This window comes from Burkholderia sp. AU16741, from assembly GCF_002223345.1.
GTDB lineage: Bacteria > Pseudomonadota > Gammaproteobacteria > Burkholderiales > Burkholderiaceae > Burkholderia > Burkholderia sola.
The window spans coordinates 626553-682865 of sequence record NZ_NKEZ01000011.1 but is presented as its reverse complement, the minus strand read 5'-3'; the positions used below and the strand labels follow the sequence as shown (position 1 = coordinate 682865).

Below are 56313 nucleotides of genomic sequence, written 5' to 3'. Positions count from 1 at the left end.
CAGGAAACCGGCGCCTCGCTCGCGATCGCGGTGCTCGTATCGTATTTCGCACTGAACGTCGTCACGCGCGCACGGCTGGGCTGGCGGCGGCTGTGCGGGGGCGGCGTGCTGATGGGCGGCGGGATCGCCGGCATGCACTACACGGGGATGGCCGCGATGCACATGGCGCCCGGCATTCGCTACGATGCGTGGCTGTTCGCGGCGTCGATCGGCATCGCGGTGATCGCGTCGACGGCCGCGCTGTGGATCGCGCAGGCGTTGCGCATGCAGCAGGCCCGCTATGCGACCGCGCAGCGCATCGGTGCGGCCGTCATCATGGGCATCGCGATTACCGGCATGCACTACACGGCGATGGCGGCCGCGCATTTCGCGCCGGATGCCCGGTGCGGCGCCGCGAACGGCGTCGACGCGCCATGGCTCGCGACGACGGTCGCGTTGTTCACGATGGCGACGCTGGTGGTCACGCTGCTGGTGTGCCGTTTCGATGCGCGCACAACGTTCCTGCGCGGGATGACCGACACGCTCGAACGGCTCGTGCGGTTGCGAACCGGCGAACTCGAACGCGCGCTGCATCGCTACGAGCAGACGACGCAGATGCTGCAGCGCACGCGCGAGAACATGGCGACCGAGATCGACGAACGCAAGGCCGCGCACGCGCTGCTCGAACAGGAGAAGGACGAGCAGCGGCGCCTGCTGCATGCGCTCGAGGAAACGCACGAGCAATTGCTGCAGTCGGAAAAGCTCGCGTCGATCGGCCAGCTCGCGGCCGGCGTCGCGCACGAGATCAACAATCCGATCGGCTTCGTCAGCGCCAACCTCAATACGTTGAAGACGTGGGTGCGCAGCCTGCTCGAGGTGGTCGCCGCGCATGAAGCCGCGCTGCCGCGGCTCGATCCGGTCACCCGCGACGCGCTGGCGGCCGTGCACCGTGCCGCGGATCTCGACTACGTCCGCGACGAGATCGCGATGCTGATCGACGAATCGATCGACGGCGCGCTGCGCGTGCGGCGCATCGTGCAGGATTTGCGCGATTTCTCGCGCCCGGCCAGCGACGCATGGAGCGTGGTCGATCTCCACGCGGGCCTCGAGAGCACGCTCAACGTCGTCCACAACGAACTCAAGTACAAGGCCGACGTCGTGCGCGATTACGGCGACGTCCCGCACGTCGAATGCTTGCCGTCGCAGTTGAACCAGGTTTTCATGAACCTGCTGGTCAACGCGGCGCAGGCGATTCCGGAGCGCGGCGTGATCACGATCCGCACGTCGAGCGACGGTGATCAGGTATCGATCGCGATCAGCGACACCGGCGCCGGCATGACGCCCGACGTCGTCCGGCGGATCTTCGATCCGTTCTTCACCACGAAGCCGGTCGGGCAGGGCACGGGGCTCGGGCTGTCGGTATCGCACGGCATCGTCGAGCGCCATCGCGGCACCATCGACGTGACCAGCGAGCCGGGACGCGGCACGACCTTCCGGATACGGTTGCCGGTTCGGCGTGCCGGCGACCGCGCGAACGCGGCGGCGCTGGAGCAGCGGGCATGACGACGCGATGGGGACCGGAGCGAGCGTCGCGCGTCACGCCACTCGCTTGCGCCGCTGACGGCGAAAGAAATGCCAGAACATCGCGGTCGCGTCCGGGCCGGTGGCGGAATGGAACGGCTCGCCCGGATCGCCGCCGCTCCATGCATGCGGCAGCCCGCGAACGACGCACACCCTGACGACCAGCCGTCCACCCTTCAGATAGTCGACGTAGTCCGCATCGTCGTGCGCGTAGCTGCGTTGCTCGCCGACGCGGATCGCACCGTGTTCGTCGATGAGCCGGTTGAGCCGCGCGAACGCGATGCCGAGCTGCGTCGCGTTCCGGTCGGTCACGACCGTATCGAGCCGGCCATGGACGACGAAGGCCGGCATGCCGGGATAGGACGCGACGTCGGCGCACGCATCGAGCGCGTGGATCGGATCGTCGCGGATGCCGCGGCGCATCAGGTTCATCGCAGCCATCGTCGACGACGGCGGCGCGATGGCCGGCCCGGAGTGCAGGCCGACGGCCGCGAAGCGGTCGGGATACCGGAGCGCCAGCGTCGCGGCGAGCCCGGCGCCGGCTGACATGCCGGCCACGTAGATCCGGTCGCGATCGAAGCCGTGGCGCTGGACGATGGCGTCGACCAGCGACGCGACGGACGCGGCTTCGGACTGGGTCGCATCGCCATGCCAGTGCCAGCACCGGTGCGCGTGGGCCGTCTTGGCCTGTTCGGGAAACAGCACCGCGAACCCCGCCCGCTCCGCGAGGCGGCACATGCGCGTGCCCGCGGCGAACGATTCGGCGGTCTGCTTGCAGCCGTGCAGCATGACGACGGCCGGCATGCCCGCGGTTGTCGCCGGTGCGGCCGGAAGATACAGCGCGTACGCAAGATGGTTCACGAGCCGACCGGCGCTCGGGCCAGCCGAATGAAACGAGCGGAGCCAGGTGCCGGGCGGCCGGGCCGACGGGGCGCGTGCGGAACCTGTCCGTTCGGCGGCGCGGGCTGGGGCGGCCGGTTTGGCGGGCCGTCGAGTGAGCTTGGGCTTGGCGGCGGTATTTTTGGCGGCCGGCCGCGGCTTGCCGGCGCGCTTCTTCGGACGTGCACCGGCCGCGGCGGAAAACAGTTCGAGATGCCGCAACCAGAGGCTGGATTTTTTCCTGGGCATGTTCAATCTCGTGCCGGCGGCCGGCCGTGACGGGAAGAGGCGGCCGATCCCACCGTCGAATGGAAGTCGAACGGGGGCGACGCAAGGTTCATGCTGCCGGTGTCGCGGCAATCGAAAAGTGGCGCGCTGCCGAATGGGAATGACGCGGATCGATTATCGGCGATACTGGCCGCCCAACGTGACGGGCGTGAGAATCGAAGCCCGTTTCGGCCCTTGAAAGACAATGGCGGCCTGGATCCCGGACTTCATTGCCGATTATTTACCTGGCATCGGCTTGCTGTTTTTCACGATCAAATCCATCGGGAATCGTCCGGCCCGCCAGGCCTGGCCGCTGGCCGTACGTCGCCCGTGCAGCCGGAAATGACGACGGTGACGATCCAGTCGTCGGCTAATGCCCTTATTCACGTGATATCGTGCGGTTCGACAGAAGCATCCACCGTTCATTCCGTTGTGAGGGGCGACATGCGTCTTTCTGATTTCATCGTACGGAACATGGAACCGATCCTGGTGCAGTGGGAAGCGTTTGCTGCCACGCTGTTGCCGGCCGCGAGGCATATGACCTCGCACGCGCTACGCGACCACGCACGCGAGATCCTGATCGCCGCCGCCAAGGACATCGCGACCCCGCAGACGAGGGAAGCGCAACACGAAAAATCGCTGGGGCGCGCACGCGAGCCGGAGAACGCGCGCGAGACGGCCGCCCAGACGCATGCCGTTCTGCGCGCCAGACGGGGCTTCGACATCAACCAGTTGGCGGCCGAGTATCGGGCGTTGCGTGCCAGCGTGCTGCGCCTGTGGATCGACGCGTGTCAGCCGTGCCCGCCCGATATGGACGACATGATTCGATTCAACGAAGCGATCGATCAAGCGCTGGCGGAATCCATCGCTTTTTTTACCGAACAGGTCGAACGGGCTCGTAACCTGTTTCTCGGCATGCTGAGCCACGACATGCGCACGCCGCTGCAGACGATCCAGCTCACGGCGTCGTATCTTGGCGCGCTCAATGCGGGTGAGGAGGTGTCGGTGGCTGCCGCTCGGCTGATCAGAAGCGGTAGTCGCATGCAGGGCCTTCTCGATGATCTCTGCGATTTCAATCGAACCCAGCTCGGGCTGGGCATCAACGTCGTTCCTCGCGATATCGATCTCGCGCACGTGCTCGTCAATGTGGTGGACGAGTTGCGGGCCGCTCATCCGGATCGCGAAATTACCGTCGATATGCGTGGGGATCTCCAGGGTGAGTGGGACGACCAGCGAATGCAGCAGTTGCTGAGCAATCTGGTGAGCAATGCCGTCAAGTACGGCGCCCACGATGCGCCGGTGCGGGTGATGGCTGCGGCGACCGGCGCCGAAGTGGTCGTCGAGGTCGGCAACAGCGGGCCGGCGATCGATCCGCGCACGCTCGACCGCATTTTCGATCCGCTCGAGCGCGGGGAGGAGGATCGGTCGCGAAGGACGGGCGACGATGCTGGCCTGGGGCTCGGGCTGTTTATCGCCAACGAAATCGCCAAGGCGCATCGCGGCCGGATTGACGCTCGGTCCGATCAGGCGGAAACCGTTTTTGCGGTGCGGTTGCCGAAAGGCGGGTGAAAGGGGAGTGGCCCGCGGCCGGCGTCGCGCGTGCGCTAGACCGGCGCATACCCGCCATCGGCGAACAATTCGCTGCCCGTCATGAAGTTGCTCTCATCTGACGCAAGAAACAGGGCCGCGGCGGCGATTTCGTCCATTTTTCTCAAACGTCGATGGGAATTCGTGCACTGAGTTACGGAGCAACGGACACGTGCTGGGTCGTTGAGCGTGCGTATGCCCGACTACATCATTTCCGCCGCCTCCACATTCGTTTCGGGCGCCGTGCCGATGTTCATGGCGCATTCCTCAAACTGAGGTGCCGCCTGATCCTGGAATACCTTCCAGCCTGTCCAGCAACCTTTTCGAAAACCACTATCGAGAATACGTGCCGCCGCCACATCCGGGACGGTTCAATTGGGACATCTTCAGGCGTATCGCTTGCTTTTTCCCACCTGCCTCCAGAGCGCTTCGATATCGATTGGCAAGAATTTACAAAAATCAAGATTTCTTTGGAAAAAATTTTCGGATCATTTCGGCGAAAATCGCACGGTCGGAAGTGTGCGCGCACATGGATTGCCAAAAATTTTTAAAATGAGGTTTCCAGTGAAATCCACAAACACCAGCCTTACGGAACGCCGAGTGTGCAGCATATTGTTGGGATTTCATGCATCGGTTTTCACTGCGGTGGCCATACACTTCTTTTTCCATACGCCAAATGGGCAGTTCGCAACGTTCGTCACGGCATTCACGCTCGCTTACAGCATTATCGCCTTGGCTTGCTTTCTGATATATAGATATCGCCAGTGACAATTGCGCACCAATGGCCGTGGTTTGCAATTACTTTCGATGGCCGGCGAGGTTGCCAATCTTCGCGTGTTCGATGCCTGGTCTTTTTCATTCACCATCCGTTGAAATCCTGAGTACGAAGCCGCGATTTATTTTTTATCGGCGATAAGTCATAACCCAATCCCATTGCGAACGGGAAAGACGGCATGCGCCCCGGCCGCATATCCGAGATTGCTCTACCAGAACGTCTGCTCTTGGCTGTGGTCACTGACGCCACCTTCTTTCCGAGCCGGCAACGGCTCGCGCATTGCGCGTCGAGCCGTAGATCGAATCGAGCCCGTCGCCCTTGCGGAACGCACGCTGCGCGGCCGCTTCATCGAGCAGGTGCGTGCCCTTCAGCAGCGGCAGGTACTGCGCCGGCGCGACGGTGATCGCATCGCAGATCAATCCCGGCGCATCGGCCGACGTAAAGATCGCGTGTGCGCCCGGCGCGCGCTTCAACGCCTCGCCCGCATTCGGTTGCCACGCAGCCACCGCCGCGATGTCGGCCGACGAACCGAGCACCTGCGGCAGCTCGTTGGTATTCGCATTCGCGAGCGTGACGTCGCCGTCCTTGAGCCCATGCTTCTGCAACGCGGTTTCGAGCAGCAGATGATCGACGAGGTCGAGCTCGACGCCGACCTTCTTGCCCTTCAGCGCCTCGACGGTGCGCAGCGGCGGCTTCGCGACGATCATGTCGTACCGGATTTCCGGTGCTCAAGTGGACGACTTCACTGACGCTTGCACCAAAATGATGTCGCCAACCGGCTTACACCCGGATTAATTTTGTCCACGCTTAGTGGACCTCGACTTCCCACGGTAAGCTGACGAATTCCTGATCGATTCTTCGGCTTGCGAGAGAAAGCGATGAAGGTGACGATTGCGTACATCGAAGAACCGCCATTCGGCTGGACCGAAGCGGAGGGCACCGCTACCGGCGCCGATCTCGAACTCGCGGCGATGATCCTCCGGCAGATCGGCGTCACCCGGATCGAGTATTGCGCGACGACGTTCGGCGAATTGCTGCCCGGCGTCGCATCAGGTCACTGGGACATGAACGTGCCGCTCTTCGTGACGCCGCAGCGAGCCCATACCGTCGCGTTCAGCGTGCCGGTGTGGGGCATCGAAGACGGTTTTCTGGTTCGTCCCGGCAACCCGAAGGCGCTCAGGAGCTATGCGTCGATCGCCGAACGTCCCGATACGCGCCTCGGCATCATTGCCGGGCAGGTCCAGCATGATTCCGCGATGGCGTCGGGCGTGAGCCGGCGGCAAATCGTCGTCTTCGAACAGCAGGCCGACGCGATCGCGGCCGTGCTCTCCGGCGTGATCGACGCCTATGCGAGCACCGCGTTGGGGAATCGAATCGTGGCGGGCCGGATAGGCAGCGCGCTGATCGAGGCCGTCGCGCACGAGTCGGATGTCGACGGCGAACAGCGGACGCCCCCGCTGGGCGCGTTTTCGTTCAGCCGAGAAAACCGCAGTCTTCTCGACGCGTTCGATCGGGGACTTCGTGCCTATCTCGGCTCGCCGGACCATCGCGCTCGCATGGCGAGATTCGGGCTGACCGCGCGCGAGATCGATCCGGCCGTCTTGCACGCAGGGTAGGCCGACACTCGCCATGAGGGGGCATGCCCGTGCGTCGCCGTTCGGGCGTCGGACGTGCCCGGCATCGGATGACAGGGCGTGATGGGGCAGCGGGGTTCGACTCGACCATCCACCGGAACGTTACTTTGGCCATCGCCACACTGGATCACCCAGATGTTCGGCGAAGTAGTCGGATAACGCCGTCACCTTCGCGGGCCGTGCCCGCGCCGACGGCGTAACGAAATAAAGGCCGCCCTGGGTCAGCGACCAGTCGGTGAGGATCGCTTCAAGACGGCCATCGGCCAGATATTCGTAGGCGATGAACTCCGGCAGCTCGGCGATCGCCAGGCCATCGAGCAGCGTCGGCAACAGCGCATCGGCGTTGGTGACGCGCAGCGGGCCCGTCGGCATGACCGGCTCCTCGTCGCCTGCGTCGTTCGTGAAGCGCCAGACGGCACTCCGCGCGCGATACGCGTACGACAGACAAGGGCGATCGGCCAGCTCGCTCGGATGCGTGGGGCGCCCTTCGCGCGTTAGATATGCCGGCGCCGCCACCACGAATTGCGTGACCGCGCACAGCCGACGCGCGACCAGCGACGAATCCGGCAGCGCGGCGATCCGCAACGCCGCGTCGAATCCGTCGGCGATCAGATCGACCGACGCATCCGATAAATGCAGGTCGATCGACACTTCCGGATACGCGCGAAAGAAGCCCGGCAGCAGCGGCGCGACCCAACGCAGCCCGAACGACATCGGCACGGCCAGCCGCACCAGCCCGCGCGGCTGCACCGACATTTCGCGCGCCGAGCTTTCCGCCTCCTCGGCCTGGCGATAGATCTCGCCGGCTTTCTCGCTGATCGTCCGGCCGAACTCGGTCAGCGACAGCTGGCGCGACGTGCGGTTGAACAGCCGCGCGCCGAGCCGCTCCTCCAGACGCGCCACGCCGCGCGAGACGGTGGCGACCGACACCCCGGTCGCGCGCGCCGCGGCGGCAAACGACCCGTGCTCGGCCACTTTTGCGAACATCGCGAGCCCTTCGAAATCAGGTAGGTGCGCCATTTCCTTTCGTCTTTGCATTTATGCAACGTTTGTTTGCGATTGATTCTATTTCGAAATGATCGGGCCGTCGATATTCTCCTCACATCGCAGCACGTCACATCCGACCGAAACACACACTGATCCAATGAAAGGAGCAATACGATGGCACGCAAACTCGACAACAAGATCGCGCTCGTCACCGGCGCAACCAGCGGCATCGGCCTGGCCACCGCCCAACGCTTCGCGGCCGACGGAGCGCACGTCTATCTGACGGGCCGCCGACAGGCCGAACTCGATGCGGCCGTGGAAGGGATTCGCGCAGCCGGCGGCAACGCGACCGGCGTGCGTTCCGATTCCACGAAGCTCGACGAACTCGACGCGCTGTATGCGCAAATCAAGGAAGAGCAGGGGCGCCTGGACGTGCTGTTCGTGAACGCCGGCGGCGGTTCGATGCTGCCGCTGGGCAGCATCACCGAAGCGCACTACGACGACACCTTCGATCGCAACGTCAAGGGCGTGCTGTTCACCGTGCAGAAGGCGCTGCCGCTGCTCGCCGATGGCGCATCGGTGATTCTCACGGGCTCCACGGCGGGTAGCGCGGGCACCGCGGCGTTCAGCGTGTACTCGGCTTCGAAGGCGGCGGTGCGTGCGTTTGCGCGCAGCTGGATTCTCGACCTCAAGGAACGCCGCATCCGCGTGAACACGATCAGCCCGGGCGCGACCCGCACGCCCGGCCTGCTCGATCTCGCCGGTGACGATGCGGCTCAGCGGCAGGGGCTGGCCGATTATCTGGCCGCGCAGATTCCGATGGGGCGCCTCGGCGAGCCGGGCGAGATCGCGAGCGCGGCGCTGTTCCTGGCGTCCGACGACGCGAGCTTCGTGAACGGCATCGAATTGTTCGTCGATGGCGGCCAGCAGCAGATCTGAGTTTGAGGGATCGACGGCGACGTCGTAGACGCGTTCGCGTCGATCGGTTTCAGTGCATGCAGGAGCGTGTGGGGGCCTGTTGTCGTGGTGCCGGGGATCGTGGTCGGCGGTAACGCGCCGCCGGGATCGACTGGTGGTTGCCGGCCATCGGCGGCCATTGACCTTCGACGGGTTTGCGACCGCCCGCTGACGCGAAGCGGACGGTGGTGCAGCGCGTCGGACCGGCGTGGGGTTCTGCCGCGAACGTATCTTCAAGCCGCCGCGGGCCGTCCTTGCGGCTCGGCGAGATGCGCCAGCCCGAGGCTCTCCAGTGTCTGCGCCTGGATCGCTGCGGCTTGAGCGTTGAGCGCGTCGGCACCGAATGACTGACCGACGACCCAACGTGCGGCCGCGTGCCCTGCGCTCGCCCGACGAGTTGCACGATGGCGTCGGCGACGTCGTGCGGGTCCGGCGCGTGGTCGCTCGCGAACAACGCCATCAACGTCTCGACCAGTCGGTCTGAACGATTCGCGCATGGTCGTCGCTGCGGATCGCGTGGTCACGGCAGGATCGGCCATGGGCCATCTCGACCTTGCGCTGTGGTTGCTGCGTCAGGCCAGTCCCGAACTGGCCACGCTCGTGGCCCGCTTCATGCTGATCGACAAGCGTTCGTCGCAGGCCGAATACATCATTCCGGATTACCTCGCACACGCCGATCCATTGATCGCGCGATTCGAGCGCTGGGCCCGCGAGAATCTTTCCCTCGGTTTCTCGCTTCAGACCGCGGCAGCCGCGCTCGCCGTCGGACCACGCACGTTGCAGCGCCGTACCGAGGCGGTGCTCGGGAAGTCGCCCTTGGCGTTCTTCCAGGATCTCCGAATCGAACGGGCGCAGAACCTCGTGTCGATGGGGTACGACCTGGAGACGATCGCGAGCGAGGTGGGCTACGCGGATTCGGCGACGTTGCGGGCGTTGTTGCGTCGCAGGCTCGGCCGAGGCGTGCGGGCATTGCGTGCCGACAATCGCTAGCGAAGCGGTGGCGCTCCCGGTACGGCTCGGCATGGCTTCGCCAATGGCGAGCGCGTCGGCCTCGAAGAAAACCGTCGCCGCGCATGCCGAAGCAAGGTTCCATGGGCGCCGCCGGAACAACACTAACGCGCGCCGCGACCCCCGTGACTGCCCGTCAGTTCGACCATGAAATCCAGGAACGCGCGGGTTTTCGCCGGCACGTGATGCCGGGACGGGTAGTACGCGTATAACGGATACCGCTCGTCGGCCCATTCGGGAAAGAGATTGATCAGCCGGCCGTCGGCGATCAGCGGCTCGGCGCCGAGCAGCAGCATCTGCGCAATGCCGGAACCGGCGAGGCACGCATTGAGCAGCGCGCCCGGATCGTTGACCGTCAGGCGTCCGCGGGTGTCCACCACGATGCGTTTGCGTCGCCGATGGAATTCCCACGTGAACGGCTTGCCCGTCTCCGGATTGCGAAATTCCAGGCAGCGATGGCTGCGGTTTTCGAGGTCCTGGGGCTGGGCCGGCCGCCCCCGGCGCGCGATGTACGAGGGCGCCGCGACCGTCACGACGCCGGTATCGAGGAGCTTTCTCGCGATCAGGCTGGATGCCCGCGGTTCGCCGAATCGCACGGCGAGGTCGAAGCCGTCCATCACGAGATCGCCCAGGCTGTCTCGCGCGATGAGTTCGATTTCGAGCTCGGGATGCGCGTCCATGAACGCATCGAGCCGCGGCCCGAGAATGGCCCGGTAGACGACCGGATCCAGATTGATTCTCAGCTTGCCGCGCACGGCGGAGACGCCGCTCGCCGCCGCCGCCGCGGCTTCCTCCAGCCCGGCGAGATGGGGCATGACCTGCTCGTAAAAGCGGCGGCCTTCTTCCGTCAGCGACACCGATCGCGTCGTTCGGTTGAAAAGCCGGATGTTCAGCTTTCTTTCCAGCCGCGCAATCGCCCGACTGACGCCCGGCGGCGTCATGCCGATGACGTCGGCGGCCGCCGAGAACGTGCCGGCATCGACGACGGCGGCGAACACGCTGATGCTGCCGGACAGCTTCTCGCTACTGGATCTCATGGAGGTTCGAGTGAATACGGGTGGCGGATCGTGCGGCGCACTGAAGGCCGGCACGCCAACGCCGCACAGCGTAGCCATGCCGGGCGTCCGTGTCGATCATGCCGAATTGATGACGCGTTGTCACTTATCTGATGCCATCCATGTCGTTTTGTTTTGGTCGGCGTTTGCCCAGAATGCGACCCACGTATTCACACATGGAGAACGAACAATGTATGCAATCACCGGAATCACCGGCCAGGTCGGCGGCGCACTGGCGCGCGAACTGTTGGCTTCGGGTCGGTCGGTGCGCGCGGTGGCGCGCGATGCGACGCGGGCAGCGGCGTGGGCGGAGCGCGGGTGCGAGATCGCGACCGCGTTCATGGAAGACCCTTCGTCGCTCGCCGCCGCGTTCGCCGGCGCGACGGGCGTTTTCATCCTGCTGCCGCCTGTGTTCGATCCGGCGCCCGGGTTTCCCGAAACGCGGAAGGTGATCGAGGCCGTATCCGCCGCGCTGCTGAAGGCGCGCCCCGAAAAGGTCGTGTGCCTGTCGACGATCGGCGCGCAGGCCGACGAGCCCAATCTGCTCACGCAACTCGCGCTGATGGAGCAGGCGTTGCGCGAGATGCCGATGCCGGTGACGTTCCTGCGGCCCGGCTGGTTCATGGAGAACGCCGCGTGGGACGTCGCGTCCGCGCGCGACGCGGGCGTCGTCGCCAGTTACCTGCAGCCGCTCGACAAGCCCGTGCCGATGGTCGCCACCGCGGACGTGGGCCGCGTCGCGGCGGAACTGCTCCAGCAGACGTGGAGCGGGGTGCGTGTCGTCGAGCTCGAAGGCCCGCGGCGCGTGAGCCCCAACGATCTCGCGCAGGCCTTCGCTCGTGTTTTGAGCCGGGACGTGCGCGCGGAAGCCGTCGACCGGCGAACGTGGGAAGCGCTGTTTCGCGCGCAGGGCATGAAGCATCCGATCTCGCGCATGCGCATGCTGGACGGCTTCAACGAAGGCTGGATCGATTTCGAAAGCGGTCCTGACGAAATCTTGCGCGGTCGTGTCGCGCTGGACGCGGTTCTGGGCGAGCTGGTGTCGCGTACGGTCTGATTGAATGCGGTGGGCGACGCGTGGCGCGCTTGCGCCGCGCCCGCCCATGCATCGGATTTTCGGTCAGACGAATAGTGGTTTTCCTGTCGAAGTGATTTCATCGGATGCGTTCTCGAAGGAGAAGCTGGATCACATGCGCCTGCTTGGCGCGAAGCTGACGCTCGTCCCGAGCGACGGCGGCAAGCAAACCGAGAAGCTGACGAAGGACATGATTCGCGAAGCGCATCGGATTGCCGGCGAGACGGGCGCATACATCACCGCGCAGATGGAAAACACCGATCAGCTCGACGCCTATACGAAGATGGCCGACGAGATCTGGGAGCAGACCGGCGGCCGTCTCGACGGTTTCGTCCAGAGCGTCGGCACGGCTGCGTCGCTGCGCGGGATTTCGCGGCGCTTGCGCGAGCATGACGCACGCATCCGGATCGCCGGGGTCGAGCCGGCCGAATCGGCGGTGCTGTCGGGTGGGCCGACCGGGGCGCACAAGATCGACGGAATCGGCGCGGGCTATGTCGTGCCGCTCTGGCGGGACGGCATCGCCGATGAGCTCGAGCGCGTCTCCACGGAGGACGCGAGAGCCATGGCGTTCCGGTTGGCCGCAGAGGAGGGGCTGTTCTGCGGTACGTCGACCGGCGCCAACGTAACCGGCGCCTTGCGACTCGCCGAACGGCTCGGCCCGGACGCCACGATCGTGACGATCATGTGCGACACGGGCATGAAGTATTTGAAGTCGTTCGCGCAAACGATCGGCTGATGGCCGGGAAGGGCTGGCTTCCCCGTTTGGGGCCGACATCCGTCGATGTGACTCAGGCCATGGACGGATCCGTCATGCCGGGGGCCCCGGTCTCGACATATCCGGCAAACTGGCGCAGAAAGCGTGCATCGGCGTCGCACGTGATGCCGATGTCGTACCCGCTTGCTGGCCGCGAGGGGCCACGGAACCTGTACCGACCGTCCGGCCTGCACGGTCATGGACTGTGCTGCGACCTCGTAGCGATTGGCCGTGATCGAGCATGTCACGACGGATTTTCCGCTATGGGTCAGGTTGATCTCCAGGTCGCCCTGGGTGACTTCGTAGCAGACCGTCGCTTTCTGTGTACTCGCATTCGAGCCGGAAGAGGATGCGCCGTACGAAGCCGCAAGACGCCCGGCCAGCAGCCGCCACCCGCGACGGATTCGAACGATCCCTCAATCGATCGAGGCGGCCAGCGAGAACCCGGGGGCGGGGTGTCGCCTCATTTCGGCCAGGAAGCGACGGTCATTCGCCGCTTTGTTCACGAGTCTGAACCATCGACGACAGCGCGCACGTCTGCCCAAGTATTGCCGCTGGCAACGGTTGCGGGGTGATGTAGTGCGGCGTCACCGGATTGGTACGCACCTTGCCTTGACTCACCTACCCGGCACGGTAGACCTCGCCTTCATCGCCGCGGATGGCAGCGCGCCATTCATCCAGCGAGATGGACGGATCATGTTCGATGTGCAGTCGATAAGCCATGGCGGCAACCGGAACGGTAGGGAGAGGATTTCGCTAACACGAATGACGGGTTCGGAAAGAACGGGGCGATCGCACTGACCGCCGAGCCGTCGTTGCCCGCCGCAACTCACCGCCCATCCACCGCCCGCGCCGGAACCGCTGCCACCCCCAAATTCGCGCCACCAATTTTCGGCAACCACGCAAACGCGATCATGACCAGCGTGACGCCCACGACGAGCATCGGCACCACCATCGGCCACGCCCCCGACTGATAGCGCGGTTCGGTGAAAACCGCCGCCGTCTGACCCACGCTGAAAGCGAAGAACATCATGATGAAGCCGGACCACGATACCGCGCGGCCGGCAAGATGAGGCAACCCGCTGACCGCGCCAGCCTGCCCGCACGGCTGATGGATCCCGTGGCCGAGGCAATACACGCCATGCCCGACGAGCAGCGGCCAGATGCTGCCGGGAAAGAGCGCACACCCCAATGCCTGGATCACCGCCCCTGAAAGGCTCAACGTCGCGCCTTGGCGCACCGTTCGCAGCATGCTTTGACGTCGCAGCAACTGCCGGCAACCAAAGGTACTCAGGACATAGACGAGCGTCCCGCTCGCCGGGATCCAGCCGTATCGCTCGGGCGAGATGCCGAGCTGCCGGATGTAGATCGTCGGAGAAAGCAGCAGAAAACAGAACATGCCGGCGTACGTCGACGCGGCCAGCAGCGTCCATACCCTGAACGGGGCATTGCCGAATATCTCGCGCACGTCCCCGGTCGAGTTCCGGCGCGGCGCGATTCTGGCGGCGCTTTCCTCGAAGCCGTACCAGCACATGACCAGCAAGCCGAACGCATAGAGGCTCATCCCCGCGAGTACCCATCGCCAGCCGGCGTGCTGCGTGACATAGGCACCGACGATCGGGGCGAGGAACGCCATCATCCCCATTCCCATGAAACCGCGCGCCATCACGTACGGGCCGTCGCCCGCCGAATACCGGTCGCGCACCGTCGCACGGGCGCATACCAGGATCGCGGCCATGGCGAAGCCCTGCATCGCCCGCGCCGCCACCAGTATCGCGGCCGTTGACGCAAGTGCTGCCGCCAATGCACTCAGCGCATAGAGCGCCAGACCGGTCAACAAGACGGGACGACGGCCGATTCGGTCGGAAAGACCGCCCATCGGCAACTGTCCGACACCGAATATCAGCGCGAAAACGGTGAGGCTGACGCTCGCGGAGCCCAGCGTCGCGGCGATTTCAGGCAGCGCCGGCAGGTAACTGTCGGTCGCCACCGGCTGGGCCGCCAGCAGCAGCGGCAACATGAGCGCGAAGTTCAGGCGTGCGGGGCGCGTGGTGTCCGGCATGACGGTGTTCGGCACGGTCTCGGGCGTGGGAGGAGGGCGGCGGCAAGACAACGGCGCTCGGCGCGGCGCGTTCGTATGGACGCGTCGAGTCTATCCGATCGCGCCTGCCGCTCTTGTCGCGCTCGACGCTGTCGCGCATCGGGATCGCCTGCATGCCGATCCATCGCGTGCTCAGTCGAACGGCACGGCCAGCCGGTCGATCACCGAACTGGTCGCGGGGCGCACGCCGCGCCACCATGCGAACGCCTCGGCCGCCTGCTCGACCAGCATGCCGACACCGTCCGCGATCCCGTGCACGCCGGCGTTTTTCGCGAGCCGGAGAAACGGCGTGAGCCGCTTGCCATAGGCGAGTTCGTAGGCGGTTCCCTTCGGACTGAACACGCTCGGCGGCACAGGCGGCAGATCGCCGGTCAAACTGGCCGAGGTCGCGTTGACGACGAGGTCGAAACGTCCCATCCGCGCGAGGTCCGCGTAGCTGCCGGCCACGAGCGGGCCGCGCCCCGCGACCTGCGAGGCCAGTGCGCGCGCCTTGTCGACGTCGCGATTCGCGATCACGAGTTCCGCCGGGCCGGCTTCGAGGAACGGCAACAGCGCGCCGCGCGCCGCGCCGCCCGCACCGAGCACCAGCACGCGCTTGCCGGCCATCGGCAGATTGAGGTTCGCTTCGATGTCGCGAACCAGTCCGATACCGTCGAAGTTGTCCGCCAGGATGCGGCCGCCGTCGAACTTGAGCGCGTTGGCCGCGCCCGCGAGCTGCGCACGCTCGCTGCGTTCGTCCGACATCGCGAACGCGTCGAGCTTGAACGGCGCGGTGACGTTGATGCCCTTGCCGCCGCCCTCGAAAAACGCACGCACCGTGGCAGCAAAAGCGCCTGCCGGCTCGAGCGGGCCCTCGATCGCGGTATAGCGGAGGTCCTGCTTCGTCTCTTGCGCGAAGAGGCCGTGAATCAGCGGGGATTTCGTATGTCCGATCGGATTGCCGATCACCGCGTATTGATCAGTCATCATTGGCTCGCTTTCGAATAGAGGACACCGTCTGCCTGCATCGCGTCGATTTCGGCCGCATCGAACCCGAGAGAGCGTGCGACTTCCGCGTTGTGCTGCCCGAGATCGGGCGCGACTTCGCGAATCGTCGTATCGCAATCGGAAAACCGGAACGGCAGGTTGGGCAGGCGCAGCGTGCCGTAGCGCGGATGCTGCTGCTCGACGACCATGCCTCGGGCCTGGATCTGCGGATCGTTCAACACCTCGTCGATGCGCTGCACCTTCGCGCACGGAACGTCGATGCCGTCCAGCAGGTCCAGTACCGACGCGACGGAACGCGCGGCCACCCACGGCTCGACCACCGACAGGATCTCCGTACGGTGCGCGTTGCGCCCGGTGCTGTCGTGAAACCGCGTGTCGGCGCCGAAGCCCGCCGGGCCGCCGTGCGTCTCGATCAGCGCGGCGAAGCGCTTCCACGCGTCGTCCACCTGCGCGGCGATCACGAGATCGCCATCCGCGGCGCGGAACACGCCATAGAGGGTCGACGTCGGCATGTCGTGCCCGGTCTGTTCGGGCAGCACGCCCTTCAGCGTGTAGCACTGCACCGCGTATTCGTGCATCGATACCAGCGTGTCGTACAGCGCCATGTCGACGTGTTGCCCGCGGCCGCTCTTCACGCGCCCCAACAGCGCGGCGTTGATCGCCGCGACCGCATGAATGCCGGTGTACATGTCGCCGAGCGAAATGCGCAGCAGCGGCGGGCGCTCGCCCGGCGTGCCGACCATCTGCATGATCCCGCTCTTCGCTTCGGCGATCAGCCCGAAGCCTGCGCGATGCGCATCGGGACCGGTGTGGCCGTACGCCGAAATCGAGCAGTAGACGAGGCCCGGATTGCGCGCCGACAGTTCTTCATAGCCGAGCCCGAGCTTGTCCAGCGCGCCGGGCCGATAGTTCTCGATGAAGACGTCGGCGGAGTCGCACAGCCGCTGCATGAACGCCTTGCCGCGCGCATCCTTCATGTTCACGCTCACGCCGCGCTTGCCCATGTTGAGCTGCAGGAAGTAGCCGCTTTGCTGGTCGTCGAGCACGGTCGCGTGCTGGCGTCCGGCGTCGCCGGAGCCGGGGCGCTCGACCTTGATGACTTCCGCGCCGAGCGCCGCGAGACAGCGGCCGACATACGGGCCGGCGAGGAAATGGCTGTAATCGACGACGCGAATGCCTTCGAGGGGACGTGCCTGCATCACAGTGCCTCCGGACGGCGCGGCACCATCAGCCGATGTTCGCCGCGTTGAACGACCTGCCCGTCCTGATTGATCAGTTCCGACGGCAGCACGACGATGCCCCAGTCCGGGCGGCTCTTGCTGGCCCGCATCGAGCCGACGCGGAACGTCACGTGCAGCACGTCGCCGACCTTGATCGGCAGCAGGAAATCCCAGGTCCAGCCGAGCGACATGCCCGGCAGGAAGCGATAGTCGCTCTGGGTCTTCAGGCCGTCGGCCACGGACAGCCCGAACAGGCCGTGCGCGACGAGGCAGCCGAAATGGCTGGCGTTCGCGTATTCCTCGTCCACGTGAACGGGCGTATGGTCGCCGGTGAGGTCGGCATACGCGAGAATGCGCTCCTTGGTCACGCGATAGGTCGGGCTCGTGCAGGTGTCGCCTTCGCGGGCGTCGTCCCAGTATTTCTCGACGATCGTCATGGTCATGCCTCCGCGCGCGGATTGATGGCCAGTGCCTGCGCGACGCAGGAAGCCGGCCGGGCCTGAATCAGTTCGACGGCGAGCCCGTCGGGCAGGCGAATCCAGTTGCGCCCCTGCGGCATCTCCGTCACGTCGAATCGCCGCGCCGCGGCCAGCGCGGCCTCCAGGTCCTCGCACATCACGCCGAGATGGGCGAGCCGGCCTTCCGGGCCGTCATGTTCCGGCGCGTGGATGAACTGCAGGCCGCCGAGCGTCCAGTACTGCCGCGGCGCGTCGAGCGTGCCGTCCACTTCGCGCAGCGTCATGCCGAGCACGTCCTCGAAGAAACGGATGTGCCAGTGGATGTCCTTCACCCAGATCGCAACGTGTTCGAGATAGGCTTTCGTGGCGCTCATGCGGCTGCCTCCTCGCGTTGGCGATCGGCCATCGCGCGCTCCAGCCCCTTGATGCAGGCGACGAGCGTGGCATTGACGGGGGTCGGCACGCCGTAGCGCTGCCCGCAGCGCACGACCGAACCGTTGATGAAGTCGATCTCGGTGATCGAGCCTTTCTCGAGGCTTTGCAGCATCGAGGTCTTGAACGCGGCCGGCAGCCCCTCGGCGGCGAGCGTCCAGGCCTGTTCGGGATCGGTCATCGACAGTTTCACGCCGGCCGCCTGCGCCGCCGCGATCGCCTCCGCGACCGCCGCGAGCGACGTCGCCTTCAGCAGCGGCTCGTCGTAGAGTTGCCCGTAGGTGAGGCCGGTGAGGCCCGTCAGCGCGCCGGTCGCGACATTCACCAGCAGCTTGTCCCACATCGTGCCGACGATGTTGTCGCTGATCGTCGTCGCGAGGCCGGCGGCATCGAACGCGGCGGCGATTGCCCGCACGCGCGGCGTGATGCGGCCGTCGAGTTCGCCGATGTAGGTGTATTTGCCGATCACGCCGGATTCGATATGACCCGGGCCGCGCAGCACGCCGCCGACGTAGGTCTTGCCCGCGAGGACGCGCTCGCGGCCGACGGCGTCGCTCAGGATGTCCTCGTGGCCGAGGCCGTTCTGCAGCGACAGCACGACGGTATCGGGCCCGACCAGCGACAGGGCGCCGCGGATGGCCGCGTCGGTGTGGAACGACTTGACCAATACCACGACCACGTCGGCCGTGCCGACTTCGGCAGCCTGCGTCGTCGCGTGCACACGTACCTGCCGGGTGCCGCGCGCGTCGTCGACCCGCAGGCCGTCACGGCGCATCGCATCGACGTGCGCGGGCGAGCGGTCGATCAACCAGGTCTCGTGACCGCCTTCGGTAAGGGTGGCGCCGATCGCACAGCCCAGTGCGCCAGCTCCCAGAATCGCGATTTTCAATGGTGTCTCCTTGACGTATGGCCTCACGATAGGAGTCGTCGCTCATGTCGACAATGCAATGGATACAATGGCGTCATTGCCCTGGACAATAATGCGACGATGCCCGCCGATCTGCCGGACCTGAAGCTGCTTCAGCTATTCGATCTCCTGTACGACGTGCGCAGCGTCACGCGCGTCGCCGAGCAACTCGGCCAGAGCCAGCCGACGGTCAGCATCTGGCTCGGCCACTTGCGGGAACACCTGCACGATCCGCTTTTCATCCGCACGCCCGGCGGCATGGCGCCGACGCCGCAAGCCGACGCGCTGATCGGGCCATGCCGGGAAATCCTCGAATCGTTGCGGCGCTTCACCGCGTGGGAGATCGCGTTCGACCCCGCGACCGCCCAGCGACGCTTTCGCATCTGCATGACGGATGCGAGCCACGTCACGCTGCTGCCGCGGCTGCTGGCCCATGTCCGCGCGCAGGCGCCGGGCGTCCGGCTGGAAGCCGCGCGGATCGACGGCAATACGGAGCGGGCGCTCGAATCCGGCGAAGCCGATCTCGCGATCGGCTACGTGCCGTGGCTGGGTGGCGGCATTTACCAGCAGAAGCTGTATGACCAGGACTGGATTTGTCTGGTGAATCGGCATCACCCGAGGATTCGCGGCCGGCTCGGGGTCAAGCAGTATCGCGCGGAGGGGCATGTCGCGATTACAGCGGGAACGGGGGCGCAGCTCCTCGAACAGGCGCTGCGGCAGGCGCGCATCGAGCGGGACGTTGTGCTGGAATTGCCGGGTTTTCTGGGGTTGGGGGCGATCGTTCAGACGACCGACCTGATCACGACGCTACCTCGTCATATCGGTGAGATGCTGGCCCAGGCCAACGATCTGGCGGTTCATGCATGCCCGATTCCAGTCGAGGGTTTCGCGGTGCGGCAGCATTGGCACGCACGCTATCACCACGAGGCCGGCAACCGGTGGCTGCGCGGCGTGGTGATTCGACTGTTCGGGGCATCGCATTGATCCGTGGCTTCGGCGTTCGCGACGGAGACTGGAAATCTCGCGGCTTTCGGGCGTTTCCAGTTTCGTGATTGCGCTGATACCGAACCGGCGCGGCTTCACGACACCGGACAATGTCCCCGTGATCGGCGGAAGGCACGACGCGTCACGAGAACCTCGGGGCTGGTCACCCCTCGGAGGCGCCCCATCCCTGGCTGCTAACGTCTGCCAGCGCGTCGAACACGGCCGGCGAGCGTTCCAGACGCGCGATCGTGCGGGCGCCTTCGAGCGCGGCGACCAACGCGGTCGCGGCTGAGGATGCGCGCGCGGAAGCAAAACCGCACCCCCTGAAATGCGCCGCGATCACCTCGGTCGAATCGGCAAACCCCCGCGCGACCCGCTCGGTCAGCTCGGCGTCGAGCGCGGGCAGTTCGTTGGCCAGGTTTTGCATCAGGCACCCGTACTGGAAATCGGCGGCGACCATTTCGGCCGCAAATGTGCTGAAGAGCCGACGCACGAAATCCAGCGCATGACCGGTCGTTTCGGCCGAGATGTTCTGCAAGACGGACATTCGATTCGTGACGTACTGATCGATTGCTTCTTCCGCGAGTTGGGCCTTGCCGCGGGGAAAGTGAAAGTAGAACGACCCCTTGGGCGCACCGCTTTCCTCGAGGATCTGGGTCAGTCCGGTCGCGGTGTAGCCCTGGATGCGAAACAGCCGTTCGGCCGTGGCAATCGCGCGAGCGCGAGCGTCAGTCTTGCGTGTCATGGCGGAAAAGTACCACGTTTGGCTTGACCCGACTATGGCGATCGCCATAGTATGGTGATCACCCTATTCCGGAGCGCCGCGATGCCCGTCGACAAGAGCAAGCCATCGGCGCCGAGACGAACCGTCCTGGCAATGGGCGCAGCCGGTCTGGTTGCGGCGTTGCTTCGACCTGCCCGCGCAAACCCCACACGAGAAGGTGATCTGGCCATGCCGACCTACGCCGCAGGAACGCTTCCCAACGGGGTGCGCTCGCGCATGATCCACGGGGTGAACGGCCTCGATGTCCATATTCTCGAGGCCGGCCATGAAAGCGCCGGCCGGCCGCTCGCGTTGCTTTTGCACGGCTTTCCGGATCTGGCTTACGGCTGGCGACATCTGATGCCCATCCTGGCCGACGCGGGATACCACGTCGTGGCACCCGACCAGCGGGGTTATGGACGCACCACCGGTTGGGCGAACGACTATGATGCCTCGCTCGCGCCGTTCAGCCTCTTGAATATGACGCGCGACGCTCTCGGATTGGTTTCGGCGTTGGGGTATCGGCATACGTCGATGCTCGTAGGGCACGATCTCGGCTCGCCCGTGGCGGCGTATTGCGCGCTGGCGCGACCTGACGTCTTTCCGTCGGTGGTGCTGATGAGCGCACCGTTTCCTGGCCCGCCGGCGCTTCCGTTCGACACGGCGCGAAGCGAGGCATCGTCGGCTCAACCGAACAATGACGGTCGGAAGCTGGCGGCGGCGCTTGCCGCGCTCGATCCGCCGAGACAGCATTACCAGCAATACCTCTGTACGCGGAACGCCAACCGGGACTTGTGGCACCCACCGCAAGGGTTATCCGCGTTTCTTCGCGCATTTTTCCATGTCAAGAGCGCCGACTGGCCGGGAAACAAGCCGCATCCGCTGAAGGCGCTCACGGCCGCGGAACTGGCGCAAATGCCCACCTACTACGTGATGGATCTCGGCAAGACGATGCCCGAAACCGTCGCGCCATTCCAACCGTCCGCCGCCCAAACCCTTGGCTGCACATGGCTGACCGACGCGGAACTTGGCGTGTACACCGCGGAGTACGGCCGCACCGGGTTTCAAGGCGCGCTTCAGGCTTATCGTGTGTTGTCCGATCCCGACCTGAACGCGGAGTTGCGCCTGTTTTCGGGCAAGACGATCGACGTCCCTTCGCTCTTCATTGGCGGCACGAGCGATTGGGGCACTTATTCGGCGCCGGGCGCGCTCGATCTGATGAGAACGAAGGCGACGACGAGCATGCGTGGCATCGAGATGATCGACGGCGCAGGCCACTGGATCCAGCAGGAGCAGCCGGCCAGACTCGGCGAACGCTTGCTCGCCTTCGCGAAGGCGTGAAGCCGGGGGCGCGGTGGAATAGGGCGCTTTTCGCGACCGGCGGCGGTTGCCGCGTCAGGTCGGGGAGGCCGTTTCGGCGCCGAACCGCTCGACCACGAATTCAGTAAAACTGCGAAGCTTCGGGGACTTCTGCTTCTGTTGCGGATAAAGCAGATGCATCGACCGCTCGGGGGCGGCGAAGTCCGGCATGATCTCGATGAGCCGCCCCTCGAGAATGTCCTCGTGGATCAACATCGAAGGCAGCATCGCGATACCCAGCCCGCTCAACGTCGCCCGTCGCAGCGCTTCCGCGCTGTCGATTTTCAGTCTGCCGTCCACGCAGAGGGTCGTCGGCCCGTCCGGACCTTCCAGCATCCAGTGAGATTGCGCCGCGTGCCATTCCGATCGGGGCGGATACGCATACGTCAGGCAGTGATGCTCGCGCAGCGCGTGCGGCGTAGTCGGCGCGCCATGTTCGTGAACGTAAGCGGGCGACGCACACAGTACCAGCCGGTATGGCGTCAGCGGACGCGCGACCACATCCGGGCTGGCGAGCGCGCCGATGCGAATGGCGGCCTCGAAACCTTCGTCGAACAGATCGGCGAGCGAGTCGGTTGCGACGATATCGAGCTTGATCTCGGGGTAGCGCTGGTAATAGTCCGCGAGCGCGGGAATCAGGCACTCGTTCGTAAACACGACAGGCGCCGTCACGCGCAGACGCCCTCGTGGATGCTTGAGGTGATCGAGTGCAAGCTGTTCCGTGTCGTCGACCAGACCGAGGACTTCGACGCATCGCTCGTAATAAGCCTGGCCGAACGCGCTGACTTTCTGCTTACGGGTCGTGCGGTGAACGAGGACCGCGCCCAGCCGACTTTCCAGAGCCTGAAGGTAGTTGCCGACCATCGTCGGCGACAGATCGGACGCCTGCGCGGCCGCCGTCAGGCTGCCCGTTTCCACGATGCGGACGAATACGGCCATCGCCTTGAGGAGATCCATTGCGCAATGGTACTGGATTCTGTTTCAAGGTGCGGCGCGTTTATCGGCCGCCGGTTTGGAAATACATTGCGATGGAAATGCATTGCGACAGGCGAGCGAAAGGAGGGCAGAAATGCGGTATGAACTTACGACGTTGTCGTGTCCGCTTCCGGACCAGAATATCGTGTCCGGCCGTGCGCATCACTGGATATCGGATGCCGACGCGCGCGGGCGGCTGCTTGGTGCATGGCGCACGGAAATTGGCGAGTTATCGCGAATTGTCGTGCTGCGTGGCTTCGAGACGATGGATGAATTGCAACATGAACGTAATCGGGCATTGAGCGCCGAGCGACCTTTCGGGATTGAAAGCGCGTCCGTTCGACTGAGCATGGAAAGTTACGCACTTTTTCCTTTTCTACCCGACATCGAGCCGGCGGTATTGGGCGACTTCTATGAGATTCGTCGCTACTGGCTGAAAGCCGGCGGTGTCGCGCCGACCATTTCCGCGTGGGAACGTGCGGTGGGCCCGGCCAAAGCCTATACGTCGCATCTCGTTTGCAACATGTACGCGCTCGATGGACCGCCGCGCATCACGCACATCTGGGGATTTTCGAGTCTGGAAGAACGCATGGCGTTGAGAAAGCGGCACTATGCCGAGGGCCTGTGGCCGCCGGGAGGCGGGCCGGAGCAGATCGAAAGGGCGACGTCGACGATCGGCTTGCCGGAGGCGTGGTCGCCGTTGCGTTGAGTGCGCCGCGGGCGCGGCACGTTTGGGTGGATGGCACGCGGCATCGACCGAGTCGATGCGTTGCATGGGCACGGCGGCATTGGAGCTTCGGTTGCAGGCCGCTTACCGATACGTCCAGCGCCGGTGCAGCACGAACGTCGTCGGCGGGATCAGCAGCGCGATCGCGACGACGCTCATCGCGCGCGATGCATCCAGCGCCTCGGCGGCGCGCGCAAGCAGCATCGTTTCGACGAACCCGACGAGCGTGACCGCGAGAAAGCGCGTGGCGTTACGGGTGCGCACCGTCGACGAGAAGCTCCACAGTGTATTCGCCAGATACGAGAACGCGGTCGCGCAGAGGAACGCGACCGCATTCGCGCTCACCGGCGTCGCATCGCGCAGCGCGAACAGGGCGGCGGCGACCAGCGAGTGGATCGCGGTCGAGCAGAGCCCGGACACGCCGAAACGCACGAGCCGCGTGCGCTCGGCCTGGAGCAGCGCGATCATGGCGCGAGCGCGTCAGCGTGCGCCGATGCGCGCCCGGACCGGCTGCGCGCGCCGGCGGGCGGCCTGGCGGCGTGCGTCGCGCGCGACCGGCAGTTCGATCACCTTGCCATGCGTCTGGTAGCGGCGGCGGATCAGGTACACGGGCCGTTGCTTCGATTCGTCGTAGATCCGCCCGACGTATTCGCCGACGACGCCGATCCCGATCAGCTCGATGCCGCCGATGAACAGCGTGACCGAGATCAGCGACGCATAGCCGAGCACCGGATTGCCGAACAGCAGCGTGCGCAGGATGATGAACGCGCCGTACACGAACGCGAGTGCCGCGATGCCCACGCCGATATAAGTCCAACTGCGCAGCGGTACGGTGCTGAAGCTGGTGATGCCTTCCAGCGCGAAATTCCACAGCTTCCAGCCGGAGAATTTCGAATGTCCGGCGCTGCGCGGATCGCGCTGGTACTCGACGATCACGGTCTTGTAGCCGACCCATGCGAACAGGCCTTTCATGAAGCGATGCCGCTCGGGCAGGTTGCGCAGCGCGTTCACGACCTTGCGATCCATCAACCGGAAATCGCCGACGTTCTCCGGCAGCTTCACGTCCGACAGCAGGTTGTGCACGCGATAGTAGACCGCGGCGGCGGTGCGCTTCGCGAACGAATCGCAGGCGCGGTTGCTGCGCTTCGCGGCGACGACCTCCGCGCCGTCGCGCCAGTGCTCGATCAGCACCGGAATCAGGCTCGGCGGGTCCTGCAGATCGGCGTCGAGCGGGATCACCGCGTCGCCGGCGGCTTCGTCGAGGCCGGCCGTCAGCGCGGCCTCCTTGCCGAAGTTGCGGGTGAGATCGATGACGCGCACGCGCCGCTCGGCGGCGCCGATCCGGACCAGGCGCTCCAGCGTGTCGTCGCGGCTGCCGTCGTTCACGCAGACGATCTCGAAGCGGATCGCATCGATCGCGCTCATCAGCGGAATCACGACGTCGAAGAAGCGCTCGACGGCTTCGCCTTCGTTGTAGAACGGTACGACCAGCGAGACGAGCGGCGTGTAGATGGATTCCCGCATGATGATTCCCCTTGTGATGTCGTTTTACCGGTGGGCGCCGAGCGTCAGGCGGCCGGTGCGGCGCATGCCGTGCGCCGGGCGGTGGTGCGGTCGGACCGGGTGTGCGAATTCGGTCTCGGTCGAGATGTCGCGCGCGTCGGGCATCGACGGCACGTCGCGTCTTTCCTGGGCGATCCGGCTGACGAGCAGCGCGAGCGACGCGAGCGTCACGAGCGGCATGAACTGGAACGCCAGATGCGGCACGATCGCGAGGCTCGCGAGCGGCATCGGCCACAGAAGCATCAGCCATTCGCGATCGAAGCGCCGCCAGCCGTGCGTCCATGCATAGCGGGCGTACCACGCGATCACGATGCCGTACCAGGTCAGGTCGTAGTCGTACAGGTAGGGGCTGACGAGCAGGCATGCGCATGCGAGGGTCGCGGCGCGCAGCGCATACGAACACGCGCCGCGCCACGCATAGACGACTGCGATCGCCGCACCCGCCGCCGACACCAGTTGAAGGCCGCGCGCGACGAGCGCGGGCCAGCCGGCCATCGTCGCGAGCGCGAACAGGGTCGGCATGCGCGCGAGCTTGGCGTGGCCGGTGCCGACGATCGTATAGACGTGCGCGATCAGGTGCATGAACGCGATCCATGGGCCGACGCCGAACGCGAGCGTCGCGAGCAGGGCGCTGACGGCGATCGTCGCGGCCCATGCGCCCAGCGCGCGCCATTGGCCGGCACACAGCAGCGCGAGCGGGAACAGCACCGCGAGCTGCGGCTTCATCGTCAGCAACCCGAAACAGATGCCGGCGAAGACGGGGCGGCGATTCAGCGCGAGCAGTCCGAACGCGGCGAGCGTCGCGGTGAAGAGGCTCGTCTGCCCGACGATCACCGTGAGGAACGCGCCGGGGAACGCAAGCGCGCAGAGCCACGCGACATCGCGCTGCACGGTCGCGCGCATCGCCGCCGCGAACAGCGCGATTCCGATGCCGAGCCACAGCACGAGCGCCAGCGTGTACGGCAGCCAGCCGAGCGGCAGCACGAGCAGCAGCATGGTCGGCGGATAGAGCCATGGCAGCGTGCCGTCCGCGAGGGTCATCGTCGGGATTGCGTGCTGTTGGACCGCGAACAGCGTGGAGTAATGCCACGCGTCGGCTCCGTGCCCGTGCGCGGCGAGCCATGCGGCGCTCCAGACCGGCGAGAAATCCTGCGACAGCGGCTCCAGCGCGCCGTCGTGCGACAGGTGCACGCGGATCAGGTAGATGACGATGAACAGCAGCTCCGTCAACAGCACGGCGGCCGCATAGAGCCGTACGCGATCGCGGTTGAGCCAGTGCGGACGGCGGCGCGGGCCGGCGATCGGGAGTTCCGGATGCACACTGGCGGCCGGGTGCGCGTGGCGGGCGAACGACGGCGTCTTCATCGTGCGCTCCGCGAGGCGAGCGCCGTGCGGCGCACCACCACGAACAGCACCGCGAGCAGCACGACCGGCCCGATCTGCGGCAGCTTCGTCAGTCGGTTCAGCATTTCGAAGATCGGCAGCAGCCACGCCAGCACGAGGATGCCCTGGTCGCCGGGCAGCCAGCCTTCGTCGAGACCGTGCGCGATCAGGCAGAAGACCGCGATGCCGAGCCACGTCAGTTCGTAGTTCCAAAGGTACGGCGTCGTCAGCAGCGTGGCGACCGCCAGCGCCGCGCCGCGCAGCCGCATGTCGCGCGTGCGGCGCCATACGTCGACGGCCGCGGCGAGCGCGACGAGCGCGACCGCCGCCTGGGCGGCCAGCGCGGCGGCCACCGGCGCGCCCGCGAGCCGCAGCGCGGCGAACGGCGTCGGCGACGCGAGCCAGTACGACGCGAGCATGAAATGCTGCTCGCGTACCGTCGACATCGCATGACTCAATCCGTGCAGCGCGGCGGGGCCGGCCAGTGCGACGCCGGCGGCCGCGAACAGCGTCGCGCTGAGCGCGGCCGCCGCGAAGGTGCGCCATGCGCGCGTCGCGATCAGCACGAACGGGAACACGACCGCGAGTTGCGGCTTGATCGCGAGCAGCCCGATCAGCACGCCCGCCACGACCGGACGCTTGCCGAGCAGATGCAGCGCGAGGGCGGCGAGGCCGGCGGTCAGGATGCTGTTCTGGCCGAACAGCGCGGACATGCACACGGCCGAATACGCGACGACGACGAGCGTCGCGGCGCGCGGCACGGGAAGATGCGCGCGCAGCCCCGACAACCGCGAGACGGCGAACGCATAGCATAAAAGACTGCCCGCGAAAAAGAGGAAGTAAGCGGGCAGGAAAGGCACGAGGGCAACCGGGGCGATGAACAGCAGCATCGTCGGCGGATAGAGCCAGGGAAGCGGCCGGTTTTGCAGATACGCACCGAAGTGCGCGAACTCGGCCTGCAGGAATGACGACGTGTCGTAGGCCGCCGCGGCATGGCCTTGCAACACGAGATGCGATGCGGTCCAGAAGACCGAGAAGTCGGTGCCGGGGCGGGCGGTGGCGTTCGACGTGAAGCCGTCGGTCACGATACCCCAGACGATCAGCAGCGCCACGAAGAGCATCAGCATGATGCAGCTGTACGGAATGATCCGGTCGGCCGTCAGCCATTGAGCACAGCGTATTGCGCGATCGCGCGTTTCACGATTGGCTGTGTACATGATGCCCCGTCTGTCGTGTGGCCGCGTGGTCTGTCGCAGCCGTTTGATGTTGTCGTGCCTGCGGATCGATCGCGCTGAAATGGCGTTGTCCGGTGAATTCATTGTTGAAGAAAAAAACGCGTGATGCAAACCAGGCACGGTCGGACGGCATTGAATGTGTTCAGCGATTCGGGCGAAAACCGCCATTTCTGGTATGAGAAAACCCCGCCGCCGGGATTTGTGTTTCTGGCCTGAAACATTCCGTGATTTTTACCGAGCGGGCATGCCGCCGAACTCTCCACGCGCGAGCGACTCGCCGCGTTCGGGAAAATCCCGAGAAAATTTTTTAGGCCCTTTGTGCAGCGCGGCGACGGGGTTTCATGCCGGCTGCATGCGCCCGAGCCGCATATATCAAAGTTGAAACATTTCGGCAGCCGGGCGTTTGACGGGCAGGCGTGCGGATCGCCGGAACCCTTGATACGCCTCGATTCCGCCCGGGATGGTCCGCTCTTTGCGTAAGCGTTGGCACGGCAGTCGACGATGTGGCGACCGGGCGGTTCAGGCAACAAGCAGTGGAACCGGCTCGCGAATCGCCTGCGGAAAGGATGGTCCGGAGCGCGTTGGGGAACATGCGGCTCCCGTCCGGTCAACCGCGGAAACCGTCGTCGAACGACCCATCAGACCTGGCAGCTTCCGGGCAATAAGAAATCGGCATGGCAGTACATGGGGAATAAAAATGAACGACCACAGCACATCGCGGATCGCAAGCCGCGTTAAAGACACATTGCAGCTTTGCCGGGAGTTCCTTTTCCGTTCAACCGGATTCCATGCGTCGAATGGCCGTCGTGCCGTTCCGGTCGCTCGAGCCGCCCGATTCGTCCGGCCGGTCGGACCGTACACGCGTCTCTCATGCTCCGTCTCGCCGATACCCGTTCGTACGGACCGCGGTAGTCCGCCCCGTTTCCGCGACTGATCGTCGGCTTCCGATTTCCAGCGTAGTGCCGGTGGTGCCCACCCCGACGTCCCGACCGACGAAGGGTATTTCATAGCAGTCCGAAAGGAGAGTGCTCATGTCAAGAGTCATCGAAAAGGTCGCGTGGTTCGTCCAGGATCAGGACGGCGTGACGGCCATTGAATACGGCCTGATCGCCGCGCTGATCGCGATCGGCATCGTCGCCGCCCTGGCGACGGTCGGTACGGATCTGAAGACCGTGTTCAGCACGATCGCCGCGGATCTGGACTCGGCGGTAGCAGGCCTCTGATGGATGGTACGACGAACGGTTTATCCGATCGTTCGAATCGTTCGTCGGCGCCACACGGCATCAACGATATTCCTCGCCGTATCGATGCACGGTCGTCCGACCAGCCGGTGCGCGAGGCTTTTGAAAGTCACCACGAAAGGAGAACACCATGTCCAAGTTCATTCAACAAGCCGGCCGTTTCATTCGCGACGAAGACGGCGTGACCGCCATCGAATACGGCCTGATCGCCGCACTGATCGCAGTCGGCATCATCCTCGCGCTGTCGACCATCGGGAAGGACCTGAAGACCGTGTTCAGCACGATCGCGGCCGACCTCGATTCGGCGGTTGCAGGCATCTGATGCACCGTGCCGCGGGCGGCTCGGCTGGTGCAGTGTTCGAGCCGTCCCCGGCGATTCCGTCAACCGGAAACCGGAGACCATCATGCAAGCCATCACACGTGTCGCCCGTCGCTGGATCGCCGACGAACAGGGTGTGACGTCGATCGAATACGCATTGCTCGCGTCGATGTTCGCCATTGCGGTGCTGGGCAGCGTCGTCACGCTGAAGGGCTCGCTCGGCGATGCGTACGAGATGATCGCCGCGGCCGTGACGGCCGCCGTGAGCACCGCCGTGACCACCGCGCTGTCCATGGTTTCCTGATCCACCGATTCGATACGCGAGGTTCGCCATGTTTCCCGTTGCGCCGCCTTATCCGGTTCCGTTGTGCGTGACGCTGCTCGCGATCGCCGCGGCCAGCACGGACATCGCGAGCCGTCGCATTCCGAACCGCCTCGTGCTGCTCGGCCTGGCCGGCGCGCTGGTCGCGCAGTGCCTGTTGCACGGCTTTCCGGCCGGCGTGCTCGGATGGCTCGCCGGTGCCGCAACCGGCTTCGGGCTGCTGCTGCCGTTCTATCTGTTGCGCGGGATGGCGGCGGGCGACGTGAAGCTGATGCTCGCGATCGGCGCATGGGTCGGCGCGGAAATGACGTTTTACATCGTGCTGGCCACGTTCCTGGCCGGCGGGGTCGGCGCCGTCGCCTACGCGCTGCTGCGCGGGCGGATGCGCCGGATGTGGGCGAACGTGCGCACGCTGATCGTGCGGCGCTCGCACGCGGCACGCGCCGAGGCCGACGACGGCCCCGGCGAGATCGCCTCGGTCGGCACGCTGCCGTACGGCGTGGCGATCGCGGCCGGCACGCTGGGCATGCTGTTCGCGTCGTGCGCATAGCGCGGCGGATCCGCAACGAGGACGCAACGAGGACGCAACGATCATGAACACGAACCACACCGAACCGAGACGCGACGCGCAGGTGGCACGCCTGCCCGATCCGCCGCCGTCGCGGGAGGTCCATACGAAGCTGGGCGCGCAACTGCCGCCGGCGCCGCGCTCTCTCGCCGAAACCGGGCTGAGCACGGCGTTCGTCGCCGGCCTCGTGCTGAAGTCGACGCTGGTGCTCGGCCGCCCGTCGTACGGCGACCTGGTCGAGCGGCACTGCCTGCCGCTCGCGGTGCTCGACGACGTCTTCGCGTTCCTGGTGCGCGAGCATCTCGTCGAGCTGACCCATCGCGGCGCGACCGATCTCGACGTGACGTTCCGCCTCACCGATGCGGGCCGCGTGCTCGCGCTCGAGGAACGGGAACGCAGCGGCTACAGCGGTCCCGCGCCGGTCACGCTCGACGCGTATCTGGCGAGCGTGGCCGCGCATTCGGTGCGCAAGCTGCACATCGGCCAAAGCGACGTGTGGGCGGCATTCGAAGGCATCGTGATCGACACGGCGGTGCTCGATGCGGCGGCCGCCGCGCTGAACGCCGGCCGGCCGCTGCTCATCCACGGCCCGGCCGGCAGCGGCAAGACCTTTCTCGCCGAGCGGCTCGGCGCACTGATGCACGGCCGCGTGCCGGTGCCGCATGCGATCTGCGCGGCCGGCGAAGTGATCCAGGTCTACGACCCGCTCGTGCACGTCGACGCGCCGGCGCCGGGCGGCGGCCAGTCGGTCGATCGCCGCTGGCGCCTGTGCCGCCGGCCGGTCGTGATGTCGGGCGGCGAGCTGACGCTGGACGAACTCGACCTGCGCCGTGACGACGCGGCCGGCTTCTATCAGGCGCCGCCGCACATGAAGGCGAACATGGGCATGTACGTGATCGACGATCTCGGCCGCCAGCGCGTCGAGCCGCGCGACCTGCTCAATCGCTGGCTGCGTCCGCTCGATCGCGGCGTCGATTTCATGACGCTCGAATCCGGCAACCGCTTCGTGATGCCGTTCGACGTGTGGCCGGTGTTCTCGAGCAACCTGGCGCCGGAGCAGTTCTGCGACGACGCGTTCATGCGCCGCCTCGGCTCGAAGCTGCACGTCGGCGCGATGTCGATCGACGACTACCGCGCGGTGTACGACGCGGCCTGCACGTCGCTCGGGCTCGTATCGGCGAGCGATGCGTTCGACTTCCTGCTGCATCGGCTGCATCTGCCGACCGGCAAGGCGTTTCTCGCGTGCTTTCCGGCGGACCTGCTGCGCCTCGTGGCCGCCGGCGCGCGTTACCGCGGCGACCCGCCCGAGGTGACGCACGACGCGCTGTACGACGCGTGGGCGAGTTACTTCGGCGCGGCGCCTGAACGGGACGGCAGCCATCCGCCGCCCGTCGAGCGCGGCGGCCGTACGTTCGTCACCGGTTGAGCGGTTTCTTTCACGATTCGTCGAGGAGCATTGCCATGAAAAACAGTCGAGCGGTCATGATGCTGGTCGTCGCGATGATCGCGGGTCTTGCCGCGGTCGTATTCGCCTCCCACTGGCTGATGCAGACGTCCACGAGCTCGGTCACGTCCGTCGCGGTGGCCACCACCGACCTGAACCTGGGCGAGCCGCTCGGGCCGAACCAGATCCACATGGTGAGCTGGCCGTCGGGCAGCGTGCCGACCGGCGCGTTCACCGATACGAAAACGCTCGAAGGGCGCGTCGTGCGCACCAGCCTCGCGCGCGGCGAGCCGGTGATCGAGTCGAAGCTCGCGCCGGTCGGCACGAAGGGCGGCCTCTCCGCGGTGATCGCCGACGGCAGCCGCGCGATCACGGTGCGCGTGAACGACGTGGTCGGCGTCGCGGGCTTCGCGCTGCCGGGCAACTACGTCGACGTGATCGTCAACACGCAGGAACAGCAGGGCAAGACCGACGGGCAGAGCATCTCGAAGATCGTGCTCGAGCACATCCTCGTGCTCGCCGTCGCGCAGCAGGTCAGCCGCGACGACACGGCGCCGAAGGTGGTCAACGCGGTGACGCTGGAAGTCACGCCCGACCAGGCCGAACGGCTCGATCTCGCGCGCAGCGTCGGCACGCTGTCGCTCGTGCTGCGCAACCAGGTCGACCAGAAGACGCTGACCACCGGCGGCGCGACCAAGCTGACGCTGCTCGGCAAGGAGCCCGCACCGGCAGCGCCGCCGGCGCCCGTCCAGGCGCGGCCGGTCCGTGTGCACGTCGCGTCGCATGCGGCGCCGGAAGTGCGGCGCGACTGCGTCGGCGTGCTGACGGGCGTAAAGGGCAGCGTCGAGTGTTTCTGAAACCAAACCAACCAGCCATACAAACAAACCGGCCGCCGGCAACGCGCGGCGACCTTGGAAGTCGATAACCGGCACGGCGCCGGTCTCTCGGGGGATCAGACGAAATGAAGATCAAACCGCAACGCACAGGTACCGGCCCACTGCGCACACGCGTCGCACGGGGCACGATGATGGCCGCGATCCTCTGTTCGGGATGGCTGACCGTATATGGCGCACTCGCCCAGGAAGGCATCGAATCGGCGGTGCTGACCAAGGGCGGCGCCAGCGCGCCGGCCGTGGTCGGCAAGGGGCCGATGCAGATGACGATCAGCATGACGCCGGCGCCGGCCGCCGCGCCCGCCGCGTCGGCGGGGCCGCTGCGCGGGCCGAACTGCGTCGGCGCCGTGCGCGAATCGACCAGCGTCGCGGTGCCGCTCGGCAAGTCGCTGCTGGTGCCGATGCCGGAGCCGGTCCGCAACCGGACGATCGGCAATCCGGCCGTCGCGCAGGCGACGATGGTGTCGCCCCAGACGCTGTACATCCTCGGGCTCGCGGTCGGCACGACCAACATGATCGTGCAGGGCAGGAGCGGGGCATGCCGGGTGATCGACGTCGCGGTCGGCGCGGACGCCGGCGGGCTGCAGGCGTCGCTGCTGCAACTGATGCCGAACGAGCGCGACATCCATGTGTCGACCGCGGCCGGCACGATCGTGCTGGCGGGCACCGTGTCGAGCTCGCAGGCCGCGCAGCAGGCCGTGCAGATCGCCCATGCGTATGGCGACAGCGCGGGCGATGCCGCGGGCGGCGGCAAGCAGGGCGGCGGCGTGCTCAACATGCTGAACGTCACGTCGCCGCAGCAGGTGATGCTCGAGGTGAAGGTGGCCGAGGTGTCGAAGACGCTGATCAACCAGATGGGCAGCGCGTTCAACATCCAGGGCGGCTTCGGTTCGTGGAGCGGCGCGCTGGTCAGCAACCTGCTCGCCGGCGTCGCGAGCGGCGCCATCTTCAACAAGGCGAACAACAAGCCGTTCAGCATCGCGGCCGACGCGCAGAACACCGACAACCTCGTCAAGATCCTCGCGGAGCCGAACCTCGTGACGATCAGCGGCCAGGAGGCGACGTTCCTCGCGGGCGGCAAGATCTTCATCCCGATCCCGCAGAGCAGCGGCAACGGCACGTCGTCGATCACGCTGCAGGAAGAGGAATTCGGCGTCGCGCTGAAGTTCACGCCGACGGTGCTGGCCAACGGCCGGATCAGCCTGAAGGTCGCGCCGGAAGTGTCGGAGCTGTCGCAGACGGGCGTCACGCTGAGCGCGACCAACATCGGCGGCACGTCGATCCTGCCGCTGATCACGACGCGGCGCGCGTCGACGACGGTGCAGATGAGCGACGGCGAATCGTTCGCGATCGGCGGGCTGATCAAGGACAACGCGACCGGCGCGCTGAAGGCGATCCCGGGCGTCGGCGAAGTGCCGGTGCTCGGCGCGCTGTTCCGCAGCACGTCGTTTCAGCAGGACCGCACCGAGCTGATCTTCCTGATCACGCCGCACCTGGTGAAGCCGCTGCAGACCGCGGACGTCGCGCTGCCGACCGACAGCTTCTCGAAGCCGAGCGAAATCGACGTGTATGCGACCGGCAACATGGAAGGCCGCCGCGGCGTGCGCAAGGCAGGCGCCCAGCCGATGCAACCCGCGAACGATGCAGCCGCCGCGCCGCGGACCCCGGCCCAGGCACCGGTACCGGCGCCGAAATCGGAAGCCCCGGTCGCGCCGGCCGCGCTGCCCGCGCCGCGTGCACCGCAAGCCGACGTGCAACAGCCGGCGCCGGCCGAGCCGCCGAAGGCGCCCGCGCCGGTCGCGGCTGCCGCTCCGCAGCCCGACCCGGCCACCTCGGCTCGCGTCGCGCGCATCGAAGCCGCCGCCGCGCGTCTTGCGGCCGCCGGCGCCGAACCGTCGGCCCAGCCGGCGGCGCGCACCAAGCACCGGACCGCGGCGGCGCCCAACGCGCAGATGGCGCGTGCGGGTGCGGAACCCCAGTCCACCGATCGTTGAAGCCATCCAAGGGGAAGCTCATGAAATCCGCCTACCTCGTATTCGTGCGCCGCGCGGCGCTCGCCGTCCCGCTCGCGTTCGCGCTTGCCGGCTGCATGTCGTCGACCCCGGTGTGGGACAGCCGCTTCGGCGATTCGGTCCGCACCGTGATGCACGCCCAGATCATCGATCCGCATGCCGGCGAACATCCGGCCTCGGCGCCGGGGGTCGACGGCGCCGCCGCGGCGGCCGCGCTCGACAACTACGACAAGTCGTTCAAGCAGACCGTGCCGCCCGCCAACGCGTTCGTGATCGGCATCGGCAAGGCCACCCAATAACGACGGCATGCTCAGGGAGAACGCCATGAACAGCGCAGCCCGCTATCCGAAAGTTACGCGTCGCGGCCTGCATCGCCAACGCGGTGCCGTCGCGATCATCGTCGGCCTCTCGCTGGCGGTGATGATCGGGTTCGTCGGGCTCGCGCTGGATCTTGGCAAGCTGTACGTCACGCGCAGCGAACTGCAGAACAGCGCCGACGCCTGCGCGCTGTCGGCCGCGCGCGACCTGACCTCGGCCATCAGCCTGTCGGTGGCCGAAGCCGACGGCATCGCCGCCGGCCACCTGAATTTCGTGTTTTTCCAGAAGAAGTCGGTGCAGATGTCGACCAACGCGAACGTCACGTTCAGCGATTCGCTGACCAACCCGTTCCTGGCGAAGAACGCGGTCGCGAACCCGGCGAGTATCAAGTACGTGCAGTGCACCGCGACGCTGAGCAACATCGCGCACTGGTTCATCGAGGTGCTGAACGTGCTGCCGGGCACGAAGCTCGCGAATGCGGCGGAAGTGTCGGCGAGCGCGATCGCGACCGTCGGCGGCGGGCAGACGACCTGCGCGATTCCGGTGTTCGTGTGCCGCGGCCCGTCCGATCCGCCCTACAAGGTCGGCGACTGGATCTCGTCGCCGTCCGGATCGTCGTCGACCTACGGGCCGGGCAACTTCGGCTGGGCGGCGCTCGACGGCTCGACCAACGAGACGACGCTCGCGAGCGAGCTGTCGGGCAATACCTGCAACATCACGAGCCCGCCGGACCTGGCCACCACGGGCCTGAAGGCGGCGTCGCAGCGGGCCTGGAACACGCGCTTCGGCATCTACACGAACGGCGCGAACGGTTCGAGCGGCCAGCCCGACTTCACCGGCTACGCGTATGTCGGCCCGAACTACGGGCCGCCGGGAACGCCGGGCATCAAGGGCGACGCGTACACGCAGTTCGTGGCCGACCGCGCGAGCTTCAAACCTTACCAGGGCGACGGCGCACCGCCGTCGGGCAGCGGCATCGCGACCAACGGCACGGCGACGGCAAGCAACTACGCGACCTACGGCAGCGACCGCCGCCTCGCGCTGGCGCCGGAAGGCGACTGCTCGACGCTGTCCGGAAGCAGCGGCAAGGTGCACGTCACGCAATGGGATTGCGTGCTGATGCTCGATCCGCTTCCGTTCAGCGCCGGCAGCGGCCCCGTCGTCGCGCACCTGGAATACCTCGGTTCGTCGGTTTCCGGCAACAACCCTTGCGCGACGCACGGCTTGCCCGGCAGCGGCAGCGCGTCGGGCACCCAGGTGCCGATGCTCGTTCAATAGCGGAGAGGCGATCATGAAGAAGCCGTCGATTCGTCGTTCGCGCACCCGCGGCGCCGTCGCCGTCGAGTTCGCGCTCGTGCTGATGCCGATGATCATGCTGGCGACCGGCGTGGCCGAGTTCGGCCGGGCGATCTACCAGTACGAGACGCTGACCAAGGCGACCCGCGATGCGGCGCGCTACCTGTCGGTCTGGCTGCCGACCGACAGCGCGTATCCGGTGTCGCAGGCGCAGTGCCTGGTCGTCTACGGCAGCACGACGTGCGGCACGTCGGGCACCGAGCTGGTGCCCGGGCTCACGACGTCGATGGTCACGATCTGCGACGCGCAGCACACGACCGGCTGCAGCGATGCATCCGATCCGCCGCAGTTCGCGAACCTGCCGACCTACGATTCGAACAACAACGCGGCAAGCGGCACGGCCACCGGCGCGATCAACGTCGTCGAAGTGAAGATCAGCGGCTACAAGTACCAGCCGATTCCCGCGTACCCGGGGCTGCCGTCGATCACCTTCGGCAACATCGTCACCGTGATGAGGCAAGTGTCATGAACGCGCGCCATTTTCCGCTGTCCCGCCGGCGTGCGCAGCGCGGCGTGGCGATCGTCGAATTCGCGCTGATCGCGTCGGTGCTGATCATGCTGCTGATCGGTATCTTCGAGTTCGGCCGCGTGCTGTTCTACTGGAACACCGCGAGCGAGGCCGTGCGCCTCGGCGCGCGCACCGCGGTGGTCTGCGACGTGAACGCCGCGGGCGTCGTGAAGCGCGTGCGCTCGCTGTTGCCGCTGCTGTCGGACGCGAACGTGTCGGTCGACTACACGCCCGCGAGCTGCGGCATCAACACGTGCTCGTTCGTGACGGTGAGCGTCACGAACGTCACCGTCAAGACCATGATCCCGTTCATGAACGTCACGCTGAAAATGCCGCCGTTCACGACGACGCTGCCGCGCGAAAGCCTGAATTCCGCGACGGGCGGCTCCGCCTGCAACTGATCGAAAAGACGAGGCACACGACATGATCAACATCCTCGTAGCTTCCGACGACACCGCGCGGCTTTCGCAGATCGCGCGTCTCGTGGCCGACTGCGGACGCTATCGCACGACGCGCGCCACCGGCCGCCCGTCGCAGATCGAACATCGCACCGACGGGCTCGACGCGTTCGACATCCTGCTGGTCGACGGCACGTCGCTCGAGCCGTCCGAGCTGTCGGCGATCGAGCGCATCTGCCGCGCGCATGCGGGCCTGACCTGCATCCTCGTGGCGGCCGACGCATCGCCGCACGTGCTGCTCGATGCGATGCGTGCGGGCGCGCGCGACGTGCTGCAGTGGCCGCTCGATTCGCAGGCGCTCGGTAGCGCGCTCGGGCGGGCCGCCGCGCAGAGCACGCGGCGCGATACCGACGACACGCGCATCGTGTCGTTCATGTCGTGCAAGGGCGGCGCCGGCACCAGCTTCGCGGCCAGCAATGTCGCGTTCGAGATCGCCGAGGGCTTCAAGCGCCGCGTGCTGCTGATCGACCTGAACCAGCAGTTCGCCGACGCGGCGTTCCTCGTCAGCGACGAAACCCCGCCGTCGACGCTGCCGCAGCTGTGCGCGCAGATCGAGCGGCTGGACAGCGCGTTTCTCGACGCGAGCGTCGCGCACGTGACGGAAAACTTCCACGTGCTGGCCGGCGCCGGCGACCCGGTCAAGGCCGCCGAGATGCGCGAGGACGCGCTCGAATGGATTCTCGGCGTCGCCGCGCCGCGCTACGACTTCGTGATCTTCGACGTCGGCGTCGGCATCAATCCGCTGTCGATGGTCGCGCTCGATCGCAGCGACCAGATCCAGCTCGTGCTGCAGCCCGCGATGCCGCACGTGCGCGCCGGCCGCCGGCTGCTGGAGATCCTCGTGTCGCTCGGCTATTCGACCGACCAGTTGCGGCTGATCGTGAACCGCGCGACGCGCGCGAGCGAGCGGACCCGCACCGCGCTCGAGGAAGTGCTCGGGCTGCAGGCGGCCTGCACGATTCCCGACGATGCCGACACGGTGCTCGAAGCGATCAACCAGGGCCATCCGGTGTCGCGGCTCGCACGCGGCTCGGCGGTCGTACGGGCGTTGCAGGGCTATGCGAAACAACTCGTCGACGGCGAGGTGCGCGCGGGACGCAGCGCGACGCACAGCGAGCCGTTGATGTCCCGGCTGTTCGGCCGCAAGGCCACGCCGAAGCTCAAGTCGATGTAATTCTTACGGGGAATCATCATGTCATTGCGCGAACAGATGTCGTTGCACCGGGCCCAGCCGCTGTCGGCAGGCAGCGAGACGGCCGGCCCGGCGCATTCGTCGGTGCGCGACGCATACCAGAAGCTGCGCCGCGAAATTCACCTGGCCGTGCTCGAGCGCGTGGAACTCGAGCGCCTGTCGCGGCTGCATCAGGACCAGGTTCGCATGGAGATCGGCTCGCTGATCGCACGCATCCTCGACGAGGAACGCATGCCGGCGAACGACATCGAGCGCCGCCAGCTCGCGATCGACGTGTACGACGAGATGTTCGGCTTCGGCCCGCTCGAAGCGTTGCTGCGCGACCCCGGCATTTCCGACATCCTCGTGAACACCTACCGGCAGGTCTACGTCGAGCGCTGCGGTCAACTCGAACTGACCGACGTGACGTTCTATGACGATGCGCATCTGATGAAGGTGATCGAGAAGATCGTGTCGCGCGTCGGGCGCCGCATCGACGAATCGAGCCCGATGGTCGATGCGCGGCTGCCGGACGGATCGCGCGTGAACGCGATCATCCCGCCGTCCGCGATCGACGGGCCGCTGATGTCGATCCGGCGTTTCGCGGTCAACCCGCTGAAGATGGACGATCTGGTGCGCTACCATAGCCTGACGCCGCCGATGGCCGAGCTGCTCGACGCGCTGTCGCGCGCGAAGGTGAACGTGCTGGTGTCGGGCGGCACCGGCAGCGGCAAGACGACGCTGCTCAACATCCTGTCCGGCTTCATTCCGCGCAACGAGCGGATCGTGACGATCGAGGACGCCGCCGAGCTGCAACTGCAGCAGCCGCACGTGCTGCGGCTCGAAACGCGCCCGCCGAACATCGAAGGCAAGGGGGAGATCACGCAGCGCACGCTGGTGCGCAACGCGCTGCGGATGCGTCCGGACCGGATCATCCTCGGCGAAGTGCGCGGCGCGGAAGCGCTCGACATGCTCAACGCGATGAACACCGGCCACGAAGGTTCGCTCGCGACGATCCACGCGAACACGCCGCGCGACGCGCTGACGCGGCTCGAGAACATGGTCAGCGTGTCCGGCCTGACGTTGCCGCCGAAGACGATGCGCCAGCAGATCGCGTCGGCGATCTCGGTGGTCGTGCAGGCGGCGCGGCTCACGGACGGCAAGCGCAAGATCGTCAGCATCCAGGAACTGACCGGGATGGAAGGCGACATCATCAACATGCAGGAGATCTTCACGTTCAAGCGCACGGGCGTGGATCGCGACGGCTCGGTACGCGGCCACTTCTGCGCGACAGGCGTGCGGCCGAAGTTCGTCGAGCGGCTGCAGGCGTTCGGCATCAACCTGCCGGATTCGCTGTACGACCCGTCCATGCGATACGAGACGGACTGACGCCAGGGCGTCGTGTGCTGCCGGGGAGAGGCCTCATGAATGCGATCTTTTACGGTTTTGTGATTCTTACCTTCGTCGCGGTGGTGCTGTCGATCGAAGGCATCTATCAATGGTGGAACGCGCGGCACGGCGCCGCCGCGCGGCGGATCGAATCGCGCATTCGCGCGATGTCGGCGGGCGGCAACGTGCAGCAGGAGCGGCTGTCGATCCTGAAGAAGCGCATGCTCGACGAATCGAAGCCGTTCGACCGGCTGCTGCTGCGCCTGCCGCGCGTGCACGCGCTCGATCTCGTGATCCAGCAGTCGGGTCTCGACTGGACGCTGCCGAAGCTGATCACGCTCAGCGCGACGTTCGCGGCGCTCACGTGGTTCGCGGCGAGTTTCGCGCGGGCGCCGCAGCTCGCCGCGGTGCCGATCGCGCTGTTCGCCGGATGGGGGCCGATGATGTACGTGTTGCGCCGCCGCGCCCGGCGGATGCGCAAGCTCGAGCGGCAGTTGCCGGACATCTGCGACATGATCGCGCGCGCGCTGCGCTCCGGCCATTCGTTCACGAGCACGCTGGGGATGGTCGGCGACGAGTTTTCCGAGCCGATGGGCGGCGAATTTCGCGTGACGTTCGACGAGGTCAACTACGGCGTGTCGCTGCACGACGCGCTGACGAATCTGGCGACGCGCGTGCCGGTGCAGGACCTGCGCTACTTCGTGATCGCGGTGCTGATCCAGCGCGAGACGGGCGGCAACCTGGCCGAACTGCTCGACAGCATCGCCGGGCTGATCCGCGAGCGCTTCAAGCTGTTCGACAAGGTGCGCGTGCTGTCGGCGGAAGGGCGGCTGTCGGCGTGGATTCTCGGGCTTTTGCCGTTCGGCACCGCGGCGGTGATGGCGCTGCTGAACCGCGAATTCCTGTCGGTGCTCTGGGAGGATCCGGCCGGGATCCGGATGGTCGGCACGATGCTGGTGTCGATGCTGTTCGGGCTGTTCTGGATCCGCCGAATCGTGCGCATTCGCGTCTGACGCGCGAGCCGAATAACGAACCGTTGCGAGGTTGTCATGCAAAACCTGAGCGTGGTCCAGGCCGTGATGCTGGGCGGCTTGTTCATCTTCGTGGCCGGCGGCGTGCTCGTCGCGATGCTGCTGTTCGCGCCGCGCGGCATCCAGCGCCGGCTCCAGCAGGCCGGCGGGACCGGGGCGGGCGCCGTCGCCGGCCCGGGCGACGGCGACGACGTGGCGTCGCGCTGGGTCGCGAAGCTGGTCGAGCTGTCCACCCCGATCTCGAAGCTGTCGGTGCCGAAGGAGGGCTGGGAGAATTCGCCGCTGCGCATCCGGCTGATGAATGCCGGCTGGCGCAACCAGAGCGCGGCCGCGCTGTATTTCACCGCGAAGACGGTGCTCGCGCTCGGCCTGCCGTGCGCGGCGCTGCTGGCGCTGATCACGACGTCGCTCGGCGACGAGCGCGCGCTGTTGTCGCTGATCCTCGTGGCGCTCGCCGGCATCGGCTACTACATCCCGAACGTCGTGCTGTCGCAGCGGGTCAAGGTGCGTCAGCAGAAGATCTTCGAGGATTTCCCGGACGCGCTCGACCTGCTGACGGTGTGCGTCGAGGCGGGGCTCGGGCTCGACGCGGCGCTGATGAAGGTGAGCGAGGAGCTGCGGTTCAGCAGCGAGGTGGTCGCGAGCGAACTCGATCTGCTGCTGCTCGAGATGCGCTCCGGCTTCACGAAGGAGGCGGCGCTGCGCAATCTCGCGCTGCGCACCGGCGTGGAGGACATCGAATCGTTCTGCGCGATGCTGATCCAGGCGGACCGGTTCGGCACGAGCATCAGCGAATCGCTGCGCGTGCTGTCGGACATGCTGCGCACCCGCCGCCGGATGCGCGCGGAGGAACGCGCGGCGAAGATCGCGCTGAAGCTGCTGTTCCCGCTGATCTTCTGCATCTTCCCCGCGCTGATGGTGGTGCTGCTCGGCCCGGCGATGATTCACGTCTATCGCGTGCTGCTGCCCACGTTCGTCGGCATCGCGCCGTGAGCGGCGCGCGGATGTGGCTTTGCGCGCACCGATCCAGGCTGGACGTGCCGGCCCCGGGTGATTCGGCGGCCGGCGCGGCAATAGGCTTCATGGAGGCTCTCTCCCCAGGCGACGCCGCGAGACAGGTCGACCATAGCGGCGTCAATGCATCCTGGACCCATGGTCGATCATGGAACGAGCCGTAGTCCACCGCCTTCACGGCTGCCCCCTGCGGCTAACCTCTCGAAGCGGCAAGCACCGTATCGGGACGGCCGGCGCGCCGTGCATCACTGGAAGTGATGCACGTAGCGCAGCACCAACCGCGTCCCTTGCGATCGGTTGCGCGCATAGGTTTCGAAATACGCGTTGAACAGCAGGTGATCGTGCGGCGAGAAGCTATACATGGCGCCCGGCCCGATCGCGAACACGGCTTCCCGCGTGCCCGGCACGTCCTGCCCGTTGGCCTTCATGTCGGTGGTCTGGCGCAGCCAGTAGCCGTTGAGCCCCAGCCGCAGGCCGGGCCGCACTTCGTACTCGGTCGCGAAGTTCACGTGGATCGCCTGGCCGGCCTGCGTCGACGTCACGTCCGGGCCGAGTGCCGTCGCCGGCTGATGGTTGGTCGCGTTCCACAGATAGTGCAGCCGCCACGATACGGTCCATTTCGGCGTGAGCCACAGCGTCGCGGCCCAGTACGGATCGAACGACCAGAAATGGCTACCCGGATTGATCGCGCGCGCCGGATCGTACGCGCCGGTCGGCACGATGAACTGGAATTCGACGCGCTGCGCGAAACGCGGGCCCTGCGCGCCCATCACCGGGTCGAACTGGACGAACGGGCCGATCAGCAGATCGCCGAAGCCGGCGCGCGCATTCAGCGCGACGTTGCCGATGCCGTCGTCGGTGCGCGCGGACGCGATCCACGGCAGGATCACGTCGAGGCCCGGATGCATGCCCGCGAACGTCAGCGGCGACTGATAGACGAGCTGACTCAATCCCGCGAACAGGTCGACGTCCTGCTTCGGCAGCCCGACCTTGTTGCCCGCATTGTCGTTGACGCGACCGGCCGTGTAGTACTGCAGGTACTGCGTGCCGTACCAGCCGGCGCCGGCCGGCGGCATGCCGTCGAGGAAACTGGTCATGCCGAGGTTGACCGCCGGCAGGTCGGCCGCATGGGCCGGCGTATGACCGACGAGGCCACCGAGGCCGGCGAGCGCGAAGCCCGCGGCGACGAGCAGGCGAGAGCCGAATTTCATATTCACCACCTCCTGGAGTTTTATTTGTATCTACTAATCAAAGCGTGCGTGAAAGAGCAGGATGATCGGCGATCGCGCGATACTGGCCGGCATGGAACACGAGCGGCGCCTTGCCGAATGCGTCGAACTGCTCGATCTCGCCGATGAACAGCAGGTGGTCGCCGCCTTCGTAGTGGCCGACGTTGAGGCACACGAAGCGCGCGCTCGCGCCGTCGAGGCACGGCACGCCGCCGCTGCCCGAATCCGCGTGCGGCACGCCGTCGAACTTGTCGGCGCTGGGCGTCGCGAAGCGGCGCGACAGGTCGATCTGGTCGTGCGCGAGGATGTTGATCGCGAAGTGGGTCGCCGCGACGAAATCCGGGCGGCTCGGCGCGAGCTTGCGCAGGCTCCACAGCACGAGCGGCGGATCGAGCGACAGCGACGAGAACGAATTCGCGGTGAGGCCCACCTTGCGGCCGTCGGCCGCGCACGTGGTGATCACGGTGACGCCGGTCGGGAACTGCCCGAACGCGGCGCGCAACTGCATCGGGTCGAGGGCCGGACGGTCGGTGACGATGGTTTCCATGACGATTACTCCGCACGCACGCTGTGTTCGCGGATCAGCGCCGCGCATGCCGACGGCTCGAACCACCACGGCGCGAACCGGCGCGGATCGTCGAACCCGTCGACGATCGTTTTCGCGAGCGACGGCAGCTGGCCGGCCGCGCCGAGCAGTTCGAGAATGTGAGGCGGCGGCGGGGTGAGCAGCGAATTGGTCCAGCGCACGACGTGCTGCGCATACGCCCAGTAGTTTTCGAACGTCCGGTGCATCCAGTCTTCGCCGAACGGTGCGGCCTCGCGCGCGACGATCGCGTCGAAATACGCGTTCGCGCATTTCGCGGCGTTGTTCGAGCCCTGGCCCGTGATCGGATCGTTGACCACCACCGCATCGGCCATCCCGAACACGGTGCGGCCCGACGGCAGCCGGAAGAACGGCTTGCGCACGGTCGGCGCGAAGCGCCCGGCCAGCGTGCCGTTCGGATCGGTGAGCGCGACGTCGCGGCAGCGCTCGTATTCCCACGGCACGTATTGCTGCAGGAACGACAGGCTGCGGTCCAGATGCTGCTCGGGCGTCTTCACGTCGGCCCAGCAGTCGAGCGGGCCGCCCGGGATGCCTTCGAACACCATGATTTCGCACGGGCCGGTGGTGGTCAGCGCGGGAAACACGAAGTATTCGCCGATGCCCGGCAGCAGGTTGAAGCGCACGCGCGAATACGGCTCGCTCGGTGTCATTCCTTTCACGTAGGTCAGCGCCAGCGCGCGCTGCGGGCGGTCGAACGGGCTGCGCGCATCGTCGCGGCCGAGCAGGTTCACGATGTCGCCCTTGCCGGCCGCGAGCAGCACGAGGTCGTGGCTGCGCGCCAGTTCCTCAAGTTCGGGCACGCCGATGTCGCCGATCCGTACGTCCGCGCCGCGGCGACGCACGCCGTCGAGCCAGTCGGCCATCTTCACGCGCTGGTCGACCGACTGCGCGTAGCGCGTCAGTCGCGACGACCAGTCGATCGCCTTGCGGCCATTGCCGTCGGGGTGCGGCACCGCGATGCCGATGCCTTCGACGGACGGGCACGCTTCCTCCCACGTATTCAGGCCGAGATCGCGCTCGATCTGCAACGACGTGTGGAACATGCACTGGCTCGACATGACCTTGCCCGCGCGGATCTGCTCCGCGTCGCGGTTGGTCGCGAGCGTGACGTGGTAGCCCCGGCCGAGCAGGGCGAAGGCGAGTTGCAGGCCGGACTGGCCGGCGCCGACGATAGCGATGCGTCTCATGGAAATGTCCTCGGTTGGCCGCGTGGCGGCCGGAATGATTGCGTGAAGGGGCGACGCGGAGCAGTCACTCCGCGAGGCGCGGAATCGCCGGCACCGCCTGTTCGGGGCCCATCGCGGCGTAGCCGCCGTCCACCGCGTAGTCGGCGCCCGTCACGAAGCTCGCCGCGTCGCTGCACAGGAACGTGACGACCTGCGCGACTTCCGACGGATCGCCGACGCGGCCGAGCAGGTGGAACGGCGCGGCGACGCGATCGGTCTTCGCGCGGTCGCCGTGCGTCAGCTCGTCCATCACGCGCGACCAGGTCCAGCCGGGCGACACCGAGTTGACGCGAATCCGGTCGGGCGCGAGATCCATCGCCATGCTGCGCGTGAGCTGGCGGATCGCGGCCTTGGAGGTCGGATACAGCCAGCGGCCGGTCTGCGCGCACTGCGCGGAAATCGAGCTGAAGTTCACGATCGCGCCGCCGCCGCGCCGGGCCATGTGCGGATGCACGGCCTTCGCGAGCATCGCGGCCGACACGACGTTGACGTCCATCGCCGCGAGCCAGTCGTTGCGGGTCGCGTGGATGCCGTTGTCGACATAGCTGCATGCGAGGTTGACGAGCACGTCGATCGCGCCGAACCGTTCGACGATCGCCGATACCGCGCGCTCGATCGCGCGGTCGTCGGTGATGTCGAGCGCGATGAACAGCGCCCGTTCGCCGAGCGATGCGGCCACGCGTGCGCCGTTGTCCGCATCGAGATCGAGGATCGCGACGCACGCACCGGCGCGGCTCAGGTCCTGCGCGACCGCGGCGCCGATCAGCGTGGCGCCGCCGGTGACGAGCGCGACTTTGCCAGCAAGGGCATTCATGGGATGTCTCCGGGAATCGTGGGGGTGAGGGTTTGGGGGCGCGTCAGCGCGCACCCGTGGACGGCGCGCTATCGCGCCAGCGGCGCATCAGGCCGTTCGACGGCACGGTCACGTCGAGCAGCTTGCGGGCCGTGTCGACGCCCGCGACCGGCAGGCCGGCCGGATCGAGCAGGCCGATCTGCACGAGCACGCTCGCCTGATCCCAGTAGATGTGCTCGTGATAGAGCTTGTCGCCGCGAAACTTCACGATCGCGACGAGCGGAATCTCGACGCGCTTGCCGGTCGGCGCGACGCCAGGCAGCATCCAGTCGATCTCGGTGGTGTGCGTGAAGCAGAACAGCAGCTCGTCGACGATCTGGCTCGCGCCGATCGTGCGGGAGATCGGCGTGATCGTCGTGTCGGGCGGGTTCGCATGCACGAAGTGATGCGTGTAGAAGCGCTTGAGTTCGTCGTGGCCGACGCCGCCCGTCAGCGTCGGAATATGGTTGACGTACGGCTCGGCGACCATCGTGGCCATCGTCGCGTCGACGTTGCGCGTGTCGAACTCGTGCTGCAGGTGCGTTTCCCACAGCGCGGACAGGTCGTAGCGCGGGCCGAGCGCGGCGCGGAACGCGGCGATCGCGCGCTGGTGGGCCATGATGGCGGCGGCCTGGTCGTAATGATCGCCGCCGGGGCGGGCGAACGCGTGATCGACGCCGGGATAGACGTATACTTCGACGCCGTCGCGGCCGGACAGCGCATCCGCGATGCGCTGCCGAGCGTCGGGCGGGCAGAAGCGGTCCTGCGCGGCGATCTGCAGCACGAGCCGTCCGCGCAGGTGCGCGGCTTCGTCCAGCGCATGCTCGATGCCCACGCCGTAGTAGCTGACCGCCGCGGCCACGCCCGGCAGCCGGCACGCGGCGAGGTACGCGAGCTTGCCGCCGAGGCAGTAGCCGAGCACGCCGGCCTCGCCCGTGCATTCCGGCCGCCGGCGGAGCGCGTCCAGCGCGGCGCCGACGTCGTCGACACCCTTGTTTTCGTCGAATGCGCGATAAAGGGCCATTGCGCGCTCGAAATCGGCCGCCGTGTAGCCGAGTTCGATGCCCGGCGACTGGCGCCAGAACAGGTCCGGCACGAGCACCGTATAGCCTTCCTCGGCGTAGTAGTCGGCCACGTCCCGCATCGTCGCGTTCGCGCCGAAGATCTCGTGACAGAGGACGAGGCCCGGCCCCGTGCCGCCGGCCGGCGTGCTCAGGTACGCGCGGAACGCGCCGCCGTCCGGTGCTGGAATCTCGATGTGACGTCCGTTCATGTGTCCCTCCATGCGGTTGGTTTCGATGACGGCCCAGTATTGGCGGCCGAAATGGGCATTTCTATCCGCTTTCTTCGGCCGGTATCCGCGAATTCCGGAAACCTGCGGCAGCGGCCGCCGCAGGCCGGCGGGCCGGGGCCGACTGCGGGTATGTGCGGATGCGGACAGCCCGCACAGTTTTCTACGATGCGCGAACGGTCCGCTTCTTGCGTGGCTTGCGCGGGACTTGCGTGTTTCATCGGACGGATTGTCCGGATACTCCGGACGCTGTCCGGATCGTGCGGCGCATTCCCCGATATCGGGAATGCATGCACGGCGCGAGTGCGATCGAGCACGACGGGAGAACTTCGATGGCGCAATTTTCCGAAACCGGCTGGCTGGGTGACGCCGCCTGTTTCAATCACGGCACGCTGCTGCTGGAGTCGAACGACGTCGACGAGGTGCGTGCGCGCGTGGCGGACGTCTTCAAGCCGCATCGACTCACGCCGACCGGCGAATCGCGCGTGCTGCACAGCTGCATGCACCATGCGCGCTGGGGCAACCTGTCGCTGAACCTGCTCGATTACGGCGGCGAGGTGTCGATCGAACCGGGGCCGCTCGAGCATTTCTATCTGTTGCAGATTCCGCTGCGCGGCGACGCCGAGATCGAATGCGGCGCGACGCGCTTCGTGTCGTCGCCCGACACGGCGTCGCTGCTGTCGCCCACGCTGCCGCTCCGGATGCGATGGGGCGAAGCGTGTCCGCAAGTCATCCTGCGTATCGAGCGCGACGTGATGGAACGGCATGCGCAGCGCCATTTCGGCGGGGACCGGCGCGCACCGGTGGAGTTCGAGCCGGCGTTCAGCCTGGCGTCGCAGCAGGGCGCCTGCCTCGCGCAAATGTTGCCGATGCTGGCCGACGCGATCGCGACGGACGGCCATCCGCTGCGCCATCCGCTCGCTTTCGAGCAACTCGAATCGACGCTGCTGAACCTGCTGCTGTACGGCCAACCGAACACCGCGCGCAACGGCACACGTCCCGCGCCGGCACCGCTCGCGCCGTTCTACGTGCGGCGCGTCGAGGAATACATCCGCGCGCATCTCGACGAGCCGCTGACGATCGAACGGCTCGCCGAACTCGCCGGCGTGAGCCCGAGCACGCTGTTCGCCGGCTTTCGCAATCGCCACGGGATCACGCCGATGGGCTTCGTGCGGCAGTTGCGGCTGCAACATGTACGCGACGAACTGTTGGCCGACGACACGCCGGGACTCGCGTCGGTCACCGACGTCGCGCTGAAATGGGGCTTCGCGCACCTCGGGCGGTTCGCGATCGAGTACAAGCGCGCGTTCGGGGAATCGCCGTCGGCGACGCTCAGGATGCGGCGCGGGCAGGGGTGACCCGGCTGCACGACTCGCGTTCGGCGGCCAGCGCGCGAACGCCGGTCGCGAGCGTCGACGTACGGCCCTCGGCGAGCGCGCGCGGTCAGGTTCGACCGATAGCCGAGTTCGCGGATCGCCGCCGTCACGCACTCGACGGTCGCCGGGTTCACCTTCTACGGACTGCGCAGCACGCCGCGCTACGACCGGTCGCGATTCCGGGCGCGTGTCGCGCCGGTGATGACCGCGATGCCGAACAGGATGACGGCCACGATCTCGATGATGTGCTGCGAGACGTGCAGCGTCATCAAACCCCACGCGACGCCGCCGATGAAAATGATCCATCCGACCAGGTAGATAAGCAGGGTCATCGCTTTTTCTCCTTGCAGTTTTGGCCCATGGTGCCGGCTATCGGTCGTGCAAAATTTACCGGGCGCGCGACGGGCGCGATGAGGGGCACTATCCATCAGCATAGGAGCATCTTGCGGACCTGGCCTGGCTTCGGCGGGCCGGCGGGCACCTGCCGTCCGCAGCTTGCCGAGCGTTTCATTCGGACACCGCATCGGGCGCATGCAGCCCGAGCCGGGCCATGAGCCGCCCGGCATCGAACGGCGCCTGCGTTTTCGTGTCGTTGTCGAAATAGCAGTACACGTCGCGCGTCGCCGCCCGAGGCGGTTTCAGCGCCGGTGCGGCGAGACGCGCATCGGCGGGCTGCGCGCCCCGGCTCCAGGTTTCGATTCTGCGCGCCCATCGTTCGAGCGCCGCATCGGCGTATTCACCTGAATACTTCGTTTCAGTGCCGTGCAGCCGGATATAGACGAACCGCGCGCTCAGATCCTCGAGCTGCGGCCACGCCTCGGTCGAATCCGACACGACGAGCGCGACCTTGTGGCGGCGCAGCAGTTTCACGAACGCCGGATCGACGAAGCTCTCGTGCCGCACCTCCACCGCATGACGTAACGGACGCTTGCGGTCGATCCGCAGATACGGCTCGCGGACGCGCGCATCGTGCCGTCGGGCGAGCGCGAGCGCGGCTTCCGTGTCGGGCGGCAGCAGGCTCAGGAAGCGCTCCATATGCGCCGGATCGAACCGCAGCGACGGCGGGAATTGCCACAGCAGCGGCCCCAGCTTGTCCTTCAGCGCGAACAGCCCCTGCGCGAAAAAATTCGCGCACGCGATCGTGGCCGTTTCGCCGCGAAAGCGCAGCATGTGCGTCAGGTAGCGCGAGCCTTTGACGCTGAACACGAACCCGGGCGGCGAGTCGGCATACCAGCGCCGCCAGCTGTCGGGCGCTTGCAGGCTGTAGTGCGTGCCGTTGATTTCGATCGTCTGCATGTGGGCCGATGCATACCGCAACTCGCTGGCCTGCTTCAGGTCGGGCGGGTAGAACGTCCCGCGCCAGCCGGGGTAGCGCCAGCCCGAAATGCCGATGTGAATCCTGCCGGATGTGCGTGTCACGTCGATGCCCGGCTGCGCCGGCTCCCTGATGCGGTTCGGGCGACGAGCAATCGGCGTGCCGCCGCCGATTTGATTTTTTAAAGACCGCGCCACGTTCGGCCGGTATCATCGCTGCGCTCGACCTGAAGAAGGACATGTACGGCGGCGTCGCGTCGGCGATGGCGGTGGCCGGCTTGCCGCGGCCGACCGGCGCGGGGCGCTCGATGGTGTCGGCGGCGACGTCGAACTATCACGGCCAGCAGGGCTTCGCGGCCGGCTACTCGTACGTGACGGAGAGCAACCGCTGGGTCGTCAAGGCATCGGTGACGGGCAACACGCGGTCGGACTTCGGCGCGGTGGTCGGCGCGGGTTATCAGTTCTGATGCAGGTCGCGTCGCGTTGAGCGATGCGCGATGCGCGGTGCCGGGCAACGGATGTACAGCCCGACACCGCTGTCGATCGACGGCCCGGGGTTCGTTCGCGAATCCCGGGCCGTCGTCGTTTGATGTCGTCGGCCGATCGGGTGCCTCGCATCGACGAGACTGTCGCGAATGCGAGTCATGCGATCCGTCGCAATCGTCGCCCTCCCGCAACGGGCGGTGCGACAAGGGTTTCACGCGGTTCCGGCGGAACGTCGAATGCGAGTTGTGGAATGCGAGCTTCCGCTCGTATTCTGAGGTCCTCGGGCGGCACGGCATGGAGCCTTCGCCCACCAACGCATCGGAGCGCGCGACCATGACCGAAACGACACACACGATGAAACTCAATCACCTGAGCTTCCCCTCTGCCGACACGCTGGCGACGGCCCGGTTCTTCGAGCGATACCTTGGCTTCACGATCGCGGGAAGCTGGGACAAATCCTGGATCCTCAAGCGTCCGGGCTTCGACGTCGTGATCGATCACGTCGGCGACGGCGTGCCCGCGTGGCCGACCAACTTCCACGTCGGCTTCGAACTGCCGAGCCTCGATGCCGTGCATGCGCTGTTCGCGCGTTTCAAGGAAGAGGGCGTCGCGATGGAGACGGATGTCTTCAACAACGGGCGCGGCTCGCGCTTCTTTTGCCGCGCGCCGGGCGGCGTGATGTTCGAACTGAACACGCGCGCGGATGCCGCGCCGGAATATCAGGGGACCTTCGACGATTGACGCGATGCGATGCGATGCGTGTCGCGCCGCTTCTCCAGATCGGCGATCTGGTCGCACGACCGCGTGCCCTCGATCAGCAGCATGCAGTCCAGAAAGCCGCGAATATCGTCGAGCGTGAAACCGCGCACGGAAGGGGAGGCAATCATTTAGCATTCGCGCGCGAGCGGCAACGCGCCGCGAACAGGCAGGTGACCGGCTAATGTGACGAAGCGCAAGCGATTCGCTAACGAAGGAATTCGCGATTGCACATGCATGCTGCCGCTAAGCACCGCCCGCGCAACTTTATGACGTACGCCGATTAATTTATCGGTTTATATCGCTTGGGATTACCGGATCGAGGGAACAGAATTTCCGCTGCCGGAAGTCGACGGCAGCGGGCCGAATACGCTCGACGCCGCGATAGCCGACAAGGCGCTCGCCTGGTTTCCGGCTTCACGACGACCTTGCCATGTATTCGGCATCAAACTAAGGAATCCGATGAGTTCGATCGATCTGAGCCCGGTCACGCCGGTTTCTTCTCCCATCCGCTCGGCCAGCGACGTCGCGCGCCTGATCAATACGGTGGACAGTTCGGTGAGCCACGCACGGATGATCGTGCTGCTGGCGCTCGGCGGCGTGTTTCTCGACGCGTACGACCTGACGACGCTGTCCTACGGCATCGACGACGTCGCGCGCGAATTCGGCCTGACGCCCGCGCTGACCGGGCTGGTCGGTTCGGCGATCATGATCGGCACGATCTTCGGCAGCCTGATCGGCGGCTGGCTGACCGACCGGATCGGCCGCTACCAGGTGTTCATGGCCGACATGCTGTTCTTCGTGGTCGCGGCGATCGCGGCCGGGCTCGCGCCGAACGTCTGGGTACTGATCGCCGCGCGCTTCGTGATGGGGCTCGGCGTCGGCATCGACCTGCCCGTCGCGATGGCGTTTCTCGCGGAATTCTCGAAGTTCAACGGCCGCGGCAACAAGGCGTCGCGGCTCGCCGCGTGGTGCCCGATGTGGTACGTCGCGTCGTCAGTGTGCTTCCTGCTGATCTTCGGCCTGTATTTCCTGCTGCCGGCCGAGCATGCGGGCTGGTTGTGGCGCGCGTCGCTGATCTTCGGCGCGGTGCCGGCGCTCGTCATCATCCTGTTCCGCAACCGCTTCATGAACGAGTCGCCGCTGTGGGCCGCCAATCAGGGCGACCTGGCCAATGCCGCGCGCATCCTGCGCGAGTCGTACGGCATTCACGCGCACGAAGCGGACGATGCGCGACGCGAGTCGAGCCCGCCGCCCGTGCGGATTCGCGTGTTGTTCCAGCGTCCGTATCTCGGGCGCACGATCGTCGCCAGCGTGATGAACCTGTGCATCCCGTTCGAATACACGGCGATCGCGTTCTTCCTGCCGTCGATCCTGTCGCAATTCCTCGGCGCGGGCGTGTTCGAGACGATCGCGGCGTCGCTGGCGTTGAACGTGCTGTTCGCGTTTACCGGCGGCTTGCTCGGCATGCGCGTCGCGCATCGCTATCCGTCGCGTCATGTCGCGATCGCGGGGTTCGCGCTGCAAACGATCGCACTCGTCGCGCTGGCGCTGGCGGGCCATCCGCACGGGGCGATCGCGGTCGGCGTCGTGTTGCTGATGCTCGGCACGTGGCTGTTCGCCGAAGGCTTCGGGCCCGGCGCGCAGATGATGATCTATCCGACGTTGTCGTATCCGGCCGCGATTCGCGGCACCGGCGTCGGCTTCGGGCGATCGCTGTGCGGCATCGGCCAGGCGCTGGCGCTGTTCGTGCTGCCGATCCTGCAGGCCCGCCTCGGCACCGACATGTTCTGGGTCGTCGCGGTCAGTGCGGTCACGCCGATCGTGTTTCTGCTGATCGTGCGGTATGAACCGACGGCGCACGACATCGACGACGAAAGCACCGCGTAAGCACTGACCGGGGGCGCTCGCCGTCCCCGCTCCCCGAAAACACGAACGGCTTCGTCTCACTGCACGAAGCCGTTCGTACTGAAGCCGGTCGCCGCATGAATGTGGACAGACCGGCTTCGACGTTTGCCGACGTTTCGTTACGCGCTGACCGCTTCCCGCTCGGCCGCGCGCTTCACCTGTTCGATATCGCGAAACCGCGCGGCCGGATGTTCGTCCGGCAACCGTGCCGAACCGCCGAACAGTTTTTCGCGCAGCGTGCCGGGCGCATACGCGGCCGGATACACGCCGCGGCGCTGCAACTCGGGCACGAGATAACGCACGACGTCCTCGAAGGTTTCATGCGCGACCGCATACGCGAGATTGAAGCCGTCCACGTCGGTCGCGGCGACCCATTCCTGCAGGATGTCCGCAACGGTCGCCGCCGACCCGACGAACACCGGGCCCATCCCGCCGATGCCGCCCCAGGCGGCCAGCGCTTCGATCGTCCACGCGGTGTCGCCGCCCGACAGGTGCTCGACCGCCGACACGATCGCGTTCGTTTCGACGCGCCTGACCGGATCGGTCGGCGCGTACTGGCCGAAGTCGATGCCGGTCCAGCCCGACATGAACACCAGCGACCCATCGTACGACACGTAGCGGCGATACTCGTCGAACTTGGCCTGCGCCTTCTCGTCGGTCTCGTCGACGATCACCGTGACGAGGTTGTAGATCAGCACCTTCGCCGGATCGCGTCCGGCGGCGGCAGCCTGCGCACGCACGTCGGTCACGTAGCGCGCCAGTTGATCGCGGGTCGGCGCCGCGACGAACACGCATTCGGCGTGCCGCGCGGCGAACGCCTTGCCGGGGCCCGACGCGCCCGCCTGGAACAGCACCGGCGTGCGCTGCGGCGACGGCTCGCACAGGTGGTAGCCGGGCACGTCGAAGAAGCGGCCCTGGTGGCCGATCTCGTGCACTTTCTCCGGATGCGTGAACACGCGGCCGTCGCGATCGCGCACCACCGCGCCATCCTCCCAGCTGCCCTCGAACAGCTTGTACAGCACCTCGACGTATTCGGCCGCGACCGCATAGCGGTCGTCGTGCGTGCGCAGCCCGTGATCGCCGACGTTCTTCGCGCCGCTTTCCAGGTACGACGTGACGATGTTCCACGCGAGCCGGCCCTTCGTGTGATGGTCGGCGGTCGACAGCCGGCGCGCGAACGTGTACGGGTGCTCGAACGTCGTCGACGCGGTGATGCCGATGCCGAGATGTTCGGTCGCCATCGCGATCGGCGCGGCCAGTTGCAGCGGATCGTTGACCGGGATCTGCGCGGCCTGGTGCAGCGCGTGATAGTTGCTGCCCTTGTACACGTCGTAGTAGCCGATCACGTCCGCGATGAAGATCGCATCGAAGATCCCGCGCTCGAGCACGCGCGCGAGGTCGGTCCAGTAATCGAGATCCTTGTACTGCCACGAACGGTCGCGCGGATGCGCCCACAGGCCCGGCGATTGATGTCCCACGCAGTTCATCTCGAACGCGTTGAAGCGAATGGTCTTGCTCATTGCGCGACCCCCGTCTCCGCGCCGGCGTTCGCATTGGCGCCCGCGCCGTTGCCCACCCGCCAGACGAACGGCGGCGTGCGGCCGTTGACGATCCAGTCGCCGACGATGCGCGCCTTGTACACGAGCGGGTTGTGCGACGACACCGTGCGCGCGTTGCGCCAGTGGCGATCGAGCGCGGTCGTGCTGCGGGTCGCGGATGCGCCGAGCGCGTCGAACAGGCGCGTCGCCGCGCGCAGCACGAGTTCGGACACGACGAGCTGACTTTGCGCGGATTCGATTTCGGCCGCGACGTTCGCGGCCTGCTCGGCCGCTTCGTCGCCGCCGAAGCGCGCTTCATAGGCCTGCTGAAGCGGCTGCGCGGCACGTAGCGCGAGCGCGTCGGCCGCGTACGCCCATGACGCGATCTCGCCGATCACCTGCTGCAGCTGGGCGTCGTCGCCGGCACGCTGCGCATTGCCGTGGCTGTACACGCGCGTGCGGTTGCGCACGAGCTCGCCCGCGTCGCGCACGATCGCGTGGCCGATGCCCGCCAGCGTCGCGACGTGGAACAACTGGTAGAACGCGGTCTGGTACTTGAAGCGGCGCGCGAAATCGATCACGTTGTCCGCGTCGACCGCCGCATTCTCGAAGCGCGTCGTGCCGCTGCCGGTGGTGGTCTGGCCGAAGCCGTCCCAGTCGTTGTCGCGGATCACGCCGGGCTGCGCGGTCGCGACGGCGACGATCACGTCGCTGCCGTCGTGCGCGCGCTGCGCGAACACGTCGATCCAGTCGGCGAACAGGCTGCCGGTGCTGTAGAACTTCCGGCCGTTCAGCACGAGCCGGCCGTTCTGCTCCGACACCTTCGTGATGGTCTGGCCGAGCGGCACGTCGCCGGCCTCCGACCACGCATTGCCGACGAGCTGACCGCTCGCGAAGCGGTCGAACCAGGTGGTGCGCTGCGGCCCGGGCGGCGCATTGAGCCGGTCCTCGACGAACGCGAAATGTCCGCGCAACGCCTGCGGCAAATTGGAATCGGCGGCGGCCAGTTCGGTCAGCAGCCGGAACAACTGCGGTAGCGACGCGCCCGCGCCGCCGGCACTGGGCGGCAGCCGGATCGCGCCGAAGCCGGCCGACTTCAGCCAGCCGATCGCCTCGTGCGGCAATTCGCGGTTGCGTTCGCGCTCGGCGGTGCCGGCGGCGATACGTTCGAAGATCGGTCGGAACCGGCTCGCGAGCGCGTCGTAATCGGTACCGGTGGAAAGGTCGGGAGCTGCGTGCGATGAAGTCATGCGGATTTCCTCGAAGGGCGTGGCCGTGTGCGCCGGGAGCCCAGTATAGGAAGCGCGACGCGGGCGTTCCAATAACGGATTCTCGGATCGTTATCGTCGCTGCGTATTACGGCAACCGCGCGGGACGCATCGACGCTCTCGCATCCGTTGCGGCGCTAAAACATCGATTCACCGGTATCAGGCGCGACGTCGTTTGTTCTCCAAAGGAATATCGTTTCGAGAATCGCTCGGTTTTCCGGCCCGCGCGGCGCTGCTAGATTGAATGCTTTCGTCATTCGACAGGAGAACCCGATGTCAGACACGAGCGCGACGATTCAGGAGCGGCCCACCGATGCACCACGGCAGGTGGCTCGCGTGATTGCGGACGATGCGCAAGCGATCGCGGCCGCGCATGCACTGGCGCAACGCGTCGCGCAAGGGGCCGCCGAACGCGATCGCGAACGCCGGCTGCCGCGCGAAGAGATCGAATGGTTCTCGCAGTCAGGGCTGTGGGCGATCACGGTGCCGAAGGCATACGGCGGCGCGGGCGTGTCGCACGTGACGCTTACCGAGGTGATCAAGATCGTCGCCGCGGCCGATGCGTCGCTCGGGCAGCTTCCGCAGAATCATTTCGGGTTGGTCGACGTGATCGCGCTGGTCGGCACCGACGCGCAGAAGCGGCATTTCTTCGCCGAAGTGCTGAGCGGCAAGCGGTTCGGCAACGGATTCTCGGAGAAGGGCACGAAGCACGTGCTCGACCTGAAGACGCGCGTGCGCCGCGACGGCGACGACTATGTCGTCGACGGCACGAAGTTCTATTCGACCGGCGCGCTGTTCGCGCATTACGT

At 66.6% G+C, this 56313-nt stretch carries 53 protein-coding genes and 8 pseudogenes (2 of these 61 running past the window's edge); 31 read left to right on the top strand and 30 right to left on the bottom strand.

Translation table 11 applies throughout. The features are described from left to right. On the top strand, positions 1-1542 hold the 3' portion of the coding sequence (locus CFB89_RS32125) for a histidine kinase (protein ID WP_089471727.1). Its footprint begins 228 nt before the window's first position; only the last 1542 of its 1770 coding nucleotides appear in the window; its start codon lies off the left edge, out of view; its stop codon occupies positions 1540-1542. Positions 1543-1575: 33 nt separating this feature from the next. On the opposite strand, the gene CFB89_RS32120 is transcribed toward CFB89_RS32125, so the two are convergent. Then, a complete protein-coding gene (locus CFB89_RS32120) occupies positions 1576-2688 on the bottom strand; it encodes a PHB depolymerase family esterase (RefSeq protein WP_089471466.1) in 1113 nt (370 codons plus the stop codon). A gap of 462 nt (positions 2689-3150) precedes the next feature. On the opposite strand from CFB89_RS32120, the gene CFB89_RS32115 reads away from it, so the two are divergent. Continuing rightward, positions 3151-4275: a sensor histidine kinase gene (locus tag CFB89_RS32115; RefSeq protein ID WP_089471726.1), complete on the top strand. Its 1125-nt coding sequence runs from the start codon at positions 3151-3153 to the stop codon at positions 4273-4275. A 35-nt stretch (positions 4276-4310) separates the two neighbouring features. Here CFB89_RS32115 and CFB89_RS32110 read toward each other — a convergent pair. After that, positions 4311-4424 (bottom strand): annotated as a pseudogene (locus CFB89_RS32110) (SDR family oxidoreductase); the annotation flags it as partial. 45 nt (positions 4425-4469) lie between these two features. On the opposite strand from CFB89_RS32110, the pseudogene CFB89_RS34645 reads away from it, so the two are divergent. Continuing rightward, positions 4470-4611, top strand: a pseudogene (locus tag CFB89_RS34645) (IS5/IS1182 family transposase); the annotation flags it as partial. A 141-nt stretch (positions 4612-4752) separates the two neighbouring features. Here the strand turns inward: CFB89_RS34645 and CFB89_RS35140 are convergent. Together CFB89_RS35140 and CFB89_RS32105 are read right to left on the bottom strand one after the other, a co-directional pair. Further along, positions 4753-5091 (bottom strand): hypothetical protein, encoded by a 339-nt coding sequence (locus CFB89_RS35140; RefSeq protein ID WP_179233557.1) that lies wholly within the window; start codon positions 5089-5091, stop codon positions 4753-4755. Positions 5092-5337: 246 nt separating this feature from the next. Next, a pseudogene (locus CFB89_RS32105) lies at positions 5338-5778 on the bottom strand (ABC transporter substrate-binding protein); the annotation flags it as partial. Between the two features lie 168 nt (positions 5779-5946). Here CFB89_RS32105 and CFB89_RS32100 point away from each other — a divergent pair. Next, complete coding sequence (locus tag CFB89_RS32100) at positions 5947-6684, top strand: transporter substrate-binding domain-containing protein (RefSeq protein ID WP_089471464.1); 738 nt, start codon at positions 5947-5949, stop codon at positions 6682-6684. A 120-nt stretch (positions 6685-6804) separates the two neighbouring features. Here the strand turns inward: CFB89_RS32100 and CFB89_RS32095 are convergent, their stop codons facing one another. Beyond that, positions 6805-7722, bottom strand: coding sequence for a LysR family transcriptional regulator (locus CFB89_RS32095; protein ID WP_089471463.1), 918 nt, complete (start codon positions 7720-7722; stop codon positions 6805-6807). A gap of 141 nt (positions 7723-7863) precedes the next feature. On the opposite strand from CFB89_RS32095, the gene CFB89_RS32090 reads away from it, so the two are divergent. Together CFB89_RS32090 and CFB89_RS32080 are read left to right on the top strand one after the other, a co-directional pair. Further along, entirely contained in the window at positions 7864-8628 is a 765-nt protein-coding gene (locus CFB89_RS32090) for an SDR family NAD(P)-dependent oxidoreductase (RefSeq protein WP_089471462.1), read from the top strand. Positions 8629-9120: 492 nt separating this feature from the next. Further along, a pseudogene (locus tag CFB89_RS32080) lies at positions 9121-9636 on the top strand (helix-turn-helix domain-containing protein); the annotation flags it as partial. Positions 9637-9758: 122 nt separating this feature from the next. Here CFB89_RS32080 and CFB89_RS32075 read toward each other — a convergent pair. Continuing rightward, the gene (locus tag CFB89_RS32075) at positions 9759-10691 is read right to left on the bottom strand and encodes a LysR family transcriptional regulator (protein WP_089471461.1); all 933 of its coding nucleotides are present in this window, start codon (positions 10689-10691) and stop codon (positions 9759-9761) included. A 208-nt stretch (positions 10692-10899) separates the two neighbouring features. Between CFB89_RS32075 and CFB89_RS32070 the strand changes: the two genes are divergently transcribed. Beyond that, on the top strand, positions 10900-11766 hold the full coding sequence (locus tag CFB89_RS32070) for an NmrA family NAD(P)-binding protein (protein WP_089471460.1): 867 nt from the start codon (positions 10900-10902) through the stop codon (positions 11764-11766). Positions 11767-11812: 46 nt separating this feature from the next. Then, complete coding sequence (locus CFB89_RS32065) at positions 11813-12520, top strand: PLP-dependent cysteine synthase family protein (RefSeq protein ID WP_256979815.1); 708 nt, start codon at positions 11813-11815, stop codon at positions 12518-12520. A 221-nt stretch (positions 12521-12741) separates the two neighbouring features. Here the strand turns inward: CFB89_RS32065 and CFB89_RS35585 are convergent. From CFB89_RS35585 to CFB89_RS32030, 7 genes and pseudogenes are all read right to left on the bottom strand, one after another. Then, positions 12742-12810: pseudogene (locus tag CFB89_RS35585) on the bottom strand (hypothetical protein); the annotation flags it as partial. Between the two features lie 557 nt (positions 12811-13367). Then, positions 13368-14600 carry an MFS transporter gene (locus CFB89_RS32055; RefSeq protein WP_089471459.1) on the bottom strand — a complete coding sequence of 411 codons (1233 nt, stop codon included), beginning with the start codon at positions 14598-14600 and terminating at the stop codon, positions 13368-13370. Positions 14601-14771: 171 nt separating this feature from the next. Further along, the gene (gene aroE / locus CFB89_RS32050; protein ID WP_089471725.1) at positions 14772-15605 is read right to left on the bottom strand and encodes a shikimate dehydrogenase; all 834 of its coding nucleotides are present in this window, start codon (positions 15603-15605) and stop codon (positions 14772-14774) included. Continuing rightward, positions 15605-16825 (bottom strand): CaiB/BaiF CoA-transferase family protein, encoded by a 1221-nt coding sequence (locus CFB89_RS32045; protein ID WP_089471458.1) that lies wholly within the window; start codon positions 16823-16825, stop codon positions 15605-15607. Before CFB89_RS32045 ends, aroE begins: the two co-directional genes overlap by 1 nt. Then, positions 16825-17283: a MaoC family dehydratase gene (locus CFB89_RS32040; protein ID WP_089471457.1), complete on the bottom strand. Its 459-nt coding sequence runs from the start codon at positions 17281-17283 to the stop codon at positions 16825-16827. Before CFB89_RS32040 ends, CFB89_RS32045 begins: the two co-directional genes overlap by 1 nt. Positions 17284-17285: 2 nt before the next feature. Next, positions 17286-17678, bottom strand: coding sequence for a VOC family protein (locus CFB89_RS32035; protein ID WP_089471456.1), 393 nt, complete (start codon positions 17676-17678; stop codon positions 17286-17288). Next, on the bottom strand, positions 17675-18625 hold the full coding sequence (locus CFB89_RS32030) for a ketopantoate reductase family protein (protein WP_089471455.1): 951 nt from the start codon (positions 18623-18625) through the stop codon (positions 17675-17677). Before CFB89_RS32030 ends, CFB89_RS32035 begins: the two co-directional genes overlap by 4 nt. Positions 18626-18706: 81 nt before the next feature. Between CFB89_RS32030 and CFB89_RS32025 the strand changes: the two genes are divergently transcribed. Next, positions 18707-19627 (top strand): LysR family transcriptional regulator, encoded by a 921-nt coding sequence (locus CFB89_RS32025; RefSeq protein WP_089471724.1) that lies wholly within the window; start codon positions 18707-18709, stop codon positions 19625-19627. 163 nt (positions 19628-19790) lie between these two features. Here CFB89_RS32025 and CFB89_RS32020 read toward each other — a convergent pair whose 3' ends face one another. Continuing rightward, a complete protein-coding gene (locus CFB89_RS32020) occupies positions 19791-20420 on the bottom strand; it encodes a TetR/AcrR family transcriptional regulator (RefSeq protein ID WP_089471454.1) in 630 nt (209 codons plus the stop codon). 207 nt (positions 20421-20627) lie between these two features. Between CFB89_RS32020 and CFB89_RS32015 the strand changes: the two genes are divergently transcribed. After that, positions 20628-21731, top strand: a complete 1104-nt coding sequence (locus tag CFB89_RS32015) for an alpha/beta fold hydrolase (protein ID WP_089471453.1) — start codon at positions 20628-20630, stop codon at positions 21729-21731. A gap of 54 nt (positions 21732-21785) precedes the next feature. On the opposite strand, the gene CFB89_RS32010 is transcribed toward CFB89_RS32015, so the two are convergent. Then, positions 21786-22706 carry a LysR family transcriptional regulator gene (locus CFB89_RS32010; protein ID WP_089471452.1) on the bottom strand — a complete coding sequence of 307 codons (921 nt, stop codon included), beginning with the start codon at positions 22704-22706 and terminating at the stop codon, positions 21786-21788. 112 nt (positions 22707-22818) lie between these two features. Between CFB89_RS32010 and CFB89_RS32005 the strand changes: the two genes are divergently transcribed. After that, positions 22819-23433 (top strand): NIPSNAP family protein, encoded by a 615-nt coding sequence (locus CFB89_RS32005; protein ID WP_089471451.1) that lies wholly within the window; start codon positions 22819-22821, stop codon positions 23431-23433. 102 nt (positions 23434-23535) lie between these two features. On the opposite strand, the gene CFB89_RS32000 is transcribed toward CFB89_RS32005, so the two are convergent. Genes CFB89_RS32000 through CFB89_RS31985 form a run of 4 tightly spaced genes read right to left on the bottom strand, consistent with a single transcriptional unit; the run spans position 23536 to position 27614 of the window. Then, positions 23536-23919, bottom strand: a complete 384-nt coding sequence (locus tag CFB89_RS32000; RefSeq protein ID WP_089471450.1) for a GtrA family protein — start codon at positions 23917-23919, stop codon at positions 23536-23538. Positions 23920-23931: 12 nt separating this feature from the next. Further along, positions 23932-24975 carry a glycosyltransferase family 2 protein gene (locus CFB89_RS31995; RefSeq protein WP_089471449.1) on the bottom strand — a complete coding sequence of 348 codons (1044 nt, stop codon included), beginning with the start codon at positions 24973-24975 and terminating at the stop codon, positions 23932-23934. Positions 24976-24999: 24 nt separating this feature from the next. Next, on the bottom strand, positions 25000-26379 hold the full coding sequence (locus tag CFB89_RS31990) for a glycosyltransferase family 87 protein (protein WP_089471448.1): 1380 nt from the start codon (positions 26377-26379) through the stop codon (positions 25000-25002). Then, entirely contained in the window at positions 26376-27614 is a 1239-nt protein-coding gene (locus CFB89_RS31985; protein ID WP_089471447.1) for a glycosyltransferase family 87 protein, read from the bottom strand. The genes CFB89_RS31990 and CFB89_RS31985 overlap by 4 nt, the downstream gene beginning before the upstream one ends. 1049 nt (positions 27615-28663) lie before the next feature. Between CFB89_RS31985 and CFB89_RS31980 the strand changes: the two genes are divergently transcribed. From CFB89_RS31980 to CFB89_RS31910, 15 genes are all read left to right on the top strand, one after another. Then, positions 28664-28855, top strand: coding sequence for a Flp family type IVb pilin (locus CFB89_RS31980; RefSeq protein ID WP_089471446.1), 192 nt, complete (start codon positions 28664-28666; stop codon positions 28853-28855). A 148-nt stretch (positions 28856-29003) separates the two neighbouring features. Then, the gene (locus tag CFB89_RS31975; RefSeq protein ID WP_059577621.1) at positions 29004-29195 is read left to right on the top strand and encodes a Flp family type IVb pilin; all 192 of its coding nucleotides are present in this window, start codon (positions 29004-29006) and stop codon (positions 29193-29195) included. An 82-nt stretch (positions 29196-29277) separates the two neighbouring features. Continuing rightward, entirely contained in the window at positions 29278-29496 is a 219-nt protein-coding gene (locus tag CFB89_RS31970; protein ID WP_089471445.1) for a Flp family type IVb pilin, read from the top strand. 28 nt (positions 29497-29524) lie between these two features. Continuing rightward, complete coding sequence (locus CFB89_RS31965) at positions 29525-30064, top strand: prepilin peptidase (protein ID WP_089471444.1); 540 nt, start codon at positions 29525-29527, stop codon at positions 30062-30064. A gap of 43 nt (positions 30065-30107) precedes the next feature. Next, positions 30108-31508 (top strand): ATPase, encoded by a 1401-nt coding sequence (locus CFB89_RS31960; RefSeq protein ID WP_089471443.1) that lies wholly within the window; start codon positions 30108-30110, stop codon positions 31506-31508. Between the two features lie 35 nt (positions 31509-31543). Then, positions 31544-32383, top strand: coding sequence for a Flp pilus assembly protein CpaB (gene cpaB, locus CFB89_RS31955; RefSeq protein ID WP_089471442.1), 840 nt, complete (start codon positions 31544-31546; stop codon positions 32381-32383). A gap of 104 nt (positions 32384-32487) precedes the next feature. After that, positions 32488-34413 (top strand): type II and III secretion system protein family protein, encoded by a 1926-nt coding sequence (locus tag CFB89_RS31950; protein WP_089471441.1) that lies wholly within the window; start codon positions 32488-32490, stop codon positions 34411-34413. Between the two features lie 20 nt (positions 34414-34433). Next, positions 34434-34730: a hypothetical protein gene (locus tag CFB89_RS31945; RefSeq protein ID WP_089471440.1), complete on the top strand. Its 297-nt coding sequence runs from the start codon at positions 34434-34436 to the stop codon at positions 34728-34730. Positions 34731-34755: 25 nt separating this feature from the next. Continuing rightward, entirely contained in the window at positions 34756-36027 is a 1272-nt protein-coding gene (locus CFB89_RS31940; RefSeq protein WP_089471439.1) for a pilus assembly protein TadG-related protein, read from the top strand. 13 nt (positions 36028-36040) lie between these two features. Next, positions 36041-36574 (top strand): TadE/TadG family type IV pilus assembly protein, encoded by a 534-nt coding sequence (locus CFB89_RS31935; protein ID WP_089471438.1) that lies wholly within the window; start codon positions 36041-36043, stop codon positions 36572-36574. Beyond that, on the top strand, positions 36571-37014 hold the full coding sequence (locus CFB89_RS31930; protein WP_089471437.1) for a TadE/TadG family type IV pilus assembly protein: 444 nt from the start codon (positions 36571-36573) through the stop codon (positions 37012-37014). The genes CFB89_RS31935 and CFB89_RS31930 overlap by 4 nt, the downstream gene beginning before the upstream one ends. 22 nt (positions 37015-37036) lie before the next feature. After that, on the top strand, positions 37037-38245 hold the full coding sequence (locus CFB89_RS31925; protein ID WP_089471436.1) for an AAA family ATPase: 1209 nt from the start codon (positions 37037-37039) through the stop codon (positions 38243-38245). An 18-nt stretch (positions 38246-38263) separates the two neighbouring features. Continuing rightward, the gene (locus tag CFB89_RS31920) at positions 38264-39631 is read left to right on the top strand and encodes a CpaF family protein (RefSeq protein ID WP_089471435.1); all 1368 of its coding nucleotides are present in this window, start codon (positions 38264-38266) and stop codon (positions 39629-39631) included. 35 nt (positions 39632-39666) lie between these two features. Further along, positions 39667-40644 (top strand): type II secretion system F family protein, encoded by a 978-nt coding sequence (locus CFB89_RS31915; protein ID WP_089471434.1) that lies wholly within the window; start codon positions 39667-39669, stop codon positions 40642-40644. 36 nt (positions 40645-40680) lie between these two features. Further along, positions 40681-41655: a type II secretion system F family protein gene (locus CFB89_RS31910; RefSeq protein ID WP_089471433.1), complete on the top strand. Its 975-nt coding sequence runs from the start codon at positions 40681-40683 to the stop codon at positions 41653-41655. A 266-nt stretch (positions 41656-41921) separates the two neighbouring features. Here the strand turns inward: CFB89_RS31910 and CFB89_RS31905 are convergent, their stop codons facing one another. The 5 genes from CFB89_RS31905 to CFB89_RS31885 all read right to left on the bottom strand — a co-directional run bounded on the left by CFB89_RS31905 (position 41922) and on the right by CFB89_RS31885 (position 46840). Continuing rightward, entirely contained in the window at positions 41922-42887 is a 966-nt protein-coding gene (locus CFB89_RS31905) for a transporter (RefSeq protein ID WP_089471723.1), read from the bottom strand. Positions 42888-42924: 37 nt separating this feature from the next. Next, a complete protein-coding gene (locus CFB89_RS31900) occupies positions 42925-43452 on the bottom strand; it encodes a flavin reductase family protein (RefSeq protein WP_089471432.1) in 528 nt (175 codons plus the stop codon). 5 nt (positions 43453-43457) lie between these two features. Continuing rightward, entirely contained in the window at positions 43458-44696 is a 1239-nt protein-coding gene (locus CFB89_RS31895; RefSeq protein ID WP_089471431.1) for a styrene monooxygenase/indole monooxygenase family protein, read from the bottom strand. Between the two features lie 64 nt (positions 44697-44760). Then, entirely contained in the window at positions 44761-45549 is a 789-nt protein-coding gene (locus CFB89_RS31890) for an SDR family oxidoreductase (protein WP_089471430.1), read from the bottom strand. A gap of 43 nt (positions 45550-45592) precedes the next feature. Next, positions 45593-46840, bottom strand: a complete 1248-nt coding sequence (locus tag CFB89_RS31885; protein WP_089471429.1) for a dienelactone hydrolase family protein — start codon at positions 46838-46840, stop codon at positions 45593-45595. Positions 46841-47190: 350 nt separating this feature from the next. Here CFB89_RS31885 and CFB89_RS31880 point away from each other — a divergent pair, with 350 nt between their 5' ends. Continuing rightward, on the top strand, positions 47191-48216 hold the full coding sequence (locus CFB89_RS31880; RefSeq protein ID WP_089471428.1) for an AraC family transcriptional regulator: 1026 nt from the start codon (positions 47191-47193) through the stop codon (positions 48214-48216). 1 nt (position 48217) lies between these two features. On the opposite strand, the pseudogene CFB89_RS35580 reads toward CFB89_RS31880, so the two are convergent. The 3 genes and pseudogenes from CFB89_RS35580 to CFB89_RS31875 all read right to left on the bottom strand — a co-directional run. Then, a pseudogene (locus CFB89_RS35580) lies at positions 48218-48371 on the bottom strand (LacI family transcriptional regulator); the annotation flags it as partial. A gap of 24 nt (positions 48372-48395) precedes the next feature. After that, positions 48396-48668 carry a hypothetical protein gene (locus CFB89_RS34635; RefSeq protein WP_144030185.1) on the bottom strand — a complete coding sequence of 91 codons (273 nt, stop codon included), beginning with the start codon at positions 48666-48668 and terminating at the stop codon, positions 48396-48398. A gap of 73 nt (positions 48669-48741) precedes the next feature. Next, the gene (locus CFB89_RS31875; RefSeq protein ID WP_089471427.1) at positions 48742-49653 is read right to left on the bottom strand and encodes a DUF72 domain-containing protein; all 912 of its coding nucleotides are present in this window, start codon (positions 49651-49653) and stop codon (positions 48742-48744) included. A gap of 119 nt (positions 49654-49772) precedes the next feature. Between CFB89_RS31875 and CFB89_RS31870 the strand changes: the two are divergent. Beyond that, positions 49773-50015: pseudogene (locus CFB89_RS31870) on the top strand (YadA-like family protein); the annotation flags it as partial. Positions 50016-50367: 352 nt separating this feature from the next. Continuing rightward, positions 50368-50775, top strand: coding sequence for a VOC family protein (locus CFB89_RS31865; RefSeq protein ID WP_179233570.1), 408 nt, complete (start codon positions 50368-50370; stop codon positions 50773-50775). A gap of 23 nt (positions 50776-50798) precedes the next feature. Here the strand turns inward: CFB89_RS31865 and CFB89_RS35815 are convergent. Further along, positions 50799-50897 (bottom strand): annotated as a pseudogene (locus CFB89_RS35815) (MerR family transcriptional regulator); the annotation flags it as partial. Between the two features lie 355 nt (positions 50898-51252). On the opposite strand from CFB89_RS35815, the gene CFB89_RS31860 reads away from it, so the two are divergent. Then, on the top strand, positions 51253-52680 hold the full coding sequence (locus tag CFB89_RS31860) for an MFS transporter (protein WP_089471426.1): 1428 nt from the start codon (positions 51253-51255) through the stop codon (positions 52678-52680). Positions 52681-52817: 137 nt separating this feature from the next. On the opposite strand, the gene CFB89_RS31855 is transcribed toward CFB89_RS31860, so the two are convergent. Both CFB89_RS31855 and CFB89_RS31850 read right to left on the bottom strand, forming a co-directional pair. Next, entirely contained in the window at positions 52818-54218 is a 1401-nt protein-coding gene (locus CFB89_RS31855) for an LLM class flavin-dependent oxidoreductase (protein WP_089471425.1), read from the bottom strand. Then, entirely contained in the window at positions 54215-55486 is a 1272-nt protein-coding gene (locus CFB89_RS31850; RefSeq protein ID WP_089471424.1) for an acyl-CoA dehydrogenase family protein, read from the bottom strand. The genes CFB89_RS31855 and CFB89_RS31850 overlap by 4 nt, the downstream gene beginning before the upstream one ends. A 291-nt stretch (positions 55487-55777) precedes the next feature. On the opposite strand from CFB89_RS31850, the gene CFB89_RS31845 reads away from it, so the two are divergent. Continuing rightward, positions 55778-56313, top strand: the 5' portion of a protein-coding gene (locus tag CFB89_RS31845; RefSeq protein ID WP_089471423.1) for an SfnB family sulfur acquisition oxidoreductase. It continues 703 nt past the right edge of the window; 536 of the gene's 1239 nt are visible here — the first part of the coding sequence; it begins with the start codon at positions 55778-55780; its stop codon lies off the right edge, out of view.

Coding starts and splice junctions, on each gene's coding strand:
- CFB89_RS31995 (WP_089471449.1), bottom strand. CDS start 24,975: ATGCGGGAATCCATCTACACGCCGCTCGTCTCGCTGGTCGTACCGTTC.
- CFB89_RS32040 (WP_089471457.1), bottom strand. CDS start 17,283: ATGACGATCGTCGAGAAATACTGGGACGACGCCCGCGAAGGCGACACC.
- CFB89_RS32075 (WP_089471461.1), bottom strand. CDS start 10,691: ATGAGATCCAGTAGCGAGAAGCTGTCCGGCAGCATCAGCGTGTTCGCC.
- CFB89_RS31960 (WP_089471443.1), top strand. CDS start 30,108: ATGAACACGAACCACACCGAACCGAGACGCGACGCGCAGGTGGCACGC.
- CFB89_RS34635 (WP_144030185.1), bottom strand. CDS start 48,668: ATGCTGATGGATAGTGCCCCTCATCGCGCCCGTCGCGCGCCCGGTAAA.
- CFB89_RS32035 (WP_089471456.1), bottom strand. CDS start 17,678: ATGAGCGCCACGAAAGCCTATCTCGAACACGTTGCGATCTGGGTGAAG.
- CFB89_RS31985 (WP_089471447.1), bottom strand. CDS start 27,614: ATGTACACAGCCAATCGTGAAACGCGCGATCGCGCAATACGCTGTGCT.
- CFB89_RS31855 (WP_089471425.1), bottom strand. CDS start 54,218: ATGAGCAAGACCATTCGCTTCAACGCGTTCGAGATGAACTGCGTGGGA.
- CFB89_RS32020 (WP_089471454.1), bottom strand. CDS start 20,420: ATGGCGATCGCCATAGTCGGGTCAAGCCAAACGTGGTACTTTTCCGCC.
- CFB89_RS32000 (WP_089471450.1), bottom strand. CDS start 23,919: ATGATCGCGCTGCTCCAGGCCGAGCGCACGCGGCTCGTGCGTTTCGGC.
- CFB89_RS31950 (WP_089471441.1), top strand. CDS start 32,488: ATGAAGATCAAACCGCAACGCACAGGTACCGGCCCACTGCGCACACGC.
- CFB89_RS32090 (WP_089471462.1), top strand. CDS start 7,864: ATGGCACGCAAACTCGACAACAAGATCGCGCTCGTCACCGGCGCAACC.
- CFB89_RS31990 (WP_089471448.1), bottom strand. CDS start 26,379: ATGAAGACGCCGTCGTTCGCCCGCCACGCGCACCCGGCCGCCAGTGTG.
- CFB89_RS31965 (WP_089471444.1), top strand. CDS start 29,525: ATGTTTCCCGTTGCGCCGCCTTATCCGGTTCCGTTGTGCGTGACGCTG.
- CFB89_RS32070 (WP_089471460.1), top strand. CDS start 10,900: ATGTATGCAATCACCGGAATCACCGGCCAGGTCGGCGGCGCACTGGCG.
- CFB89_RS31945 (WP_089471440.1), top strand. CDS start 34,434: ATGAAATCCGCCTACCTCGTATTCGTGCGCCGCGCGGCGCTCGCCGTC.
- CFB89_RS31900 (WP_089471432.1), bottom strand. CDS start 43,452: ATGGAAACCATCGTCACCGACCGTCCGGCCCTCGACCCGATGCAGTTG.
- CFB89_RS32065 (WP_256979815.1), top strand. CDS start 11,813: ATGCATCGGATTTTCGGTCAGACGAATAGTGGTTTTCCTGTCGAAGTG.
- CFB89_RS31865 (WP_179233570.1), top strand. CDS start 50,368: ATGACCGAAACGACACACACGATGAAACTCAATCACCTGAGCTTCCCC.
- CFB89_RS32055 (WP_089471459.1), bottom strand. CDS start 14,600: ATGCCGGACACCACGCGCCCCGCACGCCTGAACTTCGCGCTCATGTTG.
- CFB89_RS32010 (WP_089471452.1), bottom strand. CDS start 22,706: ATGGATCTCCTCAAGGCGATGGCCGTATTCGTCCGCATCGTGGAAACG.
- CFB89_RS32095 (WP_089471463.1), bottom strand. CDS start 7,722: ATGGCGCACCTACCTGATTTCGAAGGGCTCGCGATGTTCGCAAAAGTG.
- CFB89_RS31915 (WP_089471434.1), top strand. CDS start 39,667: ATGAATGCGATCTTTTACGGTTTTGTGATTCTTACCTTCGTCGCGGTG.
- CFB89_RS31860 (WP_089471426.1), top strand. CDS start 51,253: ATGAGTTCGATCGATCTGAGCCCGGTCACGCCGGTTTCTTCTCCCATC.
- CFB89_RS31910 (WP_089471433.1), top strand. CDS start 40,681: ATGCAAAACCTGAGCGTGGTCCAGGCCGTGATGCTGGGCGGCTTGTTC.
- CFB89_RS31940 (WP_089471439.1), top strand. CDS start 34,756: ATGAACAGCGCAGCCCGCTATCCGAAAGTTACGCGTCGCGGCCTGCAT.
- CFB89_RS31885 (WP_089471429.1), bottom strand. CDS start 46,840: ATGAACGGACGTCACATCGAGATTCCAGCACCGGACGGCGGCGCGTTC.
- CFB89_RS31905 (WP_089471723.1), bottom strand. CDS start 42,887: ATGAAATTCGGCTCTCGCCTGCTCGTCGCCGCGGGCTTCGCGCTCGCC.
- cpaB (WP_089471442.1), top strand. CDS start 31,544: ATGAAAAACAGTCGAGCGGTCATGATGCTGGTCGTCGCGATGATCGCG.
- aroE (WP_089471725.1), bottom strand. CDS start 15,605: ATGACTGATCAATACGCGGTGATCGGCAATCCGATCGGACATACGAAA.
- CFB89_RS31975 (WP_059577621.1), top strand. CDS start 29,004: ATGTCCAAGTTCATTCAACAAGCCGGCCGTTTCATTCGCGACGAAGAC.
- CFB89_RS32100 (WP_089471464.1), top strand. CDS start 5,947: ATGAAGGTGACGATTGCGTACATCGAAGAACCGCCATTCGGCTGGACC.
- CFB89_RS31970 (WP_089471445.1), top strand. CDS start 29,278: ATGCAAGCCATCACACGTGTCGCCCGTCGCTGGATCGCCGACGAACAG.
- CFB89_RS31920 (WP_089471435.1), top strand. CDS start 38,264: ATGTCATTGCGCGAACAGATGTCGTTGCACCGGGCCCAGCCGCTGTCG.
- CFB89_RS31850 (WP_089471424.1), bottom strand. CDS start 55,486: ATGACTTCATCGCACGCAGCTCCCGACCTTTCCACCGGTACCGATTAC.
- CFB89_RS31890 (WP_089471430.1), bottom strand. CDS start 45,549: ATGAATGCCCTTGCTGGCAAAGTCGCGCTCGTCACCGGCGGCGCCACG.
- CFB89_RS31925 (WP_089471436.1), top strand. CDS start 37,037: ATGATCAACATCCTCGTAGCTTCCGACGACACCGCGCGGCTTTCGCAG.
- CFB89_RS32045 (WP_089471458.1), bottom strand. CDS start 16,825: ATGCAGGCACGTCCCCTCGAAGGCATTCGCGTCGTCGATTACAGCCAT.
- CFB89_RS31935 (WP_089471438.1), top strand. CDS start 36,041: ATGAAGAAGCCGTCGATTCGTCGTTCGCGCACCCGCGGCGCCGTCGCC.
- CFB89_RS31895 (WP_089471431.1), bottom strand. CDS start 44,696: ATGAGACGCATCGCTATCGTCGGCGCCGGCCAGTCCGGCCTGCAACTC.
- CFB89_RS32005 (WP_089471451.1), top strand. CDS start 22,819: ATGCGGTATGAACTTACGACGTTGTCGTGTCCGCTTCCGGACCAGAAT.
- CFB89_RS31880 (WP_089471428.1), top strand. CDS start 47,191: ATGGCGCAATTTTCCGAAACCGGCTGGCTGGGTGACGCCGCCTGTTTC.
- CFB89_RS32120 (WP_089471466.1), bottom strand. CDS start 2,688: ATGCCCAGGAAAAAATCCAGCCTCTGGTTGCGGCATCTCGAACTGTTT.
- CFB89_RS32015 (WP_089471453.1), top strand. CDS start 20,628: ATGATCCACGGGGTGAACGGCCTCGATGTCCATATTCTCGAGGCCGGC.
- CFB89_RS32115 (WP_089471726.1), top strand. CDS start 3,151: ATGCGTCTTTCTGATTTCATCGTACGGAACATGGAACCGATCCTGGTG.
- CFB89_RS31930 (WP_089471437.1), top strand. CDS start 36,571: ATGAACGCGCGCCATTTTCCGCTGTCCCGCCGGCGTGCGCAGCGCGGC.
- CFB89_RS31980 (WP_089471446.1), top strand. CDS start 28,664: ATGTCAAGAGTCATCGAAAAGGTCGCGTGGTTCGTCCAGGATCAGGAC.